Annotated in this window: 50 protein-coding genes, 1 other RNA gene, 1 pseudogene and 1 other annotated feature (1 of these 53 only partly in view); of the genes and pseudogenes, 20 read left to right on the top strand and 32 right to left on the bottom strand. The window is 56.0% G+C overall.

All coding sequences use genetic code 11. The features are described 5' to 3' along the window. The 3 genes from copA to ybaK all read left to right on the top strand — a co-directional run. Nucleotides 1–2478 carry the 3' portion of a copper-exporting P-type ATPase CopA gene (gene copA, locus FOY93_RS05585; RefSeq protein WP_143344777.1) on the top strand. It extends 21 nt beyond the left edge of the window, so only the last 2478 of its 2499 coding nucleotides appear in the window; the start codon falls outside the window, past its left edge; it ends in the stop codon at nt 2476–2478. Nucleotides 2479–2528: 50 nt separating this feature from the next. Continuing rightward, complete coding sequence (locus tag FOY93_RS05580; RefSeq protein ID WP_023293131.1) at nt 2529–3323, top strand: TraB/GumN family protein; 795 nt, start codon at nt 2529–2531, stop codon at nt 3321–3323. A gap of 198 nt (nt 3324–3521) precedes the next feature. After that, the gene (gene ybaK / locus FOY93_RS05575; RefSeq protein WP_023343509.1) at nt 3522–4001 is read left to right on the top strand and encodes a Cys-tRNA(Pro)/Cys-tRNA(Cys) deacylase YbaK; all 480 of its coding nucleotides are present in this window, start codon (nt 3522–3524) and stop codon (nt 3999–4001) included. A 92-nt stretch (nt 4002–4093) separates the two neighbouring features. Here ybaK and ushA read toward each other — a convergent pair whose 3' ends face one another. Continuing rightward, nucleotides 4094–5746, bottom strand: a complete 1653-nt coding sequence (ushA, locus tag FOY93_RS05570; protein WP_143344776.1) for a bifunctional UDP-sugar hydrolase/5'-nucleotidase UshA — start codon at nt 5744–5746, stop codon at nt 4094–4096. A gap of 169 nt (nt 5747–5915) precedes the next feature. On the opposite strand from ushA, the gene FOY93_RS05565 reads away from it, so the two are divergent. Then, on the top strand, nt 5916–7124 hold the full coding sequence (locus tag FOY93_RS05565) for an MFS transporter (protein ID WP_143344775.1): 1209 nt from the start codon (nt 5916–5918) through the stop codon (nt 7122–7124). A 230-nt stretch (nt 7125–7354) separates the two neighbouring features. Then, nucleotides 7355–9031: a YbaL family putative K(+) efflux transporter gene (ybaL, locus tag FOY93_RS05560; protein WP_143344774.1), complete on the top strand. Its 1677-nt coding sequence runs from the start codon at nt 7355–7357 to the stop codon at nt 9029–9031. Nucleotides 9032–9123: 92 nt separating this feature from the next. On the opposite strand, the gene FOY93_RS05555 is transcribed toward ybaL, so the two are convergent. The 9 genes from FOY93_RS05555 to FOY93_RS05515 form a co-directional block, all read right to left on the bottom strand. Next, nucleotides 9124–10428 (bottom strand): inosine/guanosine kinase, encoded by a 1305-nt coding sequence (locus FOY93_RS05555; protein WP_143344773.1) that lies wholly within the window; start codon nt 10426–10428, stop codon nt 9124–9126. A gap of 62 nt (nt 10429–10490) precedes the next feature. After that, the gene (hemH, locus tag FOY93_RS05550) at nt 10491–11453 is read right to left on the bottom strand and encodes a ferrochelatase (protein ID WP_136195276.1); all 963 of its coding nucleotides are present in this window, start codon (nt 11451–11453) and stop codon (nt 10491–10493) included. Nucleotides 11454–11577: 124 nt separating this feature from the next. Then, nucleotides 11578–12222: an adenylate kinase gene (adk, locus tag FOY93_RS05545; RefSeq protein ID WP_143344772.1), complete on the bottom strand. Its 645-nt coding sequence runs from the start codon at nt 12220–12222 to the stop codon at nt 11578–11580. A gap of 195 nt (nt 12223–12417) precedes the next feature. Further along, nucleotides 12418–14292: a molecular chaperone HtpG gene (htpG, locus tag FOY93_RS05540; RefSeq protein WP_136195275.1), complete on the bottom strand. Its 1875-nt coding sequence runs from the start codon at nt 14290–14292 to the stop codon at nt 12418–12420. A 110-nt stretch (nt 14293–14402) separates the two neighbouring features. Beyond that, complete coding sequence (recR, locus tag FOY93_RS05535) at nt 14403–15008, bottom strand: recombination mediator RecR (protein ID WP_008499298.1); 606 nt, start codon at nt 15006–15008, stop codon at nt 14403–14405. Further along, nucleotides 15008–15340, bottom strand: a complete 333-nt coding sequence (locus FOY93_RS05530) for a YbaB/EbfC family nucleoid-associated protein (protein ID WP_003858972.1) — start codon at nt 15338–15340, stop codon at nt 15008–15010. The genes recR and FOY93_RS05530 overlap by 1 nt, the downstream gene beginning before the upstream one ends. Nucleotides 15341–15395: 55 nt before the next feature. Beyond that, entirely contained in the window at nt 15396–17324 is a 1929-nt protein-coding gene (gene dnaX / locus FOY93_RS05525) for a DNA polymerase III subunit gamma/tau (RefSeq protein WP_127729810.1), read from the bottom strand. Further along, nucleotides 16002–16066: a sequence feature (DnaX frameshifting element), on the bottom strand. (Overlaps the previous gene by 65 nt.) A gap of 88 nt (nt 17325–17412) precedes the next feature. Next, a complete protein-coding gene (gene apt / locus FOY93_RS05520; RefSeq protein ID WP_000127359.1) occupies nt 17413–17964 on the bottom strand; it encodes an adenine phosphoribosyltransferase in 552 nt (183 codons plus the stop codon). 150 nt (nt 17965–18114) lie between these two features. Next, nucleotides 18115–18492, bottom strand: a complete 378-nt coding sequence (locus tag FOY93_RS05515; RefSeq protein ID WP_023310606.1) for a DUF454 family protein — start codon at nt 18490–18492, stop codon at nt 18115–18117. 50 nt (nt 18493–18542) lie between these two features. Here FOY93_RS05515 and priC point away from each other — a divergent pair, with 50 nt between their 5' ends. After that, the gene (priC, locus tag FOY93_RS05510) at nt 18543–19070 is read left to right on the top strand and encodes a primosomal replication protein N'' (protein WP_143344771.1); all 528 of its coding nucleotides are present in this window, start codon (nt 18543–18545) and stop codon (nt 19068–19070) included. Between the two features lie 14 nt (nt 19071–19084). Beyond that, complete coding sequence (gene rsmS / locus FOY93_RS05505; RefSeq protein ID WP_032644839.1) at nt 19085–19261, top strand: pleiotropic regulatory protein RsmS; 177 nt, start codon at nt 19085–19087, stop codon at nt 19259–19261. A gap of 1 nt (nt 19262) precedes the next feature. On the opposite strand, the gene mscK is transcribed toward rsmS, so the two are convergent. Both mscK and acrR read right to left on the bottom strand, forming a co-directional pair. Beyond that, the gene (gene mscK, locus FOY93_RS05500; RefSeq protein ID WP_136195273.1) at nt 19263–22610 is read right to left on the bottom strand and encodes a mechanosensitive channel MscK; all 3348 of its coding nucleotides are present in this window, start codon (nt 22608–22610) and stop codon (nt 19263–19265) included. 113 nt (nt 22611–22723) lie between these two features. Next, on the bottom strand, nt 22724–23377 hold the full coding sequence (gene acrR, locus FOY93_RS05495; protein WP_023310602.1) for a multidrug efflux transporter transcriptional repressor AcrR: 654 nt from the start codon (nt 23375–23377) through the stop codon (nt 22724–22726). Between the two features lie 140 nt (nt 23378–23517). On the opposite strand from acrR, the gene acrA reads away from it, so the two are divergent. From acrA to FOY93_RS05465, 6 genes are all read left to right on the top strand, one after another. Beyond that, nucleotides 23518–24711, top strand: a complete 1194-nt coding sequence (acrA, locus tag FOY93_RS05490; protein WP_045909753.1) for a multidrug efflux RND transporter periplasmic adaptor subunit AcrA — start codon at nt 23518–23520, stop codon at nt 24709–24711. A gap of 22 nt (nt 24712–24733) precedes the next feature. Beyond that, nucleotides 24734–27880, top strand: coding sequence for a multidrug efflux RND transporter permease subunit AcrB (acrB, locus tag FOY93_RS05485; RefSeq protein WP_143344769.1), 3147 nt, complete (start codon nt 24734–24736; stop codon nt 27878–27880). A gap of 510 nt (nt 27881–28390) precedes the next feature. Next, on the top strand, nt 28391–28765 hold the full coding sequence (tomB, locus tag FOY93_RS05480) for an Hha toxicity modulator TomB (protein ID WP_008499288.1): 375 nt from the start codon (nt 28391–28393) through the stop codon (nt 28763–28765). Nucleotides 28766–28792: 27 nt separating this feature from the next. Continuing rightward, a complete protein-coding gene (hha, locus tag FOY93_RS05475; protein WP_008499287.1) occupies nt 28793–29011 on the top strand; it encodes a hemolysin expression-modulating protein Hha in 219 nt (72 codons plus the stop codon). Nucleotides 29012–29215: 204 nt separating this feature from the next. Next, a complete protein-coding gene (maa, locus tag FOY93_RS05470; RefSeq protein WP_133293900.1) occupies nt 29216–29767 on the top strand; it encodes a maltose O-acetyltransferase in 552 nt (183 codons plus the stop codon). 117 nt (nt 29768–29884) lie between these two features. Then, nucleotides 29885–30352, top strand: coding sequence for a YlaC family protein (locus tag FOY93_RS05465; protein ID WP_023310598.1), 468 nt, complete (start codon nt 29885–29887; stop codon nt 30350–30352). On the opposite strand, the gene pdxR is transcribed toward FOY93_RS05465, so the two are convergent. Further along, nucleotides 30324–31784, bottom strand: coding sequence for a MocR-like pyridoxine biosynthesis transcription factor PdxR (gene pdxR / locus FOY93_RS05460; RefSeq protein WP_143344767.1), 1461 nt, complete (start codon nt 31782–31784; stop codon nt 30324–30326). The two genes, FOY93_RS05465 and pdxR, sit on opposite strands and share 29 nt — an antisense overlap. Before the next feature lie 100 nt (nt 31785–31884). Here pdxR and FOY93_RS05455 point away from each other — a divergent pair, with 100 nt between their 5' ends. Further along, nucleotides 31885–32595 carry a GNAT family N-acetyltransferase gene (locus FOY93_RS05455; RefSeq protein WP_133293898.1) on the top strand — a complete coding sequence of 237 codons (711 nt, stop codon included), beginning with the start codon at nt 31885–31887 and terminating at the stop codon, nt 32593–32595. Here FOY93_RS05455 and ykgO read toward each other — a convergent pair. Together ykgO and FOY93_RS05445 are read right to left on the bottom strand one after the other, a co-directional pair. Then, nucleotides 32592–32732 carry a type B 50S ribosomal protein L36 gene (gene ykgO, locus FOY93_RS05450; RefSeq protein ID WP_003859006.1) on the bottom strand — a complete coding sequence of 47 codons (141 nt, stop codon included), beginning with the start codon at nt 32730–32732 and terminating at the stop codon, nt 32592–32594. The two genes, FOY93_RS05455 and ykgO, sit on opposite strands and share 4 nt — an antisense overlap. A 2-nt stretch (nt 32733–32734) precedes the next feature. Beyond that, nucleotides 32735–32995: a type B 50S ribosomal protein L31 gene (locus FOY93_RS05445; RefSeq protein WP_010428154.1), complete on the bottom strand. Its 261-nt coding sequence runs from the start codon at nt 32993–32995 to the stop codon at nt 32735–32737. A 220-nt stretch (nt 32996–33215) separates the two neighbouring features. Here FOY93_RS05445 and FOY93_RS05440 point away from each other — a divergent pair, with 220 nt between their 5' ends. Next, nucleotides 33216–34781 carry an EAL domain-containing protein gene (locus FOY93_RS05440; RefSeq protein ID WP_133293897.1) on the top strand — a complete coding sequence of 522 codons (1566 nt, stop codon included), beginning with the start codon at nt 33216–33218 and terminating at the stop codon, nt 34779–34781. Here FOY93_RS05440 and FOY93_RS05435 read toward each other — a convergent pair. Beyond that, nucleotides 34774–35046 carry a metal-sensing transcriptional repressor gene (locus FOY93_RS05435; RefSeq protein WP_115874368.1) on the bottom strand — a complete coding sequence of 91 codons (273 nt, stop codon included), beginning with the start codon at nt 35044–35046 and terminating at the stop codon, nt 34774–34776. The genes FOY93_RS05440 and FOY93_RS05435 overlap by 8 nt on opposite strands. Nucleotides 35047–35180: 134 nt before the next feature. On the opposite strand from FOY93_RS05435, the gene FOY93_RS05430 reads away from it, so the two are divergent. Continuing rightward, entirely contained in the window at nt 35181–36026 is an 846-nt protein-coding gene (locus FOY93_RS05430) for a nickel/cobalt efflux protein RcnA (protein ID WP_143344766.1), read from the top strand. A 39-nt stretch (nt 36027–36065) separates the two neighbouring features. Here the strand turns inward: FOY93_RS05430 and FOY93_RS05425 are convergent, their stop codons facing one another. The 3 genes from FOY93_RS05425 to yczE form a co-directional block, all read right to left on the bottom strand. Then, nucleotides 36066–39155, bottom strand: a complete 3090-nt coding sequence (locus tag FOY93_RS05425; protein WP_143344765.1) for a beta-galactosidase — start codon at nt 39153–39155, stop codon at nt 36066–36068. A gap of 102 nt (nt 39156–39257) precedes the next feature. After that, nucleotides 39258–40328 carry a LacI family DNA-binding transcriptional regulator gene (locus tag FOY93_RS05420; RefSeq protein WP_133293894.1) on the bottom strand — a complete coding sequence of 357 codons (1071 nt, stop codon included), beginning with the start codon at nt 40326–40328 and terminating at the stop codon, nt 39258–39260. Between the two features lie 78 nt (nt 40329–40406). Next, complete coding sequence (yczE, locus tag FOY93_RS05415) at nt 40407–41018, bottom strand: membrane protein YczE (protein ID WP_143344764.1); 612 nt, start codon at nt 41016–41018, stop codon at nt 40407–40409. Between the two features lie 86 nt (nt 41019–41104). Between yczE and yczR the strand changes: the two genes are divergently transcribed. Beyond that, the gene (gene yczR, locus FOY93_RS05410) at nt 41105–42526 is read left to right on the top strand and encodes a MocR-like transcription factor YczR (RefSeq protein WP_143344763.1); all 1422 of its coding nucleotides are present in this window, start codon (nt 41105–41107) and stop codon (nt 42524–42526) included. Between the two features lie 81 nt (nt 42527–42607). On the opposite strand, the gene FOY93_RS05405 is transcribed toward yczR, so the two are convergent. The 6 genes and pseudogenes from FOY93_RS05405 to ffs all read right to left on the bottom strand — a co-directional run bounded on the left by FOY93_RS05405 (nt 42608) and on the right by ffs (nt 47517). Beyond that, nucleotides 42608–42823 (bottom strand): hypothetical protein, encoded by a 216-nt coding sequence (locus FOY93_RS05405; protein ID WP_023310588.1) that lies wholly within the window; start codon nt 42821–42823, stop codon nt 42608–42610. Next, on the bottom strand, nt 42820–43071 hold the full coding sequence (locus FOY93_RS05400; protein ID WP_032638522.1) for a hypothetical protein: 252 nt from the start codon (nt 43069–43071) through the stop codon (nt 42820–42822). Before FOY93_RS05400 ends, FOY93_RS05405 begins: the two co-directional genes overlap by 4 nt. Nucleotides 43072–43640: 569 nt before the next feature. Then, nucleotides 43641–44981, bottom strand: coding sequence for an IS110 family RNA-guided transposase (locus tag FOY93_RS05390; protein WP_172621907.1), 1341 nt, complete (start codon nt 44979–44981; stop codon nt 43641–43643). Between the two features lie 623 nt (nt 44982–45604). Next, on the bottom strand, nt 45605–46213 hold the full coding sequence (locus tag FOY93_RS23695; RefSeq protein WP_111963404.1) for an SH3 domain-containing protein: 609 nt from the start codon (nt 46211–46213) through the stop codon (nt 45605–45607). Continuing rightward, a pseudogene (locus tag FOY93_RS24190) lies at nt 46210–46826 on the bottom strand (N-acetylmuramidase domain-containing protein). The gene FOY93_RS23695 and the pseudogene FOY93_RS24190 overlap by 4 nt, the downstream one beginning before the upstream one ends. Before the next feature lie 594 nt (nt 46827–47420). Then, nucleotides 47421–47517: signal recognition particle sRNA small type (gene ffs / locus FOY93_RS05370), an RNA gene on the bottom strand. A gap of 172 nt (nt 47518–47689) precedes the next feature. On the opposite strand from ffs, the gene FOY93_RS05365 reads away from it, so the two are divergent. Then, nucleotides 47690–48001 carry an MGMT family protein gene (locus FOY93_RS05365; protein WP_032664021.1) on the top strand — a complete coding sequence of 104 codons (312 nt, stop codon included), beginning with the start codon at nt 47690–47692 and terminating at the stop codon, nt 47999–48001. 33 nt (nt 48002–48034) lie between these two features. On the opposite strand, the gene FOY93_RS05360 is transcribed toward FOY93_RS05365, so the two are convergent. Further along, complete coding sequence (locus FOY93_RS05360; protein WP_024906833.1) at nt 48035–48562, bottom strand: YbaY family lipoprotein; 528 nt, start codon at nt 48560–48562, stop codon at nt 48035–48037. Nucleotides 48563–48762: 200 nt separating this feature from the next. Between FOY93_RS05360 and tesB the strand changes: the two genes are divergently transcribed. Continuing rightward, the gene (gene tesB / locus FOY93_RS05355) at nt 48763–49623 is read left to right on the top strand and encodes an acyl-CoA thioesterase II (protein ID WP_023310585.1); all 861 of its coding nucleotides are present in this window, start codon (nt 48763–48765) and stop codon (nt 49621–49623) included. Nucleotides 49624–49718: 95 nt separating this feature from the next. On the opposite strand, the gene amtB is transcribed toward tesB, so the two are convergent. From amtB to FOY93_RS05325, 5 genes are all read right to left on the bottom strand, one after another. Then, nucleotides 49719–51008: an ammonium transporter AmtB gene (amtB, locus tag FOY93_RS05345; protein ID WP_115874359.1), complete on the bottom strand. Its 1290-nt coding sequence runs from the start codon at nt 51006–51008 to the stop codon at nt 49719–49721. 35 nt (nt 51009–51043) lie between these two features. Beyond that, nucleotides 51044–51382 (bottom strand): P-II family nitrogen regulator, encoded by a 339-nt coding sequence (gene glnK, locus FOY93_RS05340; protein ID WP_008503304.1) that lies wholly within the window; start codon nt 51380–51382, stop codon nt 51044–51046. A 220-nt stretch (nt 51383–51602) separates the two neighbouring features. Next, entirely contained in the window at nt 51603–53384 is a 1782-nt protein-coding gene (locus FOY93_RS05335; RefSeq protein WP_143344760.1) for a SmdB family multidrug efflux ABC transporter permease/ATP-binding protein, read from the bottom strand. Next, nucleotides 53377–55149: a SmdA family multidrug ABC transporter permease/ATP-binding protein gene (locus FOY93_RS05330; RefSeq protein ID WP_133293889.1), complete on the bottom strand. Its 1773-nt coding sequence runs from the start codon at nt 55147–55149 to the stop codon at nt 53377–53379. Before FOY93_RS05330 ends, FOY93_RS05335 begins: the two co-directional genes overlap by 8 nt. 30 nt (nt 55150–55179) lie before the next feature. Further along, nucleotides 55180–55638, bottom strand: coding sequence for an Lrp/AsnC family transcriptional regulator (locus tag FOY93_RS05325; protein ID WP_023310581.1), 459 nt, complete (start codon nt 55636–55638; stop codon nt 55180–55182). A gap of 115 nt (nt 55639–55753) precedes the next feature. Here FOY93_RS05325 and FOY93_RS05320 point away from each other — a divergent pair, with 115 nt between their 5' ends. Further along, nucleotides 55754–56800, top strand: coding sequence for a PLP-dependent cysteine synthase family protein (locus FOY93_RS05320; RefSeq protein ID WP_115874356.1), 1047 nt, complete (start codon nt 55754–55756; stop codon nt 56798–56800). A 40-nt stretch (nt 56801–56840) separates the two neighbouring features. Here the strand turns inward: FOY93_RS05320 and cof are convergent, their stop codons facing one another. After that, complete coding sequence (gene cof, locus FOY93_RS05315) at nt 56841–57659, bottom strand: HMP-PP phosphatase (protein ID WP_143344759.1); 819 nt, start codon at nt 57657–57659, stop codon at nt 56841–56843. Nucleotides 57660–57671 lie beyond the last annotated feature (12 nt).

Genomic DNA, 57671 nt, shown 5'->3' with positions numbered 1-57671 from the left:
ACGCTGGACGGCCTCTCCTGCGGCCACTGCGTCAAACGCGTTAAAGAAAGCCTGGAACAGCGCCCTGATGTGGAAAGCGCTGACGTGACTATCGATCATGCCGCCGTCACCGGCAGCGCCAGCGTGGATGCGCTGATCGATACCATCAAGCAGGCCGGTTACGGGGCGGAGTTAAGCCACCCAAAGGCTAAACCGCTGGCAGAGTCATCATCCCCGTCGGAAGCACTGACAGCGGCCACTCCTGAGCTTCCGGCAGCGGATGATATTGATGACAGCCAACAGCTGCTGATCAACGGCATGAGCTGCGCCAGCTGCGTCTCCCGGGTACAAAACGCCCTGCAGGCGGTACCGGGCGTCGCCCAGGCACGGGTCAATCTTGCGGAGCGTACTGCGCTGGTGATAGGCAGTGCCTCCGCCGCAGAATTAGTGCAGGCCGTTGAGAAAGCGGGCTACGGCGCGGAGGCCATCGAAGACGATGCCGAGCGTCGCGAGCGCCAGCAGGAAACGGCTATCGCCACCATGAAGCGCTTCCGCTGGCAGGCGATTGTCGCCCTGCTGGTCGGTATTCCGGTGATGGTGTGGGGCATGCTCGGCGACAACATGATGGTCACCGACGACAACCGCACGCTGTGGCTGGTGATTGGTTTGATTACCCTTGCGGTGATGGTGTTCGCAGGCGGACATTTCTATACCAGCGCCTGGAAGAGCCTGAAAAACCGCACCGCGACGATGGATACGCTGGTGGCGCTCGGTACCGGCGCGGCGTGGCTCTATTCGATGAGCGTGAACGTCTGGCCCCAGTGGTTCCCGATGGAGGCGCGCCATCTCTACTATGAAGCGAGCGCGATGATTATCGGCCTGATTAACCTGGGCCATATGCTGGAAGCCCGCGCCCGCCAGCGCTCCTCGAAAGCGCTGGAAAGATTGCTTGATTTAACCCCGCCGACGGCCCGCGTGGTCACGGACGAGGGGGAAAAGAGCGTTCCATTGGCTGAGGTTCAGCCCGGCATGACGCTGCGTCTGACCACGGGGGACCGCGTTCCCGTTGACGGTAAGATAACCCAGGGCGAAGCCTGGCTGGATGAAGCGATGCTGACCGGGGAGCCTATTCCCCAGCAGAAATCCGATGGCGACGCCGTGCATGCCGGTACGGTGGTGCAGGACGGCAGCGTGCTGTTCACCGCCAGTGCCGTCGGCAGCCACACCACGCTGTCGCGTATTATCCGCATGGTGCGCCAGGCGCAAAGCAGCAAGCCGGAGATAGGCCAGCTTGCTGACAAAATCTCGGCCATTTTTGTGCCGGTGGTGGTCGGTATTGCCCTGCTGAGCGCGGCGATCTGGTATGTCTTCGGCCCGGCGCCGCAGATTGTGTATATCCTGGTAATCGCCACCACGGTGCTGATCATCGCCTGTCCGTGCGCCCTGGGCCTCGCGACGCCGATGTCGATTATCTCCGGCGTAGGCCGCGCGGCCGAATTTGGCGTACTGGTGCGGGACGCGGACGCGCTGCAGCGGGCCAGCACCCTGGACACGCTGGTGTTTGATAAAACCGGCACGCTGACCGAAGGTAAACCACAGGTGGTCGCCGTTACGACCGCTGGCATTACCGAAGAAGAGGCGCTGCGGCTTGCCGCCGCGCTGGAGCAAGGCTCAAGCCATCCGCTGGCGCGCGCCATTCTCGATAAAGCCAATGCGTCTGCCCTGCCGCATGTGAGCAATTTCCGCACCCTGCGCGGGCTCGGCGTGAGCGGTGAAGCAGAAGGCCACGCGCTGCTGCTGGGCAATCAGGCGTTGCTCAATGAAAACGGTATTGATACCGCCGCGCTGGAAAACGAGCTGAAGGCGCAGGCGTCACAGGGCGCCACCCCGGTTCTGCTGGCGGTGGATGGCAAAGCCGCCGCGCTGCTGGCCGTGCGCGATCCGCTTCGCCAGGACAGCGTGGATGCCTTACAGCGCCTGCACCGTGCGGGCTACCGTCTGGTGATGCTGACCGGGGATAACCCCACCACCGCCAACGCCATCGCGAAAGAGGCCGGTATTGATGAGGTCATTGCAGGCGTACTGCCGGACGGCAAAGCGGACGCCATCAAGAAACTGCAAAGCCAGGGTCGTGAGGTGGCGATGGTCGGCGACGGCATTAACGATGCCCCGGCGCTGGCCCAGGCGGACGTGGGGATCGCAATGGGCGGCGGGAGCGATGTCGCCATCGAAACCGCAGCCATCACGCTGATGCGCCACAGCCTGATGGGCGTTGCCGACGCGCTGGCCATTTCAAAAGCCACGCTGCGCAACATGAAGCAGAACCTGCTGGGGGCGTTCGTCTATAACACCCTCGGGATCCCAATCGCGGCCGGTATTTTGTGGCCGCTGACCGGCACGCTGCTGAACCCGGTGGTCGCGGGCGCGGCGATGGCGCTCTCCTCCATCACCGTGGTCAGCAACGCCAACCGGCTGTTGCGGTTTAAACCGAAGGATTGAACCTTGTACCCGTACGCGCTAGCATGAACCTTTCCGTTTATGGAGCGCGTATGGGTCTGTTTCATCGTATAAAAACATCGTTTCGCGCCCTTTTCCCTCGCCGTTACGCCTGGCCCGGTCTGGATATCTCGCTTCCCGGCGGGCAACACCTGCACCTGGTCGGCAGTATCCATATGGGCACGCAGGGTATGTCACCTCTGCCGCCCGGTCTGATAAAGCGCCTGAAGCGCGCCGACGCGCTGGTCGTCGAGGCGGACATCTCGGGCCATGAGTCACCGTTTGCCGGGCTTGAAAGCGATCTCCCGCTGGCGGAACGTCTGAATGAGGCCCAGCTCGCGGAACTGACGCGCGTCGCCGAGGAAACCGGCGTATCGCTCTCCATGATTGACACCCTGCCGCTGTGGCAAATCGCAATGGTATTACAGGCCACGCAGGCCCAGCGTCTGGGGCTGCGGGGTGATTACGGCATTGATTACCAGCTGCTGAACGTGGCGCGGGCGCGCCGTATGCCGATCATCGAACTGGAAGGTACGGACAGCCAGATTGCGCTCCTGCGAGAGCTTCCCGACGACGGTCTGATGCTGCTGGATGATACCCTCACCCACTGGCACACCAACGCACGCCTGCTGCAGACCATGATTGGCTGGTGGCTGGATGCACCGCCCGCGGACGGCAGGCTGGCGCTACCGTCGACGTTCAGTGAATCGCTGTATGATGTGCTGATGAATGCGCGTAACAAAGCCTGGCGAGAGACGCTGCATGCTCTGCCAGCGGGGGAATACGTGGTGGCGGTTGGGGCGTTACATTTATACGGCGAAGGGAATTTGCCGTCGTTGCTGAAATAAAAAAATGGCCAATATCTCTATTGGCCCGTCAAAGAGGAATTTCATCGTTTTTATTATACCGAAGTGACCTTCGGCTGAGCCGATTGTCGCTCAAAGTGACCATCACTGCCAACACTATTGCGCAAGATGGTGCTATTTTTTAGACAAACGTCAGGCGTATGCTGGCTGCATGAATTGTCTGTCGTAAGAAGGATAGCTATGACTCCCGCCGTTAAATTACTCGAAAAAAACAACATTTCTTTCCGGATCCACACCTACGATCACGATCCGAATGAAACCAACTTTGGTGATGAAGTGGTGCGCAAGCTGGGGCTGAACGCTGACCAGGTTTATAAAACGCTGCTGGTGGCGGTGAACGGCGATATGAAGCACCTCGCCGTCGCGGTGACTCCCGTGGCAGGACAGCTGGATCTGAAGAAGGTCGCCAAAGCGCTGGGGGCGAAGAAGGTGGATATGGCGGATCCCATGGTGGCGCAACGCACCACGGGCTACCTGGTGGGCGGGATCAGTCCGCTCGGACAGAAAAAACGCCTGCCGACGCTGATCGATGCTCCTTCACAGGAATTTGACACCATCTTTATCTCCGGTGGCAAACGCGGGCTGGACATTGAGCTGGCGGCGGGCGATCTGGCAAAAATGCTGGACGCGAAGTTTGCGGATATTGCCCGCCGGGATTGAGTAAATTGCCCGGTGGCGCTGCGCTTACCGGGCGTACGATTCGAATGCAGGCCGGGTAAGGCGAAGCCGCCACCCGGCACAAAACCCCCGCACTACTGCCAGCTCACCTCACCTTTCGGCTCATACGCATTCACGTCAATCGGCGAATTCTGCTCGATATACTGCTTCAGCACTTCCGCATCGATAAAGCCGGTATTCACGTATCCCGGCTTATTATCAATATGCGGATAGCCGTCGCCGCCGGTGGCGTTAAAGCTTAACGTCGCCAGACGGTAGGTTTTCGCCGGGTCAACCGGTTCGCCTTTGATCTTCAGGTCGTTAAGCTTGCCGTCTTTCGCTACGAAGCTCACGTTGGCAAACTGTGGATAGGCCCCGGAATCCGGCTTCATCTGCGCCACGGCGGTCAGGTACTCAACAACCTCTTTCCCGCTCATGTCAGCATAAACCACCACGTTGCCGAACGGCTGCACCTTCAGAACGTCTTTATAGGTGATGTTTCCACCTTCGATGGAATCTCGAATACCGCCGCCGCTCATCACCCCAAAATCAGCCCCGGTGCGCGCCATTTGCGCCGCCAGCACCAGGTGACCCATGTTGGTCTGCACGAAGCGAACTTTACTGCGGTCCCCCTCCAGACGCCCGTTCAGCGTGCCGATTTTCACGTCCAGCTGCGCCTTGCCTTTGTTCTGGAACGGCGTCAGCAGGGAGAGCATCTGCTGGTTTTCAGCGATTTCTGGCGTGTAAAGTACGCGCTCGCTTTTCCCGTCAGGGTAAGTGACCTTCTTCTTCAGGTTGACCGGGATAAGCTGATAATGAACCAGCTTCATCTCGCCGTTACGGAACTCAAAGTCCGCCCTGCCCACGTATTTGCCCCACTCGTGCGCCTGCACAATCCAGATACCGTTCTGACGGTCTGGCGCACAAGGCGTGCCCGGGACATAGTCCACCTGCTTTTTGTTCTCGGATGCCATACAAACCGGATCCTGTGAGTGACCACCCACAATCATCGCCAGCGAGCCCGCAGGCAGGCTGCGCGCCATCTCTACGTCGCCCGGCGCATTGGAGCCATGCTCGCCGTTGTCATAGTGCCCCATGTGCGTGGTGGCGATAATCACGTCCGGCTTTTCGTTTTGCTGCAGCTCCTGAATCACCAGCTTCGCTTCGTCTGCCGGTTTACGGAATTCGATATCGGTAAAAAACTCAGGATTGCCAATTTTCGCCGTGTCGTCGGTGGTTAAGCCGATGACCGCGATCTTCAGATCCTGACGCTTAAACAGCGCCCACGGCTTAAACAGGCGCTCGCCGGTGCTTTTCTGGTAAATATTAGCGGAGAGGAACGGGAATTTGGCCCATTTCTCCTGCTGACGCAGCACGCTGAGCGGATTATCAAACTCATGGTTACCGACGGCCATCGCGTCGTAGCCAATCAGATTCATGCCGCGAAAGTCGGGCTCGGCGTCCTGCAGGTCGGATTCCGGCACGCCGGTATTGATATCGCCGCCTGAGAGCAACAGCACGCTGCCCCCCTGGGCCGCCACCTCTTTACGTATTCCATCCACCAGCGTTTTTTGTGCCGACAGGCCATATTCGCCGTATTCACTGCGCCAGAAATGGCCGTGGTGGTCGTTGGTATGCAGAATGGTGATTTTATAGGTTTTGTCTTTTTCATACGCCTGCGCGGGCAGGCTTACCAGCCCCCACGCCGCGATGAGCGCCAGCGCGACGCCCCGCTTCATTAACTTCATCTTCTCTCTCCCTGACCAATAGACAAAGGCAGAAATTACAGTGACTAATAAGAATAGACAAATAAGTTTTCAGAATTGCGACTTTCTTCAAATGTCCCGGGCGGGTATGTTAGTCGGATAATAATTACACCCTGCACCTCTAATAACTAAAGACGTGGTACTTCTCTCTATGGCAATCAGTGAATCAACTCAGCCCGTTCCGGGCGCGCCGGCGTCGCGCACCTCCTTTAAAGTCTTAGGCGCAATCAGTCTCTCGCACCTGCTCAACGATATGATCCAGTCGTTGATTCTGGCAATTTACCCGCTGCTGCAGTCCGAATTTTCGTTAACCTTCGTGCAGATCGGGATGATCACCCTGACCTTCCAGCTGGCTTCCTCGCTGCTGCAGCCGGTGGTGGGCTACTGGACGGATAAATACCCGATGCCGTGGTCGCTGCCGGTTGGCATGTGCTTTACCTTAAGCGGGCTGGTGCTGCTGGCCATGGCCGGGAGTTTTGAAGCCGTGCTGATTGCCGCCGCGCTGGTAGGCACCGGCTCGTCCGTGTTCCATCCGGAGTCTTCCCGCGTGGCGCGCATGGCGTCCGGCGGTCGTCATGGCCTGGCGCAGTCACTTTTCCAGGTGGGCGGTAATTTTGGTAGCTCTCTCGGCCCGCTGCTGGCCGCGGTGATTATTGCCCCGTACGGTAAAGGCAACGTGGCGTGGTTTGTGCTGGCCGCGCTGCTGGCGATTATCGTGCTGGCACAGATTAGCCGCTGGTATGCCGCTCAGCATCGCGTGAATAAAGGAAAACCTAAAGCGAAGGTTATCAATCCCCTGCCGCGCAATAAGGTTATCCTGGCGGTTTCCGTCCTGCTGGTGCTGATTTTCTCGAAATACTTCTATATGGCGAGCATCAGCAGCTATTACACCTTTTATCTGATGCAAAAATTCGGATTATCGGTACAAAACGCGCAGATCCACCTCTTTGCCTTCCTGTTTGCCGTTGCGGCCGGTACGGTCATTGGCGGGCCCGTGGGTGATAAGATCGGGCGGAAATATGTCATTTGGGGCTCTATCCTCGGCGTGGCGCCCTTTACCCTCATTTTGCCGTACGCCAGTCTTGAATGGACGGGCATTTTAACCGTGATTATTGGTTTTATCCTCGCCTCCGCGTTTTCCGCCATTCTGGTCTATGCCCAGGAGCTGCTGCCCGGACGTATCGGTATGGTTTCCGGACTGTTTTTCGGTTTCGCTTTCGGCATGGGGGGGCTTGGGGCAGCGGTTTTAGGGATGATTGCGGATCACACCAGCATCTTCCTGGTTTATAAAATCTGCGCTTTCCTGCCACTTCTTGGGATGTTGACCATATTCCTGCCTGATAACCGCCACAAAGCGTAAATTACGGGCAGCCAAAGTTTGACTTTGGCTGCCTGACACCCTGATGCCATAAGGGTTTCTTCTTTCTCCACTCGCTGAATTTATCAAAATGCGCTTTTTTACGTGCGTATTGCTGTTTTATTCAAACTTCAACAATTATTCATAAACATAAGGGTAAAAATTGTCATAAACTATTACTCGGTTTTTTGGTTTTTCACCAAAAAGGAACACCCACAACGAAAGGAGACGGAATGCACCACGCCACACCGCTTATCACCACCATTGTTGGTGGACTTGTGCTCGCTTTTATCCTCGGCATGATTGCCAATAAACTGCGTATTTCTCCTCTTGTCGGTTATCTGCTGGCAGGTGTGCTGGCGGGACCATTTACCCCAGGTTTTGTTGCGGATACCAAACTGGCCCCTGAGCTGGCGGAATTGGGCGTGATTCTGCTGATGTTCGGCGTCGGCCTGCACTTCTCCCTGAAGGATTTGATGGCGGTAAAGTCGATTGCCATACCGGGAGCGATCGCCCAGATAGGGGTGGCGACGCTGCTTGGGATGGCGCTTTCGGCCGTGCTGGGCTGGTCGCTGATGACCGGCATCGTATTTGGGCTGTGTCTCTCAACCGCCAGTACCGTGGTGCTGCTGCGCGCGCTTGAGGAGAGACAGCTGATAGACAGCCAGCGCGGGCAGATCGCGATAGGCTGGCTGATTGTGGAAGATCTGGTGATGGTCCTGACGCTGGTGCTGCTGCCCGCCGTCGCCGGCATGATGGAAAAAGACAATATCGGCTTCGCCTCGCTGGCGCTGGATATGAGCATCACCATCGGGAAGGTGGTGGCGTTTATCGCCATCATGATGCTGGTGGGTCGCCGTCTGGTGCCGTGGATCATGTCCCGCAGCGCGGCTACCGGATCCCGCGAGCTGTTTACCCTCTCCGTGCTGGCGCTGGCGCTCGGTATCGCCTTTGGCGCCGTTGAGCTGTTTGACGTCTCCTTCGCGCTGGGCGCGTTCTTTGCCGGGATGGTGCTGAACGAATCCGAGCTGAGCCACCGCGCCGCACACGACACCCTGCCGCTGCGCGACGCCTTTGCCGTGCTGTTCTTCGTCTCCGTCGGGATGCTGTTCGATCCGCTGGTGCTGATCCAGCAGCCGCTGGCCGTGCTGGGCACGCTGGCGATCATTATTTTTGGTAAGTCGCTTGCCGCCTTCTTCCTGGTGCGGATGTTTGGCCACTCCCCGCGGACGGCGCTGACCATTGCCGCCAGCCTGGCGCAGATCGGTGAGTTCGCCTTTATTCTGGCCGGTCTGGGCATGGCCCTGAACCTGCTGCCGCAGGCGGGACAAAACCTGGTGCTGGCGGGGGCGATCCTGTCGATTATGCTGAACCCGGTGCTGTTTGCCCTGCTGGAAAAATACCTCGATAAAACCGAAACGCTGGAAGAGCAGACGCTTGAAGAAGCCATTGAAGAAGAGAAGCAGATCCCGGTTGATATTTGCAATCATGCCCTGCTGGTCGGCTTTGGCCGCGTGGGCAGCCTCCTCGGCGAGAAGCTGATGGCGCAGGGCATTCCGCTGGTGGTGATTGAAACCTCACGCACCCGCGTCGACGAGCTTCGCGAGCGCGGTATTCGTGCGGTACTGGGCAACGCGGCGAACGAAGAGATCATGAATCTGGCGCATCTGGACTGCGCCCGCTGGCTGCTGCTGACCATACCCAACGGCTATGAAGCGGGTGAGATTGTGGCCTCCGCGCGCGCGAAGTGCCCAACGATTGAGATTATCGCCCGGGCGCACTATGACGACGAGGTGGAGTACATTACCGAGCGCGGTGCAGATAAAGTGGTGATGGGCGAGCGCGAGATTGCTAACACCATGCTGACGCTGCTGGAGAAACCACCGGTTGAAGAGGCGGTGACGGGGTAAGTTTGGTGCGATCTGGTCCCCTCACCCTTGCCCTCTCCCACAGGGAGAGGGAATAAACACTAAAAACGGCAACCTGGGTTGCCGTTTTGATTTTACCTGTCCCAATAAGCCTCTTCGAGGCTGTCTTCCCGTTCAGGCAGGCCACGCGTTAAGCGCGGTGAGTGCTGGTTCAGCACCTGATAGCTTACGCGGTTGGCGTACTTGCATACCTGCGCCAGCGACGAATAGGTCAGCCAGCTGAACTTATGCTTGCTGGAATTCGGCACGTTGGTTTTGTGGTAGGCATTGGCGGTAATGTCGTGCAGCAGCGCGGCCAGCGCACCGTCGCCCGCACCGTTGGTGTTCATGATCTTCTCCGGTCCGCCCATGTAAGGGGCGATGTGCGAGTAGATGCGCAGCGGGTTAATGCAATCTTTATAACGCATGCCGCGGCTGAACTCGTACTGGTTAAACTCGGCAATCGCGCCGGGCAGCAGCGGGTGCTGGGTTTTGCGTTTGCTCTCTTCTTCCGTGAAGCCTGCCATATACAGCCCAACCGGGCCCGCGGTGCAGAGCACCAGATCCACCCAGTCCAGCGCTTTGTCAGACGCCAGCAGCGGATCGCTTTCGCCGGTCAGCGCTTCGGCCTCTTCTTCGTTCATCGCCAGAATCGAGACGTGCTCTTTCAGGAACGCCTGCCACCATTCAGGATTATCGGCGATAACGAATTTAGTACCCAGCGTCAGAACGACCGGCACGTCGTACTTCTTCGCGTACTCAATCGCCTTCATGGTCGCTTCCGGCATCGGCTCGCCCGGCTTACAGCGCACCAGATAGGAAGTCAGCACCAGCGCCGAGGCCCCCGCAATCACCTCTTCCGGAATACTCTCGGCGCGCAGCTTGTTCATATGACCCGGGCTGATGGCAAAGGTGCGCTCGCCGGATTCACCGATCAGGGTAAAGCAGCGGCCAATCGGGCCGTCGACGCCCTGCAGGTAGTTCAAATCGGTGCGGCTGGAGGTGTTGCAGAGATAGCGGTAGGCATAGCCGCCGATTTCAATGTTGCTGCACATCACGCCGAGCAGCACCGAACGGTCGTCTGCCAGCACGGAGTAGTTGTGCATGGTATTGCCGATGGTACCGCCGGCGAACTGGTGGGTAATCAGGTGTTCGCGCACCAGCTCCTGATACAAGGCTTCGGCAACGTCGTCTTCAATGACCAGCGAGTGGCCGGCACTCAGACCATAACGGGCGACAAACGCATCATCCACTTTCGCTTCAATGTCCACCAGCGTCTGGTCGATACCGACGACCCAGGCCGCGCTGGTTTCATTTTCTGGCTGGATTTGCTGCAGGAGCGGATCGCGGGCATCGACGGGGAAGTAGTGTTTGGATTTGCGTTTACCGGGAAATTTCATGGTCTGAACTGTACGAAGAATATGGGCCGGGAATGGTAGCACAAACCCGGCCCGAAGTGCGATTAGCGACCGTTCGTTACCAGCGAGACCATCATGTCGATGTGCTCAGGCGAGTCGTTAAGCGCCGGAATGTACTCGTACTTTTCGCCACCAGCCTCCAGGAAAAATTCCCGGTTTTGCACCGCAATCTCCTCCAGCGTTTCCAGACAGTCGGCCGAGAAGCCCGGCGACATCACCTGAATATGCTTCACGCCCTTCTCGCCGAGCATTTTGAGGGTTTCATCGGTGTACGGCGTCAGCCACGGCTCGCGGCCGAAGCGCGACTGGAAAGTCATCATCACCTTCTCAGGCGGCAGGCCAAGGGCGGAGACCAGTTCGCGCGTGGTATCGCGGCAGCGCTGCGGGTAATCATCCCCTTCATTGGCGAAGCGCTGCGGGATCCCGTGATAGGAGAGCAGCAGCAGATCAGGCTCGCCGTGCTTTTCAAACGACGCGCGCGCGCTGTTGGCAAGCGCCTTGATGTAGAGATCGTTATCCGCGTAGTCGCGAATAAAGGTCACGCCCGGAATGCGGCGGCGGGTCGCCAGAATGCGGGCCAGCTCGTCCCAGACGGCGGCCACGGTCGAGCAGGAGTACTGCGGGTAGAGCGCCAGCACGACGATATGGTCCACGCCCTGCGCCAGCAGTGATTCCACCGCGCTTTCGAGGGACGGTTTTCCGTAGCTCATGCCAAGCGCGACGGGCATATCCGGCAGGCGGGCGGCCAGCGCTTTTTCCTGGCGACGGCTGTAGACCATCAGAGGCGAGCCCTCTTCCATCCAGACGGACTGATAAAGTTTGGCGACGCGCGGAGAACGAATCGGCAGAATGACGCCACGCAGCAGCGGCCACCACAGCAGTCTGGGGAAATCCACGACGCGCGTGTCGCTTAAAAATTGTCGCAGGTAGCGTTTTACCGCGTCTGATGTAGGTGCTTCTGGAGTGCCCAGATTGGCAAGCAGGATGCCGGTTTTCGCCTGACTCATTCACGCCTCTTAACCATTTGATAGGTTGTCAATTGTAGCGGAAATGCGTTTAAACGAAACCCATTGCTGTAATAGGTAAGATGAGAATATTTCTCACCCGGGAGACCGGGTGAGAGGCGCGCGATTAGCCGAGGATTTTTTCCAGCTCTGCACGTACGTCAGCCACGGCTTTGGTGCCGTCAACTTTGGCGTATTTGGTGTTACCCGCCTGCGCTTCTTTGGTGTAGTAGCCGATCAGCGGCGCGGTCATCTGATGGTATTCCACCAGGCGTTTACGCACGGTCTCTTCCTGATCGTCTTTACGGGTGGTCAGCTCTTCGCCAGTCACGTCGTCTTTGCCTTCAACCTTAGGCGGGTTGAATTTGATGTGGTAAACGCGGCCAGAAGCAGCGTGTACGCGACGGCCAACGATACGGTCAACGATCAGCTCGTCCGGTACGTCGAACTCCAGAACGAAGTCCACGTTGATGCCCGCTTCTTTCATGGCGTCAGCCTGAGGAATGGTGCGTGGGAAGCCGTCCAGCAGGAAGCCGTTGCGGCAGTCTTCCTGAGCAATGCGCTCTTTAACCAGAGCAATCACCAGCTCGTCGGTCACCAGCTTGCCTGCGTCCATGATGTCTTTCGCCTGTTTACCCAGCTCGGAGCCAGATTTAACAGCGGCGCGCAGCATATCACCGGTGGAGATTTGCGGAATACCGTATTTCTCCATGATGAACTGAGCCTGAGTTCCTTTACCCGCGCCCGGAGCGCCAAGCAGAATAATACGCATTGCGAAAATCCCCTCAAAAGTCGTTTCAATTTTTCAAAAGCGCTAAACAATACCACCAGAACGGGCATCGCTCAAGGAAGGCAGGAAGGCTGAAACGGTTAATGGGGGGAGATAATTTGGGATAGTGCGGTCTGGTGCCCTCACCCCGGCCCACTCCCACAGGGAGAGGGAGAAGACCAGGGGAGGCGTGGTCAGTTACGCCAGCAGCAGCGCATTCACACGTTTAATGAACAGGTTAGGATCTTCCAGCGTGCCGCGTTCGGCCAGCAGGGACTGATCCAGCAGGAGTTCAACCCACTCGGCAAAGCGGGCGTCGTCCTGGGTATCCGCCGCGCGTTTCACCAGCGGATGATCCGGATTAAGCTCAAAGATATATTTCACTTCCGGTACCGCCTGGCCCGCCGCCGCGAACAGCTTCGCCATCTGGGTGCTCATTTCGTCGGCATCGGTCGTGACGATGGCCGGGGTGTCGGTCAGACGGTGAGTGAAACGCACCTCTTTCACGCGGTCGCCCAGCAAGGTTTTCACGCGCTCAACGAACGGCTCCAGCGCCTTCTCGGCTTCTTTCGCATTTTCATCCACTTCATCTGCCAGCTTGTCGATGGACTCATCGGCTTTGGCAACGGACTGGAACGCCTTACCGTCGAACTCGGTCAGGTAGTTCATCATCCACTCGTCGATGCGGTCGGAAAGCAGCAGCACTTCGATGCCTTTCTTACGCAGCAGCTCCAGGTGCGGGCTGCTCTTCGCCGCGGCGTAGCTGTCGGCGGTGATGTAGTAGATCTTCTCCTGCCCTTCTTTCATGCGGGAGACGTACTCTTCCAGCGACACGGTCTGAGCGGAGGAGTCGGTGTGCGTAGAGGCGAAGCGCAGCAGTTTGGCGATGGTTTCAACGTTCGCCATGTCTTCAGCCGGGCCTTCTTTCAGCACCAGACCGAACTGTTTCCAGAAGGTCTGATATTTTTCCGCATCGTCTTTCGCCAGTTTTTCCAGCATCTGCAGCGCACGTTTGGTCAGGGCGTTGCGCAGGTTACGGGTGACGGCGCTGTCCTGCAGAATTTCACGGGAGACGTTCAGCGGCAGGTCGTTGGAATCTATCAGACCACGCACGAAGCGCAGGTAGTTCGGCATAAACTGCTCGGCATCGTCCATGATGAAGACGCGCTGCACGTACAGCTTCAGGCCGTGCTTGTGATCGCGGTTCCACATGTCCCACGGCGCCTGTGCCGGGATGTACAGCAGGCTGGTGTACTCCTGCTTGCCTTCCACACGGTTGTGGCTCCAGGTCAGCGGGTCGGTAAAATCGTGGGCGATGTGCTTGTAGAATTCGTTGTACTCGTCGTCCTTAATTTCAGCCTTGTTGCGCGTCCACAGCGCCTGCGCCTTATTGATTTTCTCCCAGGAAACGATGGTTTCACCGTCCTTCTCTTCCTGTTTTTCAATCTCAACCGGCAGGGCGATATGGTCGGAATATTTGCTGATGATGGAGCGCACGCGCCAGTCGTTCAGGAAATCATCTTCGCCTTCACGCAGGTGCAGGGTGATTTCGGTGCCGCGGTCCGCTTTAGTGATGTCATCAACGGTGTATTCGCCTTCCCCTTTGGATTCCCACAGCACGCCGTTTTCAGCGCTGTCGCCCGCCGCGCGGGTGCGCACGGTGACTTTATCCGCCACGATGAACGCCGAGTAGAAACCGACGCCGAACTGGCCGATCAGCTGGCTATCTTTCGCCTGGTCTGAGCCCATGGACTCCAGGAACGCCTTAGTGCCGGATTTCGCGATGGTCCCGAGGTGGTCGATCACCTCGTCGCGGTTCATCCCGATGCCGTTATCAGCGATGGTCAGGGTGCGGTTCTCTTTATTGAACGAGACGCGCACGCGCAGCTCGCCGTCGCCTTCGTACAGATCCGGGTTAGACAGCGCGCGGAAGCGCAGCTTGTCCGCCGCATCCGAGGCGTTGGAAATCAGCTCACGCAGGAAAATTTCTTTGTTGGAATACAGGGAATGGATCATCAGATGCAGAAGCTGTTTTACTTCTGACTGGAAACCACGGGTTTCTTGTCCTTTCATCTATGTCGACCTCAACAATGCCATTTAATGGGGTTTTAAAACGTTGAGTGAGAGATGGGGATACGGGGGGAAATTTTCAAGCGGAGGCCGCGCGCGCAGCCTCCGTTTGGTCAGAAAATAATCTTGTGACGCCCGGCCAGAGAGTGTGACAGCGTGGTGCCGTCCACCATCTCCAGCTCGCCGCCGACCGGCACGCCGTGGGCGATGCGGCTGGCGTCAACGCCATACTGCGAGCACAGCTCGGCGATGTAGTTGGCGGTTGCCTCCCCTTCCACCGTGGGGTTAGTGGCGAGGATCACCTCTTTGATCGTTTCGGACTCAAGACGCTGTTCAAGGCGGTCAAGACCGATATCGTCCGGGCCAATACCGTCCAGCGGGGAGAGATGCCCCATCAGCACGAAATAGCGCCCGGAAAACTGCCCGGTTTGTTCGATGGCGTAGATGTCCGCCGGACTCTCCACCACGCAAATCTGGCCGTTTTCCTGACGACGCGGGTTCGTGCAGATGTTACACACGTCCTGCTCGGTAAAGGTACGGCAATCCGCACAGTGACCAATTTCTGACATGGCGCGGGTTAAAGCCTGCGCCAGGCGCATCCCGCCGCTGCGGTCGCGCTGCAATAGCGTAAACGCCATGCGCTGCGCCGACTTCGGGCCAACGCCCGGCAGGCAGCGCAGTGCTTCCATTAACTGCGTGAGCAGCGGACTGGTTTGCATCAGAATGGCATCTTGAAGCCAGGCGGCAGCTGCATGCCGCTGGAAACGGAGGCCATTTTCTCTTTCTGGGTTTCGTCGATACGGCGAGCTGCATCGTTAAACGCGGCTGCAACCAGATCTTCCAGCATCTCTTTGTCGTCTTCGAGCAGGCTCGGGTCGATTTCAACGCGACGGCAGTTGTGCGCACCGTTGATGGTCACCTTGACCAGACCGGCTCCGGACTCACCCGTGACTTCCAGCTGAGCGATCTCTTCCTGCATCTTCTGCATTTTTTCCTGCATCTGCTGAGCCTGCTTCATCAGGCCACCCAGACCGCCTTTTCCACCAAACATAGGCTTCTCTCTTCTTTCACATTTAAGGGATTACAACCGTAAGTCAGACTCACGATCAAATGGGGCGAATACTCTCTTCATCCAGATCGGCGTCGAAGAAACGGCGCAGAGTCTGAATGTTGTTATCCGCAATAATCGCCTCGCGCGCCTGCGCGAGCTTCTCTTCATAAATGGCCTGGCGCCACTCGAGCGGCGTTTTCACTGCCGGATTATCATCTTCAATGATAGTCAATTCAACCGGCGCACCCTGTAATGCGGCGAGCGCCTCGGCCAGCGCCTTTTGCGCGCCAGGGGAATTGAGGTGCCGTTGGCCTGGACGCAGGTGCAGACGTACCTGATTGCCGTCCTGCTCTTTCCAGGCGTTCAGCGCGACCTGCTCGACCAGCTTCGGCAGCTGGAGCTTACTGACCTCGGCGGCCCAGGCGTCGCGCGCGATGGACTCTTCGGCAAGCTTCGCGGAAAGCTCCGGCGTTTTTTCATGCTCCAGCGCCTTTTTCAGCGCTTTCGGCGTGGCGACCTCTTCCTTCACCGCTTCGGTGATGGTGGTTGCCTTCCAGCGGTAAGCCTCTTCTTTCACCGGGGCTTTCTGCTCGAGCGAGGACGGTGCCGGACGCGACTGTACGCGCTCCGTTACCGAGGCCAGTCGTTCAAGCGCGGCGTTGTTCACCGGCCGCGCTCTTCCTGGCGCTGCCGGTTCACTCTTTTTTGGTTTGGTTACTCCTTGCGCACGCTGTAGCTGGCTGCGTGCGGCAAGCACCGAACTGGTGGCATCCGACAGCGGCACGTTTTGCTGCGGCGGCGGTGTCGTCTGCGGTGGGACCTGCTGCGGCGACATCACCGCCGTAGGGGCGACCGGCGCGAAAGACTGCCGCGGCACTTCCGGCTCCGGCAATGGCATACGCGGATGAAACGCCAGCGCGCGCAGCAGCGTCATTTCAACGCCCATCCTCGGGTCCGGCGCGAACGGTAACTCTTTGCGGCCAATCAGCAGCGTCTGGTAATACAGCTGCACGTCGGCAGGCGGCACGGTGCGCGCGAGCTCACGCATCCGCTGTTCAATGGTAGCCATATCCGCACCGATGGCGGACGGAGAAAGCTGCAGCATCGCCACGCGGTGCAGCAGGCTGAGCATCTCAACCAGCAGTCCTTCCCATTCAATACCCCGGGCAGCGGCGGCATTCACCAGCGACATCACGCGTTCGCCGTTGGCGGCGATCATCGCTTCGATAAGCGACAGCGCCTGATCGTCATCCAGCGTGCCGAGCATGGTGCTGACCGCCTCGGTGGAGAGCTTGCCGTCACCGCTGGCAATCGCCTGGTCGGTCAGGCTGAGCGCATCACGCAGGCTGCCGTCCGCCGCGCGGGCCAGCAGCTGCAGGGCGCGCGGTTCGTGGACAATTTTCTCTTCATCAAGAATGTGCTCAAGCTGCGCGCGGATCTGCTCAACGTCCAGCGCCTTCAGGTGGAACTGCAGGCAGCGCGACAGGATGGTGACAGGCAGCTTTTGCGGATCGGTGGTCGCCAGCAGGAACTTCACGTGCGCGGGCGGCTCTTCCAGCGTTTTCAGCAGGGCGTTAAAGCTGTGGCGCGACAGCATGTGCACTTCATCGATCAGGTAGACCTTGAAGCGGCCGCGCGCCGGGGCGTACTGCACGTTATCGAGCAGATCGCGGGTATCTTCCACTTTGGTGCGCGAGGCGGCGTCGATCTCGATCAGATCGACAAAACGCCCCTGCTCGATCTCGCGGCAGTTATCACACACGCCGCACGGCGTGGCGGTGATCCCGGTTTCGCAGTTGAGACCTTTTGCCAGCAAACGGGCAATAGAGGTCTTACCGACGCCGCGGGTGCCGGAAAAAAGATAGGCGTGATGGATGCGACCTAGCGACAAGCCGTTCGCCAGGGCCGTCAGCACATGTTCCTGACCGACAACGTCAGCAAAGGTTTGTGGTCGCCATTTACGGGCTAACACCTGATAACTCATGGGCAGGCTCTGCAACGCTGGAAGGTGAATTTATGGAGGGGAATGCTATCACAACCTCACCCATTGAGCGAGGTTGTGAAAACCGGGATTAATGACCCGGGAAAGGCACCAGGCTGTAGCTGGTGATGCCCTGTTTTTCCAGGCGCTGTTCACCGCCGAGATCGAACAGGTTGATGATGAAGGCCGCGTCGGTCACTTCCCCACCCAGACGACGGATCAGCTTCACGGTCGCTTCAATGGTACCGCCGGTTGCCAGCAGATCGTCGACCACCAGCACCTTGTCGCCAGGCTTGATCGCATCAACGTGGATCTCCAGCTGATCGGTGCCGTACTCCAGCTCGTAGCTTTCTGCGATGGTTTCACGCGGCAGCTTGCGCGGCTTACGCACCGGCACAAAACCCACGCCCATTGCCAGCGCAACCGGTGCGCCAAACAGGAAGCCACGGGCTTCGGTACCTACTACTTTGGTGATCCCGGCGTTTTTATAACGCTCGACCAGCAGTTCAATGCTGAGCGCGTACGCTTTCGGGTCTTCCAGCAAGCTGGTGACATCACGGAAAAGAATGCCAGGCTTTGGATAGTCCTGGATGCTTTTGATGCTGTTTTTCAGATATTCAAGCTGCTGTGCAGTTGCGGTCATCGGTTTTGCCTAAATGAAACAGTGTTACTCACAGCGCGCAACGAGTCGGCCAAGGCAACAATTGTTTAACCTTTGACCAGGCGCACCTGTGCTCGAAAACGGTCGAATTTACTGGCTGCGCGTGATAATTGCAACAGCCATGATGAGGCTTCAGTGCTTTTGTTGCTTTTCATCAACCACGGGGATCCGCCACATGAAGATAAGCAGGCAGGAGAGGATCGCCAGCAGAAGAATACGTACCCACATCATTTTCACCAGCCATAGTGAAATAGCGAAGGTGATGAGGATCATCACGATCGCGCGGGGCTTCGCGCCGGGCGGCATGGCCCGGTGTTTTTGCCAGTGCCGCAGATAGCCGCCAAACCATGAGCGATAGAGCAGCCAGTGGTGAAAACGCGGCGACGAGCGGGCGAAGCACCAGGCCGCCAGCAGGATAAACGGCGTGGTCGGCAGCAAGGGTAAAAACACGCCCAGCGTGCCAAGCACTACCGCGAGCCAGCCAATGATGATTAAAATAGTACGCTTCATAATGCGAATCGTTATCAAACTGAACGGCTACTTTACCACTGGAGAGCGCCTTGAAAACAGCACTGCTTCTTGAGAGGCTGCAAAATCAGCTCATTGCTCTGCGGGAGCAGGCTACACCGCTGATGGGCCACGCCACGCTGAAACCGCGCTTTGACCGGAAGCTTTTTCGTACCCGCAGCACCGTCATTCAGGATTATCTGGCAGAAACGCAGACCAACCTCGACGAGCTTCGCCATGCGGTTGAGAGTGAACAGCAGGAACAGTTGGCGTGGCTTGCGGAGCATCTCACAGAGCAGATCACCGCTCTGCATCGCGAAATCGCCGCCTGGCCGCTGCGCGCCTGGGACAGCGCCTCGCCGGGGCTCGGTAAATGGCAGCGCAAGCGGCTGGAAAACCAGGAGTTTGAGCGCCGGCTGTTTGAAATGAAGCGCGAGCGCGAGACGCGGCTGAACAACAGCGAAACGCTGGAAGAGCAGCAGCTATTGATGCGCGAGATTAGCGCGCTGGAAGGACGCATCGTCCGCTGCCGTCAGGCGCTGGATGAAATTGAGCGCGTCATTGAACGTTTGACCCGTTAACAGGAGCCACACCCATGTCACTGGAAAATGCACCCGATGAGGTCAAGCTGGCCGTCGATTTGATTATGCTGCTGGAGAATCATGAGATCCCCGCCGGGACGGTGCTTAAGGCACTTGAGATTGTACGGCGGGATTTTGAGGGGAAACTTCCCCCTCACCCTAACCCTCTCCCTGTGGGAGAGGGAAAATAGATTAAGCCGGAGTCGGGTCGTCGCCCTTAATGTCGCGCTTCACTTCCGTATGCTCATCACCTTTCTCGTTACGCAGGTGAACCTCAAGCTGGTTGAAGGCGATATTAATATCGTTTTCACGACACAGACGATCGATAGAGCGATTAAGCTCATCCACCGTGTAGCTGCGGTCGCGCAGTTCACGCACGTATAAACGCAGCTCGTGATCCAGCGTACTCGGCCCAAAGGTGGTGAAGAAGACCGCCGGAGCCGGATCGTGCATCACTTTCGGATGTTCAGACGCCGCCTTCAGCAGCACCTCTTTCACCTTATCCAGATCCGATCCATAGGCCACGCCCAGGCGGATCACCACGCGCGTCACCGTATCCGAGAGCGACCAGTTGATCAGACGCTCGGTCACGAACGCTTTGTTCGGGATGATCACCTCTTTGCGATCGAAGTCGGTGATGGTGGTCGCACGAATGCGGATCTTGCTGACCGTTCCCGAGAACGTGCCGATGGTGACGGTATCGCCGATACGTACCGGACGTTCAAACAGAATGATCAGGCCGGACACGAAGTTACCGAAGATCTCCTGCAGGCCAAAACCAAGACCGACCGAGAGGGCGGCCGCCAGCCACTGCAGTTTATCCCACGAGACGCCAAGCGAGCCAAAGACCGTCATCGCCCCAACAATAATGATCACGTAGTTGAGGATCGTGGTAATGGCGTAGGACGCCCCCTGGCGGAGATTCAGACGTGACAGGAGCAGCACTTCAAGCAGGCCTGGCAGGTTGCGGATCAGAGCCCAGGCGACCACCGACGACACCAGCGCAAACAGCAGGCTGCCCATGGTCACGCTTTTCATGACCGCAGCGCCCGCTTCGGTACCGTTGTATTGCCAGAGGGTAATACTGTCGAGATAGGCGAAAACGGTAATAAGATCGGACCAGATAGCCCAGAACATCACGGCAAACAGGGCGATCATCACCAGCATGGTAATACGCAGCGTCTGCTGGTTAACCTGCTCCAGCGCGATGGTCGGCTCTTCCTGTGGCTCCGCGCCTTCCGCCCCCTCTTTCACCTGATGCTGACGACGCGCGATGGCGCGGCGATAGGCAATGCGGCGGGCCGCCACGCTCAGGCCGCGCAGCACGGTCTGATAAAGCAGGTTCCAGACGATCACCAGATAGACCGTTTCAATCCAGCGCCCGGACAGGCGCAGCGTGGTATAGAAGTAGCCCGTTGCCGTCAGCACCATCAGCGCCAGCGGAATGATCGCCAGCACCGTCACGGTGACCAGGCGAATATTGTGGGACTCTTTATCACGCCAGCTGTCACGGCACATCGGCCACATCAGGATCGCAATCAGCAGCAGGTTCAGCAGGATCACCAGCTGGCCCAGCACATCATCCATCAGATGCAGCGGGGAAAGTTCAGAGACAACCGACCAGAAGTGCAGCGGCAGAAGCGCGAGGCTGATGCGCACAATCTGCCGACGCCAGTGGCTGGTCAGCTGCGCAGGCATGTTGAAATGACGCACCGCCACGCCGTCTTTTTCCAGCACCTTCCAGCACACGCCAAACACCAGCCAGAACAGCGCCAGTTTTTTACTGAACGCCCACAGCAGATCGCTGACGTTGAGCTGCATGGTGAGCAGAATCAGGCCCACGGCCAGAATAATCAGACACACCGGCAGGGCGCGGATGAGATCGATCAGAATCGCTTTTGGCGTATGGAGCTGGCTATCGTTGCGCAGCTGTCCTACTTCGGAGGCCAGCTTCGCCTGGTATTTTTTCAGCCAGCCCAGACGCCAGCGGATCAGGCCGGCAATCAGCAGCAGCGGTAAACCGGCCAGGAAAGCAATCATTACCGCAGGCCAGGCTTTCTCCCAGTTTACGGTGATCTTCATGCTCTTGATCTGCGTTTTCAGCGTCTCAGGGAAGGATTTGACCCAGTCCCAGTCCATCGGCTTGTTGCTGTTCACCCAGAAAATCTGCTGGGTCAGGATTTCCTGTAGACTTTTCGAGACGCTCACCAGCTGCTGCTGGTTGATCTGCAGGTTTATGGCCATCATCAGCTGGTTGCCCAGCTGTTTGTTGAGCTGGTCCAGCAGTTCGCGACGCATATCCACAACCTGGAGCAGCGCGTCGTGCACTTCCGGGTTCACGTCGCTGGAATGCCCCTCTTCAATTTTGGCGACAAAGGTATCGCTCTGAAAAAGGGCATCGCGCTGCTGGTTGACGTCAAACTGTTCCAGACGTAAATCCGCAATGCGGTTGGTCATGTCCTCCAGCTCGTCGGCGGACGGAAGCGTCTGCTGCTGCTGGTAGAGAATACGCGACAGCAGGAGGCTGCCCTTCAGGACCGCGATCTGCTCTTTGATGTTGCGTTCAGCCTGCAGGGCGCGATCCAGCCAGTTCTTCACTTTGATATTTTGCTGAACCAGCGAGTTGCCGTTTTCCGTTGCCAGTATCAGGCGCTGGCTAAGCTGGTGGTTGGCCTCGAGCTCCTGTTTCACCAGCGGATTCGCCTGAATGCGGGCGGTTTCGTCAGGCGATACGGCCTCCTGGGCGGTTTTTTCCGTTAGCGTCAGGCGCTTGCTGTTAACCGCTTCCTGCAGCAGCTGAAGCTGGTGTTCGAGGCGATTAATATTCGCGGTGACGTAATCGCGCTGTTTCTGCAGGGTGTCCTGCAGCACCGTATTCCCTTCCAGGCTTTTACGCTGCTGTTCGATTTGCGCATTGAGCAACGTCTGCTGCACCAGCAGCAGGGTATTCTGCGTCGGGCGCAGCGTGCCTTCGCCTACCGTCGTGCCGTTGAGGCGGTTGCGGATTTGCTGCAGCTGCTGAGACGCGGCGTACATCGCGTTTTGCACGCGCTCGGGCTGGGTCTGCAGAGAGACAAGCTGGCTGTTATACGTTGCGAGATCCGACTGTGCGGTTTGCAGGTCGTCGAGCAGTTGAGCCACGCGGGACTCGAGCTGACGTAAGGAGAGCGTCGAGAGCGTCTTGCGCGTCTCGTCGTCGTTATCCACATCGCTGAGGGCATTCAGCGCTTCGGTGGCCTTACGCATGTTTTCAGGTGCCTGCGCCACCTTCTGGCGAAGCTGGACGGTTTCTGCTTTTATGCGTTCAATTTTATCCAGCGTTTCCAGCGTTTCCGTCAGATCCTGCTGGACGAGTTTCTCCTGAGGGGAGAGATCTTTTTGTTTGTTCAGCGTGTCGAGCTGCGACTGAACATCGCCGCGCGAGGGAATATCGTTGCTGTTATCGGCGCGGGCCCAGGTCAGCGGCGCCGTGGCGAAGAAAAACAGCATCGCAAAGAGCAATGCAAAAACAGGATGTTGCGAGCGATTGATGGGCAGCATAGTTGTGAATGATGTCAGAAGATGACCGAAAATAGTCCGGCGTGAAGAATATCACGCTCGCCGAAAGCAGAATAGCGCGAACGTTATCCTCTGAGATAAATCCTGGAAAGGGATCAGGCCGTTAGCGAAGGCGCGTCGCTGCGCAGCGTGGGGCAGAGCTGTAGCATTTCCAGTAAAATCGCCACGTAGCTGCGGGCTTCCTCTTTAAGGTCAAAGGATTGCGGCGCGAAAAGCCAGTTTTCCATCAGACCGGAAATGTAGCTGCGCATCAGGATTGCCGCCCGTCGGGTCAAGAGATTGGCCGGTAATAGTTTTGCCTGCATACACAGGTTCAGGTTCTGTTCAATACGGTCATAGCTCTCCAGGCTTAGGCTGCGCTGTGCCTGCTGCACAACCGCCATCTCGCCCACGAACTCGCATTTATGAAAAATAATCTCCATCATCAATCTGCGACGTTCTTCAACTACCGTTGCTTCAAGGATATATACTAATATTTCTCTCAATACTGAGAGTGGATCGTCAGGGAATTTTGCCCGATACTCACTCTCGAGATCGCTAATGCTGGACTCTGAAAGCTCCCAGATTTCACTGAACAGATCTGACTTATCTTTAAAATGCCAGTAAATCGCTCCTCGCGTCACACCGGCAGCCTGAGCAATCTGCGCCAGCGAGGTGGATGAAACACCCTGCTGCGAGAACAAACGTATTGCCACATCCAGAATGTGTTGTCGGGTTTCCAGCGCTTGTTGTTTAGTTTTTCGTGCCATAGGTGGGTGAATTTACAGGAGTCAGATTTACATACATTTGTGAATGTATGTACCATAGCATGACGATAATATAAACGCAGCAATGGGTTTTAGACTCAGGACCCTTGATCAATTTGAAATCGGACACTCGAGGTTTACATATGAACAAAAACAGAGGGTTAACGCCTCTGGCGGTCGTTCTGATGCTCTCAGGCAGCTTAGCGCTAACAGGATGTGACGACAAACCGGCTCAACAAGGAGCTCAGCAGGCGCCAGAAGTAGGCGTTGTTACGCTCAAATCTGAACCTCTACAAATCACCACCGAATTACCAGGCCGTACAAATGCTTACCGCATTGCGGAAGTGCGTCCTCAGGTTAGCGGCATTATCCTGAAGCGTAACTTCACCGAAGGCGGTGATGTGAAGGCCGGTGAGTCTCTGTATCAGATTGATCCCGCAACCTATCAGGCTTCTTATGAAAGTGCGAAGGGAGACCTGGCGAAAGCACAGGCCGCGGCCAAAATTGCTCAGCTGACGTTGAACCGCTACCAAAAACTGCTCGGCACTAAGTACATCAGCCAACAGGATTACGATACCGCCCTGGCAGATGCACAGCAGGCTAACGCAGCCGTGGTGGCAGCCAAAGCGGCCGTCGAAACCGCGCGCATTAACCTGGCCTATACCAAAGTGACCTCCCCGATTAGCGGTCGTATTGGTAAGTCTTCCGTCACGGAAGGGGCTCTGGTGCAGAACGGTCAGACCACTGCGCTGGCGACCGTGCAGCAGCTCGATCCGATCTACGTTGACGTGACGCAGTCCAGCAACGATTTCCTGCGCCTGAAACAGGAGCTGGCTAACGGCACCCTGAAACAGGAAAACGGCAAAGCCAAGGTGGAGCTGATTACCAACGACGGTATCAAGTTCCCGCAGGAAGGTACCCTGGAATTCTCTGATGTGACGGTCGACCAGACCACCGGTTCCATCACCTTACGTGCGATTTTCCCGAACCCTGACAAAAATCTGCTGCCAGGTATGTTCGTTCGCGCACGTCTGGAGGAAGGAACAAATCCAACCGCACTTCTGGTTCCACAGCAGGGTGTGACCCGTACGCCACGCGGCGATGCGAGCGCGCTGGTTGTTGGGGCTGATGACAAAGTCGAAACGCGCAATATCACCGCCACCCAGGCGATTGGCGATAAATGGCTGGTGACGGAAGGTCTGAAAGATGGCGATCGCGTAATTGTTTCTGGTTTGCAAAAAGTTCGTCCTGGCGCGCAGGTTAAAGCACAGGAAGTGAAATCTGACGATAAACAACAAGCTTCGGCCGCTGGCCAGTCAGAACAAACCAAGTCTTAACTTAAACAGGAGCCGTTAAGACATGCCTAATTTCTTTATCGATCGCCCCATATTTGCATGGGTGATCGCCATTATCATCATGCTGGCCGGGGGACTTGCGATCCTGAAGCTGCCTGTCGCGCAATATCCAACGATTGCGCCACCGGCGGTGACAATTTCCGCAACCTACCCGGGGGCTGATGCGAAAACGGTGCAGGATACCGTCACCCAGGTTATCGAACAGAACATGAACGGTATCGATAACCTGATGTACATGTCCTCAAACAGTGACTCTACCGGTACGGTGCAGATCACCCTGACCTTCCAGTCAGGTACGGATGCTGACATTGCGCAGGTTCAGGTGCAGAACAAACTGCAGCTGGCGATGCCTTTGCTGCCGCAGGAAGTACAACAGCAGGGCGTGAGCGTCGAGAAATCGTCCAGCAGCTTCCTGATGGTTGTCGGGGTTATCAACACCAACGGCACCATGACGCAGGAGGATATTTCCGACTACGTGGGCGCCAACATGAAGGACGCCATCAGCCGTACTTCCGGTGTGGGTGACGTGCAGCTGTTCGGTTCCCAGTACGCGATGCGTATCTGGATGGATCCGAACAAGCTAAACAACTACCAGCTGACCCCGGTTGACGTGATCAGTGCGATTAAAGCGCAGAACGCCCAGGTAGCGGCCGGTCAGTTAGGCGGTACGCCGCCGGTGAAGGGCCAGCAGCTTAACGCCTCGATCATCGCGCAGACCCGTCTGACCTCTGCCGATGAATTCAGCAAAATTCTGCTGAAGGTGAATCAGGACGGTTCGCAGGTTCGCCTGCGCGACGTGGCGAAAGTTGAGCTGGGCGGTGAGAACTACGACATCATCGCGAAGTTTAACGGCAAGCCGGCTTCCGGTCTGGGTATCAAACTGGCGACAGGCGCTAACGCCCTGGATACCGCCACGGCGATCCGCGCAGAGCTGAAGAAGATGGAGCCGTTCTTCCCGTCAGGTCTGAAAATCGTTTACCCGTACGACACCACGCCGTTCGTCAAAATTTCGATTCACGAAGTGGTTAAGACGCTGGTTGAGGCGATCATCCTCGTCTTCCTGGTTATGTACCTGTTCCTGCAAAATTTCCGCGCGACGCTTATCCCAACGATTGCCGTGCCGGTTGTTCTGCTCGGGACCTTTGCGATCCTGTCGATATTTGGCTACTCGATAAACACCCTGACGATGTTCGGGATGGTGCTCGCCATCGGCCTGCTGGTAGATGACGCCATCGTGGTGGTCGAGAACGTCGAGCGTGTCATGGCAGAAGAAGGTCTACCGCCGAAGGAAGCGACCCGTAAATCGATGGGTCAGATCCAGGGCGCGCTGGTTGGTATCGCGATGGTGCTGTCTGCGGTATTCATTCCGATGGCCTTCTTCGGGGGCTCTACCGGTGCGATTTACCGTCAGTTCTCCATTACCATCGTTTCCGCGATGGCGCTGTCGGTGCTGGTGGCGTTGATCCTGACCCCTGCCCTGTGTGCCACCATGCTGAAGCCGATTCAGAAAGGCGGTCACGGCGAGCACAAAGGGTTCTTCGGCTGGTTTAACCGCATGTTCGATAAAAGCACGCACCACTACACCGATAGCGTAGGTAACATCCTGCGCAGCACCGGTCGTTACCTGCTGCTCTATATCATCATCGTGGTGGGCATGGCCTACCTGTTTGTTCGTCTGCCAAGCTCCTTCCTGCCGGACGAAGATCAGGGCGTGTTCCTGAGTATGGCTCAGCTTCCGGCGGGTGCGTCGCAAGAGCGTACCCAGAAAGTGCTGGATGAGATGACCGATTACTACCTCACCAAAGAGAAAGCCAACGTTGAATCCGTGTTTGCGGTTAACGGCTTTGGCTTTGCGGGTCGCGGTCAGAACACCGGTATTGCCTTCGTCTCTCTGAAGGACTGGTCTGAACGTCCGGGCAAAGAGAACAAGGTTGAAGCCATCACCGGCCGTGCAATGGGCACCTTCTCGCAGATTAAAGATGCGATGGTATTCGCCTTTAACCTGCCAGCGATTGTTGAACTGGGTACCGCAACCGGTTTCGACTTCCAGCTGATCGACCAGGGCGGTCTGGGTCACGAGAAACTGACGCAGGCGCGTAACCAGCTGTTTGGTGAAGTCGCTAAACACCCTGACCTGCTGGTCGGCGTACGTCCAAACGGCCTGGAAGATACGCCGCAGTACAAAATCGACATCGATCAGGAAAAAGCTCAGGCGCTGGGCGTATCCATCAGTGACATCAACACCACGCTGGGCGCAGCCTGGGGCGGTAGCTACGTTAACGACTTCATCGATCGCGGTCGTGTGAAGAAAGTGTACGTGATGTCAGAGGCGCAGTACCGTATGTTGCCGAACGATATCAACAGCTGGTTCGTGCGCGGCAGCAATGGTCAGATGGTTCCGTTCTCGGCGTTCTCAACGTCACGCTGGGAATACGGTTCACCGCGTCTGGAACGCTATAACGGTCTGCCGTCTATGGAGATCCTGGGTCAGGCCGCACCGGGCCGAAGCACCGGTGAAGCCATGAACCTGATGGAAGAGCTGGCGAGCAAACTGCCTGCGGGTATCGGCTATGACTGGACCGGTATGTCCTATCAGGAACGTCTGTCCGGTAACCAGGCCCCTGCTCTGTACGCCATTTCACTGATTGTGGTCTTCCTGTGTCTGGCGGCACTGTACGAGAGCTGGTCGATTCCGTTCTCCGTTATGCTGGTGGTTCCACTCGGGGTTATCGGTGCGCTGCTTGCGGCGACGTTCCGTGGGTTGACCAACGACGTTTACTTCCAGGTAGGCCTGCTGACAACCATTGGCTTGTCGGCGAAGAACGCGATACTTATCGTTGAATTCGCCAAAGATCTGATGGAGAAAGAAGGCAAAGGTCTTATTGAGGCGACGCTTGAGGCGGTTCGTATGCGTCTGCGCCCGATCCTGATGACGTCACTGGCGTTTATCCTCGGCGTACTGCCGCTGGTTATCAGTTCCGGAGCGGGCTCCGGTGCGCAGAACGCAGTAGGTACTGGTGTGATGGGCGGTATGGTTACCGCGACCGTATTGGCCATCTTCTTCGTACCGGTGTTCTTCGTGGTGGTTCGCCGCCGCTTTAGCCGAAAGAATGAAGATGTTGAACACAGTCATTCGGTAGAACCTCACTGATACCGGTTTCACATGATAAAAAGGCCGCATTAGCGGCCTTTTTCATTTTCAGAAAAAATCATAAATTACGCTTATTGTGGTTCAATTTATTTTCTGCCATCTTAAATAGACATATCATAATTAACTGATAACTTAATCGGTGAAATCGGGATTTTTTTAATTTCATTTCCCCGCTTAAAGTATTAGGAATATTCCTAATAAGAAGTTCTTACAAAGATAAGTCTGAATCTAAACTTTTCTCAGCATTTTTGCTAAGCCAATGAAACGTAAGGAAGCGATAAAGCACCGTCGTTAATTTGGATAAAAACGTTGAGTCCAGGACGACCATTTGTGTTCAAGCTCTCAGCCTGCGGTTTTATTTGTAATTTTTCGTAATAGCGCGGTGAAATCCAGGAAGGAGTGGCTTATAGTTAGGTTATCAGGAACACAGCACTCATGTAGCTAAGTCAGTTGTATCCATCCCGACAATGATGTTCGGTGAGTAAGAAATCACTCAGAAGGGGATGCGCTATGGACGAGTACTCGCCAAAAAGGCATGATATCGCGCAGTTGAAATTTCTCTGCGAATCCTTGTACCATGACTGCCTTGCCAATCTTGATGAAAGTAACCATGGCTGGGTAAACGACCCAACGTCTGCCATCAATTTACAGTTGAATGAGCTGATAGAGCATATCGCAACCTTCGCACTTAATTATAAAATTAAGTACAATGAAGATAATAAGCTCATCGAGCAAATTGATGAATACCTGGACGACACCTTTATGTTGTTCAGTAGTTACGGCATTAACGCTCAGGATTTGCAAAAATGGCGTAAATCGGGAAATCGGCTATTCCGCTGTTTCGTCAACGTGAGCAGAGCTAACCCGGTGAGTCTTTCCTGTTAAAATTATTACAATTACTAAGGTGAATTTATGTCTGATAAACCACTCACAAAGATCGATTATTTGATGCGCTTACGACGTTGTCAGTCAATTGACACGCTTGAACGCGTCATTGAAAAGAATAAATACGAGCTTTCTGATAATGAACTGGCGGTATTTTATTCAGCCGCTGACCATCGTCTTGCTGAACTAACAATGAATAAGCTGTATGACAAAATCCCTACTTCTGTGTGGAAATTTGTCCGTTAATCTTTGAAGGGTGTCTGTAGAGTTCTACGCCTCGTTCTGAGTTTTACCTATCCCGTTATGCCCCCTGTGCGTAAGCCAGGTCTCCGTGTAAAACGCGTTCAACAACAGCAATGTTGTGACGATGGTCACATCGGCTTTCCGGGAACGTTCCCCTTCTGGCCAGTTCCGATTAATCTGCGGTAATAACATCCAGAGAGGTTTCCAGTGAGCTTAGAAAAACAGAAAATGATTGCCGGTGAACATTATCGCCCCGGCGATGAGACATTACGGGCTGACCGACTGCGGGCCCGCCATCTGGTTTACCGCTATAACCACACTGCGCCTGATGAAAAAACAGAACGCCAGAACATTCTGGCGGAACTTCTCGGACAAAGCGCAGGCGCTTATATAGAGCCGAGCTTCCGCTGCGACTACGGATATAACATTTATCTGGGCAAAAACTTTTACGCTAACTTCGACTGCGTGATGCTGGATGTCTGCCCTGTTCATATTGGCGATAACTGTATGCTCGCGCCGGGTGTTCAAATTTATACGGCAACCCACCCGCTGGATGCGGAGGAACGAAACAGCGGCGTGGAGTTTGGAAAACCCGTCAATATTGGAAATAACGTCTGGATTGGTGGCCGGGCGGTCATTAACCCTGGCGTCACCATTGGTGATAATGTGGTGGTGGCCTCCGGCGCGGTCGTGACGAAAGACGTCCCGGCTAACGTCGTGGTTGGCGGCAACCCGGCAAAAATTATCAAAACGCTGTGAAGTCGCGGGGAGTCAACTGTTATAGTCTTTTAGCGCCAGACTGTTACTTTTTTCAGCCTGATGGCTCCCCTAAAATTGGCAGACACCCTGTATTGTCAACTCTCATGAAGGCAAAAAATGACCGAGATACAGCGCCTGCTTACCGCCACCATCGACGATCTTAACCTCCGCGAAAAGCGCGATAATCGCCCGCGCTTTAGCATTAGCTTTATTCGCAAACATCCTGGCCTGTTTGTCGCCATGTATGCCGCCTGGCTGGCGACGCTTATTGTTATGCTGAAGTCCGAAACGCTGGTGGACTCCGTCTGGCTGCTGGTTGTACTGTTTGTCGTCTTTAACGCCTTTTTCTTTTTCGACGTGAATCCGCGCTACCGTTACGAAGATATCGACGTGCTCGATTTTCGGGTCTGCTATAACGGCGAATGGTACAACACGCGTTACGTGCCAGAGGAGCTGATCGAAAACATCATGCACTCTCCGGCAGTTGAAGCCGGGCAAAAAGAGAAGCTGCAGAAAATGGTCTCCACCAAAGGACAGCTCTCATTCTATGATGTCTTTACCCTTTCTCGCCCTGCTGCTGCGTAATTAACGCCTGCAGACTTCGGATCCCCGGCGCAAACTGAGAAGCAGAGGTATTACCGTAACCTAAAACCAGCCCGGTTTGCCCCTGCTTCGCCTCCAGGTAATACCCGCTCAGTGCAGCGGGTGCCAGCTGAAACGCTCTCGCCTTCGCCACCAGCCTCTGGTCGTCAATACCGTCTATCGCCAGCGTCAGATGCATCCCACCTTCGCCTGCCAGAATGCGGTGCGGAGTATGAAGCTCGGCGCCCAGCACCTCCCGCAGCTGGCGGTAGCGTTTACGGTACAGCCGACGCATGGCGGCAAGGTGGCGGGCGTAATGACCTTCTTCAATGAACAGCGCCAGGGTGCGCTGTTCGGCACGATGCCCACCCCGCAACAGCGAGCCGATGGCCGGACGAACCGCCTTAGCCAGCGCTGGCGGTAACACCATGAACCCCATGCGAAGTGACGGAAACAGCGTTTTACTGAACGTCCCCAGATACACAACGGGCGCATTGTTGACCATTCCCAGCATCGCCGGTACGGGCTCACCGGCATAACGGAACTCGCTGTCGTAATCATCTTCAATGATCCACGCGTTGTGCTGCCGGGCCAGGTCAAGCAGCGCCAGCCGCCGCCGCGCGCTGAGCACGCTCCCGTAAGGGAACTGATGCGAAGGCGATGTAAAGATCATTGAGGGGGCAGGCGCATCCAGCCCTTCCCAGCACATTCCCTCGTCATCAACCGGTATTCCCGTCATCGCCAGGCCGGTTTTAACAAACGCACTCTTTGCCCCGCTATAGCCAGGGTTTTCTACCCAGGCGACATCGCCAGGCTCGCTTAACAGCATCGTGCAGAGATTGACCCCCTCAAGTGCACCTTCGGTGAGCACAATCTGGCTGGCGTCGCAGTCGATACCACGGGACAAGGCGAGATGCCGGGCAATCGCTGCCCGAAGAGACGGTTCACCGGCCGGGTCACCATAGCCTAACAGGGCACTTCCCTCCTCGCGCAGAACGCGATCGTACAATCGCCGCCACAGCGGCAAGGGGAAATAGTTAATGGCAGGCGTTCCCGGCGTGAACGCCATCACAGGGGTATCGCGCGGCACAGGGGCGGGCAGCAGGGCGACACGTTTTGTCAGCCTGACGTCAGGATCCGGCAGCGTTCGGGCAATCGTACGATGAGCGAATTGCCCCACCCGTGTCCCCTGACGGTTTCGCAGCAAATAACCTTCGAGCGTGAGCTGGTCCAGCGCCGCATTGACGGTGTTTCGGGAAACCGAGATCTGCTGCGCCAGCGTTCGCGAACCGGGCAGCTGGCTGCCGGACTGAAGCCTGCCGCACAGTATCGCATCCCGCAAAGCATGATAGAGCGTGCGCTGGAGCGTCTCTTGCTCACGCTTTTTCAGCGCAGCATGGAGCAAAGTGTAAAGCTCATCACCCGGTATATTCATCTTTCCTCCTTGTGGTACCAGAAAAATATATCCTGGTGGTTCTTTTTAAGGAACCAGTAATTCACTAATCTGGAGTTCTTTTCAACGACATGGAATAAAGATGAATACATTCAATGAGTTTGGACAGCCTGTAGGCGAAGCCCTTATCGACTGGCAACCTCGTCAACACCCGTCCCGGGTAGTCCTTCAGGGTCACTATTGTCGGCTTGAGCCGCTGCGCGTGGAGCATGCCCACGCGTTGTTCTCCGCCTATTCCCTGGCCGAAGATACCCGCAGCTGGACGTGGCTACTTCGTGAACCTGATGCCACCGCAGAAGAGTTTGCCAACTGGGTGGCGAGCGTAAGTGAGTTATCCGATCCCATCCACTTTACCGTTATGGATAACCAGACCGAGTCTCCTGTCGGGACGCTGTCCCTGATGCGGATCGATCCTAAAAACGGGGTCGTGGAAGTGGGGCACGTTCACTTCTCTCCTCTGTTAAGCCGCACGCCAGGGTCGACAGAGGCGCAATATCTGCTGATGCGGTACGTGTTCGATACCCTGGGCTACCGACGTTATGAATGGAAGTGCAATAGCCTGAACGAGCCTTCCCGTAAAGCAGCGCTGCGTCTGGGCTTTCAGTTTGAGGGGCGCTTTCGCCAGGCGCTGGTCATAAAAGGCCGTAACCGGGATACCGACTGGTTTTCTATTCTCGACAAAGAGTGGCCGGCGCTGGCGAGCGCCTTTGAAAGCTGGCTTGCCACCGACAATTTTACTGCCGATGGCAAACAGAAAAGATCCCTGGAAAGCTGGCGAGAAACGCGCGTCTAGCGTCTTTTTTTACGTCCCTGAACCGCCTTAAAGCGCGGATTAGATTTGCAAATCACGTATAAGCGTCCCTTGCGTTTGACTATCTGGCAATCCGGGTGACGCTGCTTTGCACTGCGTAATGAGTTAAGTACCTGCATGGTTAGCCCCGCTTCGCATTGAGAAAACCGCCAAAACGCTTGCGGAAGCGCGCGGCGCTACCGTCCGTGGAGAACGTTTTCTGCTTGCCGGTATAAAACGGGTGCGATTTTGAAGAAACCTCAATGGTGATGTACGGATACGTTTCACCGTCGAGTTCAATTTCGCGGTCGGTCTTAATGGTTGAGCCAACCTTGAAGTATTCATTAGCGCTGGTGTCGTGGAATACCACGGTGCGATAGGCTGGATGGATATCAGGCTTCATCGTAAATCCTTTGTGTTTTGTTATAACATAACAAAATAATATCCAGGCCAGTTCGAAAAAACAACCCCCTCTCGCCGGGCGATATTTTCTCGTTTGCCTGAGATAAAATGAAAACCTGGCTGCCCACGTGCTATAACTATATCATTTCGCGGTAAAATCTTTCTCTTCAGGCAAGGAACTCAATGCCTAGGAACGGGTATACGAGGAAGGACACGACAGCATGAAAACCCGACATCTGGTCAGTCTGGTGACTGGCATACTTATCTTTTCTGTGCTGGTTCCCATTTGCCTGAGCATCTGGCTGGCCCATCGCCAGGCGGAAGATAAGTTTGCCAATGCGCTGGATAACTATGCGTCACGCGTGTTGGTAAGAACCGACAGAGTTGTGGATCAGGCAAAAGAAGCACTCGATCACCTGCAGGCCTTTGAAGGGGTGCCGTGTAGCCCGTTGCAGTTAAGAGAGATGCGCCGGGTCGCTTTCTCGTGGCGATATGTTCAGGAAGTGATTTATATCGATAACCTTCAGCCGCTCTGCTCCTCCCTCGAGCAAACCAGTCATGCTCCCCCTTTCCCCCCACCGATGCGCATTACCGAAGATGGTTACAGCGCATGGCTGACCACGCAAAACGATCTTGGGTTTAACCGCTACATGGCAGTGCTGGGAAAAGGCCACTACCTTGTCATGGTCGATCCTGCCTCGCTGGTGGACGTTATCCCTTTCGGCGAGATAGCGATTGATGCCGCCCTGGTAGGCACTACAACACACCGCATATTCGCCAGCAGCAGTAAGCTCAATTCTCACATCCGCGACATGGTTCAGGAGCGGGATGTCAAAAGCGTGCAGTACAACGGTTCAATGTACGTCATGAAGTCTGTACCTGAGCTTGGATTTACCGTCGTCGCATGGGCAACGCTCAAACCGCTGGCTGAAACCTGGCACCGGCAGCTTCTTTTCTGGTTACCGTTCGGCATGTTAATAAGTCTGCTCGCCGCGCTGTTTGTCCTGCGGATCCTGCGTCGTATCCAGTCGCCGCGCAATCGCCTGCTTGACGCCATTAACAGCCGGGATTTTGTGGTTCACTATCAGCCCATCGTGGCGCTCAGTAGCGGAAAAATTGTGGGCGCAGAAGCGCTGACGCGCTGGCCACAGCCAGACGGAAGCAGCCTATCGCCGGATATTTTTGTCCCCCTTGCCGAGCAAACGGGGCTCATCTCACAGCTGACGCAGTTAGTCATCGAAAAGGTGTTTGAAGATATGGGCCACTGGCTGCAACGCCATCCCGATCAGCATATCTCCATTAACCTCGCCCCTGCCGATTTAACCTCCGGCATCCTGCCACCTTTACTGAGTCAGCTACTGAATAAGTGGCAAATACAACCCCGACAAATCGCCCTTGAGCTCACCGAGCGCGGCTTTGCCGATCCCAAAATCAGCGCGCCGGCTATCGCCGCATTTCGCCGCTCGGGGCACCCTGTCTATATTGATGATTTTGGCACGGGCTATTCCAGCCTGAGCTATCTGCAGGATCTGGACGTCGACACGCTAAAAATTGATAAATCGTTCGTCGATGCGCTGGAGTATAAAAACGTGACGCCGCACATCATTGAAATAGCAAAGTCGTTGAAGCTGGCGATGGTGGCGGAGGGCATCGAGACCGCAGGGCAGCTCGCCTGGCTACACCGTCACGGCGTGCAGTACGGGCAGGGGTGGTACTACAGCAAGGCACTGCCAAAAACGGAATTTATTCTTTGGGCAGAAAATAACCTCGGCACGCACGCTACTTGAGATAGGATTTGATCACCCGCAACACCACGCCAAGATCGGCTTCACGCTGCGCTTCTTCAGGCTCTTTCACCACGTGATCGGTTAAATGTCCTTCGATCACCTGCATCATCATGCCATTGACCGCCCCGCGGATTGCCGCCAGCTGCTGTAACACCTCGGCGCATTCGTGATCGCTGTTAAGCATTTTTTCCAGCGCGGTGCTTTGCCCCTGAATTTTCTTCAGGCGAGTCAGTAACATCTTCTTGTCTCTAACGGTATGTGACATCTCTGTATCCCTAATTTTTTAGCTTTTAAAGCATATCACGCTCTACTCCCCCTGAGTATTTTTCTACTGGGGGGTAGTATTACGCTACTGGGGGGGAGTAGTATCTCCGCACGCTTTCCACTCCGGAATTTCCCATGACCGATTTTGCTTCACTTCTTCAGCAGGGCAATGCCTGGCTGTTTGTTCCCAGCGCTATCCTGCTCGGTGCGCTGCATGGCCTGGAACCAGGCCATTCAAAAACAATGATGGCAGCCTTTATTGTTGCCATCCGCGGCACGCTGAAACAGGCGGTACTGCTTGGCCTGGCGGCAACGCTCTCCCATACGGCGGTGGTCTGGCTCGTTGCGATGGCGGGATTATGGTTTGGTCGGGGCTGGGATGCGCATACGTCCGAACCCTGGTTCCAGCTGATCTCCGGGGTGCTGATCGTTGCGATCGCCCTGTGGATGGCGTGGCGAACCTGGAAAGAGAGCCAGCCGCGCGATCATCATCACGACCATGATAGCCATCACCACCACGACCATGAACATGAACATGAACATGAACATGACCACCATCATGATCATCATCACCACGAACACACGCTGATTGAAGAAGAGTGGCAGGACGCCCACCAGCGCGCTCACGCGCAGGATATTAACCGCCGCTTCAGCGGTCAAAATGTCACCACCGGACAGATTGTGATGTTTGGCCTGACCGGCGGACTTATCCCCTGCCCGGCGTCCATCACCGTGCTGCTGATCTGCCTGCAGCTGAAGCATTTCGCCCTCGGCGCGACGCTGGTGTTCAGCTTCAGTATTGGTCTGGCGTTAACGCTGGTCGCTTCCGGCGCGATTGCCGCCTTAAGCCTCAAGCACGCGACCAAACGCTGGCCCGGGTTTAGCGAATTCTCCCGTAAGGCACCGTGGATCTCCGCTGCGCTGATTACCGTGGTAGGAATTTACATGAGCCTGCATGGCCTGAGCGGCATTCTGGCGTAAGCATGCGGCCACGCTCTGTGGCCGCCTCTCCAGGGTCAGTTAAGGGTTCTGCTGCCAGCTGAAGGTATAGCGAAGCTGACGTGTCTGCAGAATGAATTCCGGTGCAACGCTGGGACTCCAGGAATCGTCGCCGCCCACGCCCATATGGAACGCATCGAGGTTAAGCCAGCATCCCGGCTCTTCCCGCAGCAGATGATGATGGGTTGTCTCCCGCAGCTGCTGCTGGCTATAGCGGCTCACCGAGAAGTGGAACTGGCCATTTAGCTGATGCGTTCCCAGCGTCAGCTCCCGCGTATCACAGCGCAAACCATTTTCCGTCGGGAAGATATACGGCGTGTGCATCTCCGCCAGGGGTAATGTCCAGCGCCCCTGCCGTGCCGCCAGCTTTCTGTCCGGATAGTTTTCATGCGGCCCCAGTCCCAGCCAGGAGACGTTTTCCGGCGTTTCGGCAAGATGAACGCTCAGGCCAACGCGCGCAGGCTCCGGGATATCAGATGCAATATCGACCTGAATATCGACATGCAGAACGCCTCGCTCGTCCACCCTCCAGACTTTACGGCTCATAAACAGGGCTTTGCCGCGATACTCAAGGACGTGCTGGGTTGTGACAACCACCTCGTCTGCGTGCTGCTCTGCCTCACAGTGCAGAACGCGCGAGGTGAGATCGTACATGCCCGCCGCTTTCCAGCGTTCAACCCAGGCGTTCGGATCGATCTTCGTCGCTTCACTTACGCCAATGTCGTTGTCCAGCGGCGCGCGGCTGACGTTATCCGTCAGAGGTGAAAGCAGCGTTTCAACGCCATTTCGCCACCATTGAGTCAGATTTCCGGTTGCGCGATCGAATTGCCAGCGCTGTTGACGATGGGAGATCTCCTGAACGCGATCGTTTTGCGTCAAGACCGGCGGCTCGCCCACCGGAGCTGGCGGAGCAATAAAGAGTGGAGCCGGCAGCGGCCACTGCTCCCACGCGCAGCGATGGTCAGCCGGTGACCACGGCGTTGCCCGCGGCTGGCGTACTTCTACGTTCAGCCAGACCTCACCCGGCCCGGCTTTCAGCTCCGGCAGGTCGATCTCCAGACGCTGGGTGCCTTCAGGCGACATCGAGAGCGTCACCTCGCCCTCGGCCAGCACGTCCCCGTCCCGGGCAACCGTCCAGCTCAGCACTTCGTTATCGGTGTGGCGGAACAGGTAGCCGCTTTGCACCTCAATCACCAGCGGCGAGGTGCTGACCCGCGTAAATGTAAAGAACTGCTGGGCGCGCTGCGCCTCGTACAGCGCCGGGTGCGGCGTGCGATCGGGGAATACCAGGCCATTGAGGCAGAACTGCCGATCGTTCGGCTTATCGCCAAAGTCTCCCCCGTAGGCCCAGAACGCGTTGCCAGCTTCGTCCTGTTTCGTCAGGGCCTGATCGACCCAGTCCCAGACAAATCCCCCCTGCAGGCGAGGGTGGCTGCGAAACGCCTGCCAGTATTTCGCGAACCCGCCAAAGCTATTCCCCATCGCGTGAGCATATTCACAGAGGATCAGCGGACGCGTTTCGTCCGGCATACCGATCCATTTTTTGATTGACCATTTAGGCACTGCCGGGAAGGGCTGATCCTGATCGACACGGGCATACATCGGACAAACAATATCGGTAGCCGCCGTATTCGCGCCGCCGCCTTCATACTGCACCGGACGCGTCGGATCCGTAGATTTCACCCAGCGATACAGTGCGTCGTGGTTTGCGCCGTGCCCGGACTCATTGCCCAGCGACCAAATGATTATTGAGGGATGATTACGATCGCGCTGCACCATGCGGGTCACGCGTTCGCTCATAGCGGGCAGCCAGCGCGGATCGTCTGCAAGGCGGCTCATCGGCACCATACCGTGGGTTTCGATGTTGGCTTCATCAACAACGTACAGCCCGTAGCGGTCGCAAAGCCGGTACCACAGCGGATGGTTCGGGTAGTGCGAGCAGCGCACGGCGTTGAAGTTGTGCTGCTTCATGATTTCGATATCGCGGCGCATGGTCGCTTCGTCCATCACCTGGCCGTTTTCCGGGTGATGCTCGTGCCGGTTAACCCCGCGGATCAGCAGCGGTTTACCGTTGAGCTTCAGCAGGCCATTGCTGATATCAACGCGGCGGAAGCCCACGTCGCATGCCTCAATCTCAAGCACTTCACCCTGCGGGTTGATAAGCGCAATCGTCAGGCGATACAGTTCTGGCGTTTCAGCGCTCCAGAGCGCGGGCTGTTCAACGGGCATCGCCGCCGTTAAGCGCTCTGCCCAGCTGCCGCGCTCGTCGACGATGGCTGACCCTGGACGCCGGGAAACGCAGGCGCATTTTTCCTCCGCGCGCCACAGGGTAAAAACCACCTCGCAGTCTGCAAAGCCAGCGCCTGCCAGCGCGACATCAACCTTCAGCACCGCGCGGTCCAGCTCCTTATTCAGGTCCGTCACCACGTGATAATCGGCAATCCGGGTATCGGGTTTATGCAGCAAAGTCACATCGCGGAAAATGCCGCTCATGCGCCACATGTCCTGATCTTCAAGATAGCTGCCGTCGCACCAGCGCAATACCATGACCGCCAGGCGGTTCTGCCCGGGGCGTAATGCCGCCGAGAGGTCAAATTCGGCGGGCAGCCGACTGTCCTGGGAATAGCCTATCCACTTCCCGTTGCACCAGAGATGGAACGCCGAGTTCACACCGTCAAAGATGATGCGTGTTTGCCCGCTCTGAAGCCAGGCGTCATTCATTTCAAATGTGAGCGAGTAACAACCTGTCGGATTTTCCTGCGGCACAAAAGGTGGGTTAACGGGGATGGGATAGGTGACATTGGTGTAGATGGGCGTGTCAAACCCCTGCATCTGCCAGTTCGACGGTACGGGCATCGCGACGGCATCCGCGCAATCTTCGGTGCCCCATGCCTCAGGAACCTGCTCGGGAGCAGAAAAGTAGCTAAATCGCCACATCCCATTAAGAGTGCGCCTGCTGGTGGTTCCGGCGTCATCTCTGGCGGAAGATTCATTGCGCCAGCTGTGTAACGGCGCATGTGCGGCCAGGCGGTTCCACTGGGTGACGCCGGGGTTTTCCCAGTCCCGACGGGCCAGAATGGCGCTGAGGGTCAGCGGTGAAGTGGTGGACATAGTAACCTCTTTGCGAAGCGCTCACAATTTTGGTTAACATGCCCTGGCACTCTGCGATGGTAAAGCGCCCATTCGCCGGGTAGCGAGTCAGATCACAAAGTTTTATTTGCGGGCAATCTGCTCGGCAAGGAGTGCCAGGCTTCTAAGCTGCTCCGCCAGATCCTCGCGTTCAGCCTGCTTCGGGTTGCGGCGTGCGCTTGAATGACGGGTAACCAGCGTCACCGGTAGTTGAACCTGCCAGCACGCCTCCTCCCCGGTGGGGGCCAGCAGCCATTCCACGCTGCGTTCACCCGCATCGCGAAACGCCTGACGAATGGTCGTCAGCGGCGGGGAAAACCAGGCGCTGTCGGCCGTATCGTCAAACCCGACCACCGACATCTGGCCAGGAATAGCGATCCCTTTTTCCGCGCAGGCGCGCATTACCCCGAGCGCCATCTGATCGTTAGCCACCAGAATGGCATCCGGTAATATCGTCCCCGACAGAAGGACATGCCCTTTCTCATAGCCGCTGGCGGCGCTCCAGTCACCGTAAGCCACCTCAACGGCTTCATGCCACGCGCGGGCCAGAGCGGCTTTCCACCCCGCCAGACGCGCCCGAGCAGAGACCGAGCTTTCCGGCCCGCTCAGCAGAGCAATATGTCGATGCCCCAGCGAAAGCAGATGCTCAACGCCCAGACGCGCCCCCTGCTCCGCGTTAAACACGAGGCTGTTTACCCGCGCTGAAGGTGCCACATCGAGGAACAGCACCGGGACGGGCGACGCCAGTGCCCTGAGTTCTTCGGCGAGCAGATCGTCAAGCGGAACATTCACCAGCAGCGCGTCCACCCGCTGCGCCAGCAGCGCCTGAAGCGCGACCTGACAGTGCTGCGGCTGTTCAACCATGGAGATAAGAACACTTGCCCCCTGTTCCGCCGCGCGGGATTTTACCGCCGACACAATTTGCGAGGGCGCATGCAGGGCCAGATCGGTGGTGATAAGTCCCAGCGTGCGGGTGCGTTTACCCGCCAGCTGCTGTGCGCGCAGGTTAGGCACGTAGTGCAGCTCCGCCATCGCCTGCTGCACCTTTTCCCGCGTGCGGGCAGAAACATGCTCCGCGTCGTTAATGACGCGGGAAACGGTCTGATAAGAAACCCCCGCAAGGAGGGCGACATCGTAGAGAGTGATAGCTTTCATGCATTGTGGCATCGCGTGAGTCGGGGCCCATTATTGTGGCACAGCGACGCCGTTAAAACATGTGAGCGCTTCGCAAAATTAAACAACCCGCTCCGGCTGAGGTATTTCCGCAATGCGCGGCTTTTGGCGAAACCAGGGCAGACAGAGCTGGATAAGCGGGCCAATGGTCAGGGCATAAAGTACGGTTCCCACGCCAAAGGTGCCGCCAAGCACGCACCCAATCAGCAGGACGGACACTTCAATTGAGGTGCGCACGCTACGAATGGACCACCCCAGCCGGGCGTGAATGCCGGTCATCAGACCGTCGCGCGGGCCTGGCCCGAAACCGGCCCCGATGTACATGCTGGTCGCAATCGCGTTCATCACGATGCCCGACACCAGGAAAGCGATTCGAACGGGTAACGATTCCAGTTCCGGGATAAGCGCCATGCTGGCGTCCGCCGCCAGACCGATACAAATCACGTTACTGATCGTGCCAAGCCCCGGCATCTGGCGCAGCGGGATCCACAGCAGCAGCAACGCAGCGCCGGTCACAATAATCACCGTTCCGATAGTCATTCCCAGCTGTAACCCCACCCCAAGGTGAAATACATCCCAGGGGTCGACGCCCAAATCGGAACGAATAAACATCGCGGTGGACAGGCCATACAGTCCTAAACCGACATAGAGTTGTAGCAGACGACGTACCATTTTTATCTTCTCCAGTGAACCAGGCTTTCATCCTGACCTAAAATGGCACTATGATTAATGTCCAGTTTTCAAATAGTGGACTGCATATGTCATCACGCCGCTTCGGAAGTCAGTCTCTGGTACGCCTTTTAGGCCACTGGCAACAAGCCTCATCCCGAACCCCGCTCTGGCGACAGCTGGCCGACGCGCTGCGTTTATTAATCCTTGACGGACGGCTGGCACTGAATACGCGGCTGCCGGGCGAGCGTGAGCTGGCCGCGGCGCTGGACGTGAGCCGTACCACCGTCAGCAGCGCGCTCGCCCACCTGCGTGAAGAGGGATATCTTGAAAGCCGCCACGGCAGCGGGTCACGCGTGATCCTCCCGGATACGCGCGCCGTTCCCACTCTTTCCGCGGCGAGCGCGGCACTGGATCTCTCCACTGCCGCCCTCAATGCCGGGCCGGAGATCCATCAGGCGTATACCCATGCGCTCACGGCCATTACCCAGCATCTCTCGCTGACGGGCTACGATCAGCTAGGGCTGCCGACGCTGCGGGAAGCCATCGCTGCACGCTATACCGCGCGTGGTCTTCCCACCCGCGCGGACGAAGTGATGGTGGTCAATGGCGCCGTCAGCGGCTTCGCGCTGGTCCTGCGGATGATGACCGGGCCCGGGGATCGCGTCGTGGTCGATCACCCCACCTATCCGCTGGCGATTGCCGCCATTCAGGGCGCGCAGTGTCGGCCCGTGGGGGTGTCGCTGCCGGAAACCGGCTGGGATACGGATGGCTTCGCCGCCACGCTTGCCCAAACCGCGCCGCGCCTGGCGTACCTGATGCCGGATTTTCATAATCCGACCGGGCGCTGTATGGATATTGCCACCCGTCAGGCCATCACGGATATTGCAGCCCAAACCCGCACGGCGCTGGTGGTGGATGAAACGATGGTGGATCTCTGGTTTGATGCGCCTCCCCCGCCACCGCTGGCTGCCTTCAACCCGCAGGCCACCGTCATCACTTTAGGCTCCGCCGGCAAAAGCTTCTGGGGAGGGCTGCGTCTAGGCTGGATCCGCGCCTCATCGCGCACCATCGCCACGCTTGCCCAGACGCGGGATACGCTGGATTTAGGCTCGCCGCTGCTGGAACAGCTGGCAATGCAGTGGCTCATTAACAACAGCGAGACGTTTCTGCCCGCACGCCGGAAGATGCTAGCGGAACGGCGCGATCGATGCGGTGACCTGCTGCGAGAACATTTTCCGGAGTGGAAATTCCACGAGGCGGAAGGCGGGCTCTCCTACTGGATAGAGCTACCGGGCATGCTGGCGACACAGCTTGCCGCACGGGCAGAAATAATCGGAATTAACCTTGGAACCGGGACGCGATTTGGTTTATCGGGGGCGTTTGACCGCTATTTACGTATGCCCTTCTCGCTGGAATCGACAGAGCTTGAGCAGGCGTTACTGAGGATCAAACCGTTATGGCTCACCCTGAATAAAAACGTGCCATCGTTAAAACGCAGCGTAATCTAATATTAAAATATTTGAAGCAGATCATAAAATAAAAACTGCTGACTGTAATATATGCAGTCAGCAGTTTTCACTGGTCAGTGTTTAATGCTGAGGAGGAATAGGAAAGCCTTTTAGTGAAATAACGAAATTATCACCGTCTTTCTTTATTTTTGCACCGGTATCACACCAGTCAGACGCAATACGAAAGAACTCATCGCTTCCAACATTCCAGCCAAGACGTACATGCTTCACGTAGCCTGAACGCAACAGATCGCAGGCCTCGTTGTAGTCACTGGCAGTTGACAGTTGTTGTTTCATTTTCTCTTCTTCAGAAGTTTACGTAGAGCCTTGATTTCTTTAGGAGTAAAAGGAGAAACACTCTCTTCTTCCGTATGCTGATTATCAATATCCTCTTCCGATACTCCCGCCTCTTCTACTGCTTCGAATGCCAGCAGCAGCAGTTTCTCTGTTGTCACGCTTAAATTCTCGTTATTGAGTTCCGCATAGTGGCGAAGCCTTTCTTTTAGCGCGTCATCAATCTTAACGTTTAATACCGCTGTAGCCATGTTTGTCACTTCCCTTCGGAATAAGTACTTTATTTAATACACGAAGTTAACAATGTTATCCAGATATAAATTTTTTCGAGTTATGGAAGAAAATAGACATCCAATTATAAAATGACAGTCTATTATTACAGGTTTATGACAATAATATTTCAGCGCGATGAAATATATATTACACGATATAGGCATAATATTATTGTGGGATAGCAGTCAAAAGTGAGAGGTGAAAGCAGGAAGATTTTATGAGGGCGGAAATGGGTAGGGGCCCTGCCAGCTAAGCTTTTCCAATAAAACCTATGTATTTCAATGCACTAAAAAGCGGTGGGGCAATGATTTTGTATCACCCAAAGTATACACTGGCAAGCCGTTTTCTCATGCGACAGACACAAAAAACCGGGGCTGACCCGGCTTTGTATGGCTTTTGACCAAACTCCATCTAAGCCACATTTTCCACTACCATGTAGGATCGCCCAACCTCTTCAATCAGTGGTTGGAGGTTCGTATTGCTGCCTTTGACTGTAAATAGGTCTTCTGGCTGTTCATCTTTTACGGCTTCCTGAGAAACTCCCGATTCACACGCATAATTCAGGGTCTTGCTGGAGAGAGTAACCCAGTGATTTTGCTCTTCGTTTAAGTCCATCGAGTACGCGACTACGGTAGCGTTCTTCATAATAATCCGCGCCAGGATCGACATATTTCTGACCATATTTCAGGGCATTGTAGAACAGTATTGCCAGTTTTCTTGCCGTTGCAGTGACTGCTTTCGCTTTCCCTATACGGGATGATAATCGACGATAAAAAGCGCCCAACGCGGTATCGCTCCGGCCAATTGTTGTGGCTGCCAGCCTGAGTGCAGCAGCAATTCGACTGGATGAACGTCTCGTTTTCGAGGACAACACTTTTCCACCGGAGATCTTATTTCCCGGGGACAAACATAGCCACGAGGTAAAATGGCTCGCATCCGGCCAGCGATTCATGTCAGTACCGCATTCGGCAACGAATTTTAGTGCCAGATAAGGTCCAAACCCATGTATCTGTGTCAGATCTGCCCCAGTAATTTTCCAGAGTAACGGTCTGACATCAAAGGAAAGTTGATTGGGTTGCTTTGTACGATGTCTGGCGGAGGGCAATACTCCCTCAGGCTCTTTAATTCCGATACTGAGCTGCAATAATGAAGTTTCGATTTGATCATCACACTCGCGGATCTTTTCCTGGTAAAAATCGAAAAATGCAACCGACTGTTCAAGTGCAAAAAGATGCTCAGGCTGCCAGTTCCCTGTCAGGGCCTGCTGAAGCACTTCTGGCGTCTTCTTACATCTGACATCACGATACTGGATCAACATTGAAGGATCGCGCTCACCACTGACAATGGCTCTGACGATTGAAAGACCGGTAACGCCAGTGATATCCGATACGGCATGATGTAATTGCACATTCATCTGCATCAACGCCTTCTGCATATGCTGGATATGTGCAGCCCGGTATTCAGTCAGGCGTTCCCGTTGCCTCAAATAAGACCTGAGTACAGAAATGTCGTGTTCAGGTCTGAAGCTGGCCCGGAGAAGACCAAATGAATGCAGTTTCTGCAACCACTGGGCGTCGTTGACATCAGTCTTGCGACCAGGAACATTTTTTGCGTCTCTGGCATTTACGAGGATCACATTGAAACCCGCGGCTTCAAGGATCTCAAAAGCAGGCAACCAGTAAACGCCGGTGGACTCCATGGCGATGGTCGTAATGTGACAGGTTTTGAGCCAGTCAGACATCCGATGAAGGTCGCCGGTGAAACTTTGAAAAGTCCTGACTGGCTCGGCGTCAGCGTCAGGCGGTACGGCGACAACGTGAAATTCAGCGCCAATATCAACGCCCGCAGCATGAGAATGGACAATAGACATTCGGGAGGATTTTTTCATGGGAATCTCCTTGCTCATTTTTGATGAACGAAGGAGGGGACGACGGAGAAATCACCTTCCTGAACGGGATCAAAGTCACCACTGTCGGATCCGCCACAGTCCCTGAACCATGTTTTTTTACGGGGTCATACCACCAAAAGGCCGACGGCTGCTTCCTTCGCTAAATTAGTCTGCCAGCTTTTCCAGGGAGTTTCTGAGACTCAGGACGGGGTTTCACCCATGGACAGTTTTTTAACATAACCATAATACAGACGACTAACCGCAGTCCTTAAAGATACCGCCGTACAAGAAGATAAAGCGACCACATTTTCCCCTGTGTACTTGAACACTGGCGGCTCATAGTTTTTGATCACGCTCCGGCAAGAGTTCACAAATTGTGTGAACGCTTCAATTTTACCTGCCAGGGCCATACGACGGGCATGTTCGATCTCATCTACCGTGAGAGCGGGAGCGGAATATCTGTCGCACAAATGGGTGGGCCCTTGACGGCTAGCTATACTCTTATTTTCAGTGTCATAGGGTGCGGTCATGCGGGGAAAATAGCGTTACGGATTAGCTTAATGAGATTGCCGATGCGAAAGCATCGCCCGGCAATATTGAATTCAGGGTGAGAAATAAATCGATCAGGATGCAGGAGGCGTTAACGGCTGAACGTCATTGCTATTCACCCAGCCGTGCGTCGTTTTTCCGCTACGGGCGACAAACTCTACCTCTGCCCAGCCAGCCTGGGTTTGTATTACCCCTACTACGTCTCCTTTAACGATCCAGGCTTTACGCCGGGTCGCGGCATCAGGCGTGGAGCTCAGATAAGCCCGCGGGCTGCTTACCTTCATCAGCGTTTGCCACTGTGTCTGCCGCGTCCTCTCCAGTTCCAGACCTGTCGCAATTTCAGGCATCAGCACATTCATACACCCAGCATGGTTTTGCCCATCAGGAATGGCTAATGTGACACCCGCGGTATTCGCGGCAATATGGCCCGCGAGCACAGATGAAGACCATGAAGTGATGGTGTCTGGCTGTTGCGCTGAAACATGGCCTGTCAGAAAGAAAGTGCAGGTACGTTTTACGCTGTCTTCAGCCGATTCAGAGTAATACCCGGTGATATTGCCCGTCGGAGAGACGGCGAGTAACAAACCTTCATATACGCCAGACTGTAGCGTCGTGGCATACGAAGAAAACGCCGCCATTAAGACTGAAAAACCGCAAACTATGCGCATCATTTTAATTTTCATCTCCGCCCCTTCTCCAGGCTTTCATAAGTTCTGCGAATTTTAACGTCATAATCACCGAAATCGCTTCCGTTATAGTTAAATGCCATATTATAAAAGTCCTTATTTACCATTGCCGACAGTAGTGAGCTGTTCTTATTGCACAAATGTAAAAAAGCATTTAATTGCTTACCGGCATTTGACTTCATATCTTTTAAAAATGTACCGAGATCTTTATAACCGCACGATTCGTAATTAAACCCCATAATCTGGAACATCCCCCATGAACACGATTTTATCGCAGCTTCGGCATCAAGTGCGTAAGCCTTCGCCAGGGTATTCCATGCAGAAAGCTGGTAGATATTGTTTTTTTGCCATTCCGGATCCGCTTTCTTTACATATTTATAAGACAAAAAAGGTGGGTTTGATCGTATTTCCTTTTGGTGTATTTTCGGAAAATATGCCCTTCATACGCAATAATCGGTAGATTTAAAGCATTAAACCCAGATCGTCCGCCCGACTCCACAATAGAAAAAGCTTTGATGATATTCAGTTCTACCCGACGATTAAGATTTTCCCAGGCTTCAGTAAAGTCCTGTTCCGTCAGCGATACAGCCCCATCAATACCAGGTGCCATCAGCTTGCTTCGCTCAAGGGGTTCATCTGCTACGTTGTAGCGCTCTTTTCTCAGATAATCGTTAACCAGCTGACGGACGCTATTTTCATTGGCAGAAGGTTGCCTAAAAAATGAAGACGTGAAAGACGATTGTTGAGACGCAAGGGGATATTTCATCGCAGCAGCAACTAATCCACGGAAAGTCTTCCCTTCTGGCTCAATAACCCCATCGGGATGCTGGAAACGCAAATGAATGGACTGAAACTGGCTGATGGTTCTGATCAATGTCGGGGAAATAATCCCATCTTCTGGGATGTCATACTGGATGATAGGCTTAATGAGATTAAACAGGTATTGCACGATAATCACGTCGCGCTGAAAGTTTCCTGCTTTACCTGGCGTTCCTACGGCACTTTTCAATAAAGGTGACAAACGTCTGAGAGAATTATCCATTTCTGAGTACTCATAAATGAAAAAATATACGGTTAGTGGGAAACCGCATCTCGTGATCGACAGCATCAAGCTGCTCACATCCAGCAGGCATTGATACGCCACTTGCGCCGCACCAGGTAAACACTGAAAACAGGAGTTATTGGGAGCACAAATGGGTGGGGGCCCTGCCAGCTACATCCCGGCACACACGTCGTCTGCCCTGGCTGCTTCCTTCCGGACCTGACCTGGTGAACAGAGTAGCGTTGCGGGAGAACCAACAGAGCCCCCATTGAGAGCGTTGATAACCAACGCGCTGGCGCATTATCCCTGTGCTAAAGCCCAATTGCAAGTGACCAGGAACCGGATGCTGGTTTCTTGCGCAAACAGGCGCAGCAATCATGAAGATCTTCGTTTACCATAGCGTTCCAGAAACTCCCCCCACAGGTGAAGGTATGGACGAACACGACTCCTTTCCACAGCGCGTATGGCAAATCGTGGCCTCAATCCCGGAAGGCTATGTCACTACCTATGGTGATGTTGCGCGCCTGGCCGGTTCCCCGCGCGCGGCGCGACAGGTTGGAGGCGTCCTGAAACGGCTACCGGAAGGCAGTACGTTGCCCTGGCATCGCGTGGTGAATCGTCATGGGAACATTTCGCTCACCGGGCCGGATCTTCAGCGTCAGCGTCAGGCGTTACTTTCAGAGGGTGTCCAGGTGACAGGGTCGGGTCAGATTGATTTGCAGAAGTTTCGCTGGATATATTGACCCCTCTCCCGGAGGAGAGGGGAAATGCAGGAATTACATCTGAGTCGGTGGGGTTGGCAGAGACGGCTGATTGGTCTGCGGTGCGACCGGTACTTCGGTCTGCTGCACCGGCACCAGGTTCAGGTCGATTTTTGTCCCACCGTTGTTGATTGCTTCCTGAACCGTATCGGTGATAAAGACCAGCTTACCGTTGATGGTTACCGCTGCACTCAGCAGAATACGGGCGTTAGGCTGCACGTCCGACGGGTTATACGGCAACACGAAGCTAAATGGCGCCTGCTTACCTTCTGTACGGACCGCACGCTGGGCCACGACTTTAGACGGCGCGTCGGCCAGGGAAGCATCAGACAGCGTTACCGTTAGTACCGCGTCCGGTGGCAGAGCGACTCTCTGCTTGATCCAGATTGTACCGGAAACGTTAGGCTGCTGAATGGACTGCTGTGAAAGGGTGTTAATCCCGTTCGGATCTGCAGCTGGAACCGGCACCTGGGCGCTTTTACCGGCACAGGCGGACAACGCCACCGCAATAGCTACACCACTAAGCATGGGCACGAGTTTCATTGAAGTCTCCTTATCAATGCACCAGCGGGATCGATCCCATCCGATGTCGTTTCAATCACATAACGTATTCAAGTGTGGCACAGATCACCGATTTATGCCTGAAAACGTGCCGATATTCAGATTATTCTACCCATCGGACCACTTTCATTTCTGCGTTATACTCTGCCTATCTTTCGCTGCGGCGTTTATTGAGGACAACTATGAGTCAGGCACTGAACAATCTGCTGACATTACTAAATCTGGAAAAAATTGAGGAAGGACTCTTTCGCGGACAGAGCGAAGATCTCGGCTTGCGCCAGGTATTCGGGGGGCAAGTCGTCGGACAAGCACTGTACGCAGCAAAGGAGACTGTCCCGGCAGACCGTCTGGTGCATTCATTCCACAGCTACTTCTTACGCCCTGGCGATAGCGCAAAACCGATTGTGTATGACGTTGAAGTTCTGCGAGACGGCAACAGTTTCAGCGCGCGCCGCGTAGCGGCCATTCAGAGCGGCAAGCCGATCTTTTACATGACGGCCTCTTTCCAGGCGCCGGAGCCGGGCTACGAGCATCAGAAAGTGATGCCCCCGGCTCCGTCACCTGACTCTTTAAAATCAGAGACGGATATTGCTCGCGCGCTGGCGCATCTGCTTCCCCCTCAGGTCAAAGAGAAGTTTCTCTGCGATAAGCCACTGGAGATCCGCCCGGTTGAGTTCCACAACCCGATGAAAGGCCATACCGCCGAGCCGAAACGCCAGGTTTGGATCCGTGCCAACGGGACCGTGCCGGAAGATTTCCGCGTCCATCAGTATCTGCTGGGCTATGCGTCTGACTTCAACTTCCTGCCGGTGGCGCTGCAGCCGCACGGCGTTGGTTTCCTGGAAAAAGGGATGCAGGTCGCGACGATCGATCACTCCATGTGGTTCCACCGTCCGTTCAACATGAATGAGTGGCTGCTTTACAGCGTGGAGAGCACGTCAGCGTCGAGCGCACGCGGATTTGTGCGTGGAGAATTTTATACTCAGGACGGCGTGCTGGTCGCTTCGACGGTGCAGGAAGGGGTAATGCGTAACAGAGGTTGATGTAAAAAGCCCGGTGGCGCGACGCTTACCGGGCCTACGTTTTGTGCTGTTGTAGGCCGGGTAAGGCGAAGCCGCCACCCGGCAAGACACTCAGATCATGCGTTATACGCATTCTCGCCGTGGCTGTTCACATCCAGACCTTCGCGCTCCTGCTCTTCCGGTACGCGCAAACCGACCGTCATGTCCGCCAGCTTGTAGCCGATGAAAGCGACGACCGCAGACCACACCACGGTGATAGCGATGCTTTCCAGCTGCACTAGCACCTGATGAACCATAGTGACGCCTTCTGCGTAGCCCACGCCACCGAGCGATTTCGCCGCGAAGATACCGGTCATGATACAGCCGACAATCCCGCACACGCCGTGCACGCCGAACACATCGCAAGGGTCATCCACGCGCAGAACTCGTTTCAGTGCGGTCACGCCCCACAGACCCGCCAGACCGGACACCAGGCCGACCAGCAGCGCACCGCCGACACCGACATAACCACACGCAGGGGTGATACCAACCAGACCGGCAATCGCACCTGAACAGGCACCCAGCAGAGAAGGTTTCCCGCGTACCGCCCACTCGCCAAACACCCAAGAGAGGATTGCACCCGCCGTGGCTACAACGGTGTTCACGAACGCCAGCGCGGCGATTTCGTTGGCCGCACTTGCTGAGCCGGCGTTGAAGCCAAACCAGCCAAAGTAGAGGATCGCAGTACCGGTAAAGACCATCGGCAGGTTGTGCGGTTTGAACGCCTCTTTACCGAAGCCCACGCGTTTGCCAATCAGATAAGCGCCCACCAGACCCGCGACCGCGGCGTTAATGTGTACAACGGTACCGCCCGCGAAGTCCAGCGCACCGTGCGTTGCCAGCAGACCACCGCCCCAGACCATGTGCGCAATCGGCACATAGGAGAGCGTCATCCAGACCACTACGAAGATCAGAACGGCAGAGAAACGAATACGCTCCGCCAGCGCGCCCACAATAAGCCCGACGGTAATACAGGCGAAGGAGCCCTGGAACGCCACGTGAATATACTGATAGAAGCTGCCCATCAGCGCGGTCAGCTCAATATTTTTCAGCATCACCCAGTCGAAGTTACCAAAAAACGCGTTGCCCGTACCGAACGCCAGCGAGTAACCGTAAACCACCCACAGCACGCAGACCAGCGCAAACGTCACGGCAACCTGCGTCAGCATGGAGAGAACGTTTTTGCCACGGATCAGGCCGCCGTAGAACAGCGCAATGCCCGGAATGGACATGAAAAGCACCAGCGCGGTGCTGATCATCATAAAGGCGTTATCGGCTTTATCAGCCACCGCAGGGGCAGCAGCCAGCGCCAGGCCCGGCAGCAGCGCCAGCGAACCCAGACCCGTTTTAAGTGTTGCTATCTTCATTTTCTCGATCCCTATCACTGTGTGCCAGGCGTTATTTACAATGCCGCTTCGTCAGATTCGCCGGTACGGATGCGAATGACGCGCTGCAGTTCGGCAACGAAAATTTTGCCGTCGCCAATTTTGCCGGTATAGGCCGCTTTGCTAATGACATCAATGACTTCATCAAGCTGATCGTCAGCAATCGCGACATCAATTTTTACTTTTGGCAGAAAGTTAACGCTGTATTCCGCCCCGCGATAAAGCTCGGCATGCCCCTTCTGACGACCAAAGCCTTTCACTTCGGTGACAGTCAGTCCCTGAATACCCATTGAAGACAACGCTTCACGCACGTCTTCGAGTTTGAATGGTTTGATTACAACCGTAACCAGCTTCATAGATCCCCTCCAGTCAGAATTCGGTAATGGCCGTAGCTTACGCTGAAGGTATTGCAAGGGATGTGCCAGAAATGAAAACGAGGAGGAACGGCGGCGCACAGAGCATTACACGGCCTTGATAATCGAACTGATGAAAAAAAACGCACCATGCCGGTGCATGGTGCGTTTCAGTTTTGCACCAACAGGAATGACTGTTAGCGCGCCGCCTCTTTTTGGTGCATCAGGCGCTAAGCGACTCTTCATCGCGCACGCTGGCCGCCAGCTCTTCGCCCACCAGCTGCAGCTGGTACATCTGCCAGTAGCGCCCTTTTGCTTCCAGCAGTTCACGGTGGGTACCACTCTCAACGGCCTGTCCGCGATGTAGCACCAGAATGGTATCGGCATCGACGATGGTGGAAAGACGGTGGGCAATCACCACCAGCGTCGTATGGTCGCGTACGGCGGAGAGTGCCTGCTGGATGGCCTGCTCGGTGCCGGAGTCAATACTGGCAGTGGCTTCATCCAGAATCAGGATCTGCGGCGTTTCAATCAGCACCCGCGCCAGCGCCAGGAGCTGCTTTTGCCCGACAGAGAGATTATTCCCCTGCTCGCCCAGTCTGGTATTTATCCCATCGCTAAACCCGCGCGCAAGCTCTGCCAGCTGCACTTTTTCCAGCACGTCCCAGACCTGTTCCTGGGTGTAGTCTCGTCCCAGAGTCACGTTGGCGTAGAAGGTATCGGCCAGCACGACCGGATCCTGTTGCACCATCGCGACGCCTTTACGCAACACGGTGTGGCTGAGAGACGCGAGCGGGCGCCCGTCGAGGCGGATTTCGCCGCGCGTGACCGGGTAATAGCCCATCAACAGGCTGGCAAGTGTGCTCTTACCGCTGCCGGTATGCCCCACCAGCGCCACGAAACCGCGCGACGGAACGTCAAGCGTGATGTCCTGAAGCACCAGCCGATCTTCGCGATAGGCAAACGATACGTTATCAAAGGCGATAGTCCCGCTTTGCAGAGGTTGCTCGTCATTGCCGTAGGCCTGACGCGGCCTGTCCATCAGCTCAAACACGCGCTCACCGGCGACCACCGCCTGCTGCAGCATCGATTGCTGGGTGGTGAGCTCGATCAACGGCTCGTTAAGGCGTCCCAGATAGCTAATAAAGGCGTATAGCACGCCCACCTCAATCGTACCGTTTGAGCTCAGCCCAAAGAGCATCAGCAGCCCGCAAAGCACCAGCGCCGAGAAAAGGCTCAGCAGCGGACGCAGCAGGAAACCGTCCAGCCGCAGCGTCTGCATACGCGCCATATAGTGCGAACGGCTGGCTTCCCCCATGCGTTCGCCAAAGCGGGCCTGCTGGCGGAACTGCTGGATGACGCTCATGCCGTTAATCACTTCGTTGAAGCCATCGTTGATGTCGGCCAGATAGGCGCGAACCCGGCGCACAATCGGCGTGCTGTAACGCTGGTAAATCACCATGACGATCAGCACCGCCGGGAAGATGGTGATCGCCACCAGCGCCATGCGCCAGTCAAGGCTGAACATCGCAACCAGCATCGCGCCAATCAGTGCCGCGCTGCGCAATACGGTCGCCACAACGGTGACGTACAGATCGCGGATCACCTCGGTATCGTTGGTCACGCGCGAGATCACCTGCCCGACCGGCTGGATATCAAACTCGCTGAGCGGCTGGCGAAGCGCCGCGTCCATCACATCCGTACGCAGTTGCTGAACAACGCCCACGGCAGCACGGTTAAACAGCAGCGACTGAGCATAGTGCAGCCCTGCCGCCGCCAGCTGAAGGCCAACGTAGGCCACGCCTAACCCCGCCACCAGCCCCAGGGGCAGATAGCTTTTGGCGACCATATTGTCGATGAAGTAGCTAATGAGCAAAGGACCGCTCACTTCAGCAATCGCCGCAATCCAGAGTAAAAGCACGGCAACGGAGAGCGGTTTACGCCACGGCGAGCCGTAGGCCAGCAGACGTTTGAGCGTCGGCCACATCGTTCCGAGCTTACGCATTGGCGGCCTCCTCATCTTCTTCCGGCGCATCGTCCAGCGCCGCCTCAAGCTGTTGATAGCGGTACATATCGCGATACCAGCCCGGCTGCTCGGCAAGCGTTTCATGCTGCCCGCGCTGGGCAATGTGCCCGTGCTGCAAGACCAGAATTTCGCTGGCTTCGGTTAGCGCAGACAAACGGTGGGCGCTGATAATGACCGTGCGTCCGTCGCCCCACTGGCGCAGGTTATGCAGAATTTGATGCTCGGTACGGCCGTCCACGGCGGAAAGTGCATCATCCAGAATCAGGATTTCAGCATTCAGCAGCAGCGCGCGGGCAATGGAGATACGCTGTTTTTGCCCGCCGGACAGCATGACGCCGCGTTCCCCGACTTCCGTCTCGTACCCCTGCGGCAGACGCAAAATATCATCATGAACGCTGGCCAGACGCGCCACGTGTTCAATCTCTTCCTGCGTCGCCCCAGGGCGGCCAAGGGCGATGTTGTTCGCCACGGTGTCCGAAAATAAAAACGGCGTCTGGCTGACGACCGCCAGGCGACCACGCCACTCGTCCAGCAGCAGATTCGTCAGGGGGATATCATGGAAACGAATATCGCCCTCGGTGACGTCAAAGTGGCGCTGGAGCAGAGAGAGCACGGTACTTTTACCGGATCCCGTCGGGCCGCAGATGCCCAGCATCTGGCCCGGCTGAAGCGTAAAGCTGACGTTCTCCAGCACCGGATGCTCCGTTTGTGGATAGACAAACTTGCGGACGTCGACATGCATGACGCCGCGTCCTTCCGGTACGACTTCGCTGCCGTCATTGACCACCGGCGCTTCGGCCAGCATGGCGCGAATACGGCTGTAGGCGGCGCTGCCGCGCTCCACGATGTTAAACATCCAGGCCAGCGCCAGCATCGGCCAGATCATGAGACCCAGATACATCGCAAAGCTTGTCAATTGCCCCAGGGTAAGCGCGCCCTGCACAACCATCCAGCTTCCGCCGCCAATGGCCAACATATTTGCCATGCCGATTGCGATATAAATCGTCGGGTCGAAACGGGCGTCGATACGCGCGACGCGCATGTTTTTCGCCCCCGTGTCTGCCGCATCGGCGGCAAACAGCGCAGACTGCCGATCTTCCAGACCAAACGCTTTGATCATGCGGATGCTGGTCATGCTCTCCTGGGTGCGATCGTTCAGCGACGAAAACGCCGCCTGCGCCAGCTTAAAACGCTCGTGTAGCTGTTCACCATAGCGATTGATCGCCAGCGCCATGAGCGGCATCGGCAGCAGGGCCAGCAGGGTCAACTGCCAGCTGATCTGCGTGGACATCACGATCAGCACCGCACAGCCCATCACCAGCGAGTCCACCAGCGTCAGCACCCCTTCCCCGGCGGCAAAGACCACGCGATCGACGTCGTTCGTCGCGCGGGCGATGAGATCCCCGGTGCGATGGCGCAGATAAAATTCGGGATGCTGTCGGCTCAGCTGGCGGTAAAAATCTTCACGTAGCTCAACGGCCAGCTGATAGGACGCACCAAACAGCAGCACGCGCCAGACGTAGCGCAGCAGATAAACAATGACTGCCGTCAGCACCAGCGTGCCGACCCACATCAACACCCGTGCGGTGGTGTAATGCTGTTCGGTGACGCCATCCACGACGTAGCCCACCACTTTCGGCGGGATCAGCTGCAGGATGGCAATGATAATAAGCAGGGCGACTGCACCGAGGTAGCGTTGCCACTCCCGACGAAAGTACCAGCTTAATTGGGCAAATAATCGCACGCGGTTTGTTCCTGAAGGTATTTTACGAAGTTATTCAATAGGTAATGCTGTGGTGTATTTAATCTGTTCCATGGCGAAGCTTGAGGTGACGTCCGATAACCCCGGGACGCTGTTCACCAGCCGCTTGTAGAAGTCATCATAGCGCTTCATGTCGGCCACCTGGACGCGCATCAGATAATCGTACTCGCCGGCCATGCGCCAGAAACCGAGCACTTCGGGCATCTCAGACACCTGGGTGACGAAGCGGCAATACCACTCGCTGCTGTGATGCTGAGTTTTTATCAGCACAAATGCCGTCAACCCAAGCCCCAGCTTTTCGGGATCTAACAGCGCGACGCGTCCCAGAAGAATGCCGTCATCTTCCAGCTTCTTAAGACGCTTCCAGCACGGGGTGGTGGTCAGATTAACGGCATCTGCCAGCGCCTGCAAAGAGAGGGTACAGTCATTTTGCAGCAATGAAAGGAGCTTGCGGTCAATTTTATCTAGCATACCCACCTCTCAGAGAAAATTTTTCTCCCTTCATTCTATTTTAAAGGCCAGATAGCAACAATTTTTTCTGTGCTTTTCGCTATGCTAGGCACAAAATGACAAACGGATAACGACGATGAATAGCACCTGGGTTAAACATGCGATCAGCGAAATCAATGCCGACTATCAGCGCTCGGCGGATACGCACCTGATTCGCCTTTCCCTGCCGGGATTTGACGGCATTCAGCTCTATCTGAAAGATGAAAGCACCCATCCTACCGGCAGCCTGAAGCATCGCCTGGCGCGCTCGCTGTTTTTATACGGTTTATGTAACGGCTGGATTAAAGAAGGCACCACTATCATTGAATCTTCGTCCGGTTCAACGGCGGTGTCCGAAGCCTATTTTGCCCGCCTGCTGGGCCTGCCGTTTATCGCGGTGATGCCGTCCTGCACCGCAAAACGCAAAATCGAACAGATCGAATTTTACGGCGGACGCTGCCACTTTGTGGAAAGCGCCTGCGAAATCTACGCCGCTTCTGAAATGCTGGCCCGCGAGCTGAACGGCCACTATATGGACCAGTTCACCTTCGCCGAGCGCGCGACGGACTGGCGCGGGAATAACAACATTGCCGACAGTATTTTCCGCCAGATGACCCACGAACCACATCCGGTTCCGTCCTATATCGTCATGAGCGCCGGTACCGGCGGCACGTCAGCCACGATCGGACGCTACATCCGCTGTCAGGGTTACGATACCCAGCTGATGGTGGTTGACCCGCAAAACTCCGTGTTCCTCGACTACTGGCAAAATCGCGATGCCGGCCTGCGCAGCCCGGTGGGCAGTAAAATTGAAGGGATTGGCCGCCCGCGCGTGGAGCCCTCTTTCATCCCCGACGTGGTGGACGAGATGATGCGCGTGGCGGATGCCGCAAGCGTGGCAACGGCGCACTGGCTGGAAACGCAGCTGGGCCGCAAAGTGGGCGCCTCGACGGGAACAAATATGTGGGGCGCACTGCAGCTTGCCGCGCGCATGCGTGAAGAGGGCCGCACCGGTTCCATCGTCACGCTGCTGTGCGACAGCGGCGAGCGTTATCTCGAGACCTACTACAATGCGGAGTGGGTGCAGGCCAACATCGGCGATATCGCCCCGTGGAAAGCGCAGATTGCAGAACTGGTGAAATAAAAAAAGCCAGACCGAAGTCTGGCTTGCTGGAAGGGTCTCACTATTCGGGGGAATACGGGAGATTGTTGTTGTCCAGCCAATGAGTCAAAAAATGAGACACTGCTTCATTGCGGCAGTGGCCAATAACCGGCAGATGGGGAAGTTCTGCTTTCAGCTGCGCCATCGCATTCCCCATGATCAGACCGCGACCTACGCTACCCAGCATTTCGCGGTCGTTCATGGCATCACCAAACGCCATACACTCCTGGAGCGTTAAGCCCAGGTGGTCGCTCAGAACCGCCAGAGCGGAACCTTTGTTACAGCCCACCGGCAGCACTTCCAGACAATCAACCGCCGAGAAGGTCAGATGCGCCCGGTCGCCTAGCGCCTCATTCAGCTGAATCCGTAAGCGACACAGATCGTCGTGATCGCCACAGAAACAGATCTTAGTGACCGCATGGGCGGGGATCCGACGCAGATCGATAAGCTGGTACCTGAAGCCGCTGTATACATGCGCGTGCAATAATTCCGGGATTTCGCTTCCGGTAAACCAGCCGCGATCGTTAAAGACGTGGACGCTGGCCTGCGTGTCCCAGTTGCTGTGCAGCACGATATCCGCGACTTCCGGGTTGAGATCCTGCCGGTGCAGCACATCTCCTTCTACGGAGTGAATTCGCGTCCCGTTGCCGGTGATCAGAAAAGCGTCGAGGGAGAACGCCCCCAGCAAATGGCGCATCTCCAGCACATGACGCCCGGTGGCAAACGTCAGGGTGACATCACGCTCGCGCAGGCGCTTCAGCGTGTTCAGGGTTTTTTCCCCTAAACGGTGATCCGGCATTAACAGCGTACCGTCCATATCAAATGCAGCGAGCCGAGCCATGATTACTCCCGA

The sequence above is a fragment of the Enterobacter sp. 18A13 genome (assembly GCF_007035975.1).
Lineage (GTDB): Bacteria > Pseudomonadota > Gammaproteobacteria > Enterobacterales > Enterobacteriaceae > Enterobacter > Enterobacter vonholyi.
Note: the sequence above shows the minus strand (reverse complement) of the source record. Positions and strands in the feature narration are given on the sequence as shown.

What these genes read in the sequence shown, in the direction of transcription:
- FOY93_RS05580 (WP_023293131.1), top strand. Translation starts at nt 2,529, where the DNA reads ATGGGTCTGTTTCATCGTATAAAAACATCGTTTCGCGCCCTTTTCCCT.
- ybaK (WP_023343509.1), top strand. Translation starts at nt 3,522, where the DNA reads ATGACTCCCGCCGTTAAATTACTCGAAAAAAACAACATTTCTTTCCGG.
- ushA (WP_143344776.1), bottom strand. Translation starts at nt 5,746, where the DNA reads ATGAAGTTAATGAAGCGGGGCGTCGCGCTGGCGCTCATCGCGGCGTGG.
- FOY93_RS05565 (WP_143344775.1), top strand. Translation starts at nt 5,916, where the DNA reads ATGGCAATCAGTGAATCAACTCAGCCCGTTCCGGGCGCGCCGGCGTCG.
- ybaL (WP_143344774.1), top strand. Translation starts at nt 7,355, where the DNA reads ATGCACCACGCCACACCGCTTATCACCACCATTGTTGGTGGACTTGTG.
- FOY93_RS05555 (WP_143344773.1), bottom strand. Translation starts at nt 10,428, where the DNA reads ATGAAATTTCCCGGTAAACGCAAATCCAAACACTACTTCCCCGTCGAT.
- hemH (WP_136195276.1), bottom strand. Translation starts at nt 11,453, where the DNA reads ATGAGTCAGGCGAAAACCGGCATCCTGCTTGCCAATCTGGGCACTCCA.
- adk (WP_143344772.1), bottom strand. Translation starts at nt 12,222, where the DNA reads ATGCGTATTATTCTGCTTGGCGCTCCGGGCGCGGGTAAAGGAACTCAG.
- htpG (WP_136195275.1), bottom strand. Translation starts at nt 14,292, where the DNA reads ATGAAAGGACAAGAAACCCGTGGTTTCCAGTCAGAAGTAAAACAGCTT.
- recR (WP_008499298.1), bottom strand. Translation starts at nt 15,008, where the DNA reads ATGCAAACCAGTCCGCTGCTCACGCAGTTAATGGAAGCACTGCGCTGC.
- FOY93_RS05530 (WP_003858972.1), bottom strand. Translation starts at nt 15,340, where the DNA reads ATGTTTGGTGGAAAAGGCGGTCTGGGTGGCCTGATGAAGCAGGCTCAG.
- dnaX (WP_127729810.1), bottom strand. Translation starts at nt 17,324, where the DNA reads ATGAGTTATCAGGTGTTAGCCCGTAAATGGCGACCACAAACCTTTGCT.
- apt (WP_000127359.1), bottom strand. Translation starts at nt 17,964, where the DNA reads ATGACCGCAACTGCACAGCAGCTTGAATATCTGAAAAACAGCATCAAA.
- FOY93_RS05515 (WP_023310606.1), bottom strand. Translation starts at nt 18,492, where the DNA reads ATGAAGCGTACTATTTTAATCATCATTGGCTGGCTCGCGGTAGTGCTT.
- rsmS (WP_032644839.1), top strand. Translation starts at nt 19,085, where the DNA reads ATGTCACTGGAAAATGCACCCGATGAGGTCAAGCTGGCCGTCGATTTG.
- mscK (WP_136195273.1), bottom strand. Translation starts at nt 22,610, where the DNA reads ATGCTGCCCATCAATCGCTCGCAACATCCTGTTTTTGCATTGCTCTTT.
- acrR (WP_023310602.1), bottom strand. Translation starts at nt 23,377, where the DNA reads ATGGCACGAAAAACTAAACAACAAGCGCTGGAAACCCGACAACACATT.
- acrA (WP_045909753.1), top strand. Translation starts at nt 23,518, where the DNA reads ATGAACAAAAACAGAGGGTTAACGCCTCTGGCGGTCGTTCTGATGCTC.
- acrB (WP_143344769.1), top strand. Translation starts at nt 24,734, where the DNA reads ATGCCTAATTTCTTTATCGATCGCCCCATATTTGCATGGGTGATCGCC.
- tomB (WP_008499288.1), top strand. Translation starts at nt 28,391, where the DNA reads ATGGACGAGTACTCGCCAAAAAGGCATGATATCGCGCAGTTGAAATTT.
- hha (WP_008499287.1), top strand. Translation starts at nt 28,793, where the DNA reads ATGTCTGATAAACCACTCACAAAGATCGATTATTTGATGCGCTTACGA.
- FOY93_RS05465 (WP_023310598.1), top strand. Translation starts at nt 29,885, where the DNA reads ATGACCGAGATACAGCGCCTGCTTACCGCCACCATCGACGATCTTAAC.
- pdxR (WP_143344767.1), bottom strand. Translation starts at nt 31,784, where the DNA reads ATGAATATACCGGGTGATGAGCTTTACACTTTGCTCCATGCTGCGCTG.
- FOY93_RS05455 (WP_133293898.1), top strand. Translation starts at nt 31,885, where the DNA reads ATGAATACATTCAATGAGTTTGGACAGCCTGTAGGCGAAGCCCTTATC.
- ykgO (WP_003859006.1), bottom strand. Translation starts at nt 32,732, where the DNA reads ATGCAGGTACTTAACTCATTACGCAGTGCAAAGCAGCGTCACCCGGAT.
- FOY93_RS05445 (WP_010428154.1), bottom strand. Translation starts at nt 32,995, where the DNA reads ATGAAGCCTGATATCCATCCAGCCTATCGCACCGTGGTATTCCACGAC.
- FOY93_RS05440 (WP_133293897.1), top strand. Translation starts at nt 33,216, where the DNA reads ATGAAAACCCGACATCTGGTCAGTCTGGTGACTGGCATACTTATCTTT.
- FOY93_RS05435 (WP_115874368.1), bottom strand. Translation starts at nt 35,046, where the DNA reads ATGTCACATACCGTTAGAGACAAGAAGATGTTACTGACTCGCCTGAAG.
- FOY93_RS05430 (WP_143344766.1), top strand. Translation starts at nt 35,181, where the DNA reads ATGACCGATTTTGCTTCACTTCTTCAGCAGGGCAATGCCTGGCTGTTT.
- FOY93_RS05425 (WP_143344765.1), bottom strand. Translation starts at nt 39,155, where the DNA reads ATGTCCACCACTTCACCGCTGACCCTCAGCGCCATTCTGGCCCGTCGG.
- FOY93_RS05420 (WP_133293894.1), bottom strand. Translation starts at nt 40,328, where the DNA reads ATGAAAGCTATCACTCTCTACGATGTCGCCCTCCTTGCGGGGGTTTCT.
- yczE (WP_143344764.1), bottom strand. Translation starts at nt 41,018, where the DNA reads ATGGTACGTCGTCTGCTACAACTCTATGTCGGTTTAGGACTGTATGGC.
- yczR (WP_143344763.1), top strand. Translation starts at nt 41,105, where the DNA reads ATGTCATCACGCCGCTTCGGAAGTCAGTCTCTGGTACGCCTTTTAGGC.
- FOY93_RS05405 (WP_023310588.1), bottom strand. Translation starts at nt 42,823, where the DNA reads ATGAAACAACAACTGTCAACTGCCAGTGACTACAACGAGGCCTGCGAT.
- FOY93_RS05400 (WP_032638522.1), bottom strand. Translation starts at nt 43,071, where the DNA reads ATGGCTACAGCGGTATTAAACGTTAAGATTGATGACGCGCTAAAAGAA.
- FOY93_RS05390 (WP_172621907.1), bottom strand. Translation starts at nt 44,981, where the DNA reads ATGAAAAAATCCTCCCGAATGTCTATTGTCCATTCTCATGCTGCGGGC.
- FOY93_RS23695 (WP_111963404.1), bottom strand. Translation starts at nt 46,213, where the DNA reads ATGAAAATTAAAATGATGCGCATAGTTTGCGGTTTTTCAGTCTTAATG.
- FOY93_RS05365 (WP_032664021.1), top strand. Translation starts at nt 47,690, where the DNA reads ATGGACGAACACGACTCCTTTCCACAGCGCGTATGGCAAATCGTGGCC.
- FOY93_RS05360 (WP_024906833.1), bottom strand. Translation starts at nt 48,562, where the DNA reads ATGAAACTCGTGCCCATGCTTAGTGGTGTAGCTATTGCGGTGGCGTTG.
- tesB (WP_023310585.1), top strand. Translation starts at nt 48,763, where the DNA reads ATGAGTCAGGCACTGAACAATCTGCTGACATTACTAAATCTGGAAAAA.
- amtB (WP_115874359.1), bottom strand. Translation starts at nt 51,008, where the DNA reads ATGAAGATAGCAACACTTAAAACGGGTCTGGGTTCGCTGGCGCTGCTG.
- glnK (WP_008503304.1), bottom strand. Translation starts at nt 51,382, where the DNA reads ATGAAGCTGGTTACGGTTGTAATCAAACCATTCAAACTCGAAGACGTG.
- FOY93_RS05335 (WP_143344760.1), bottom strand. Translation starts at nt 53,384, where the DNA reads ATGCGTAAGCTCGGAACGATGTGGCCGACGCTCAAACGTCTGCTGGCC.
- FOY93_RS05325 (WP_023310581.1), bottom strand. Translation starts at nt 55,638, where the DNA reads ATGCTAGATAAAATTGACCGCAAGCTCCTTTCATTGCTGCAAAATGAC.
- FOY93_RS05320 (WP_115874356.1), top strand. Translation starts at nt 55,754, where the DNA reads ATGAATAGCACCTGGGTTAAACATGCGATCAGCGAAATCAATGCCGAC.
- cof (WP_143344759.1), bottom strand. Translation starts at nt 57,659, where the DNA reads ATGGCTCGGCTCGCTGCATTTGATATGGACGGTACGCTGTTAATGCCG.